This is a genomic window from Methanosarcina vacuolata Z-761 (assembly GCF_000969905.1).
GTDB lineage: Archaea > Halobacteriota > Methanosarcinia > Methanosarcinales > Methanosarcinaceae > Methanosarcina > Methanosarcina vacuolata.
On sequence record NZ_CP009520.1, the window covers coordinates 403,700 to 461,370 of the forward strand.

Sequence of the window (57,671 nt, forward strand, 5' to 3'; positions counted from 1 at the left end):
GCTGACGCCATGCTCGAAGGTATCGAATTCTGTAAGGAAAACTCCGAAACTGCTCCTGTAACCAAGGGAACCGTTGTCTGCCACGTCGCAGAAGGTGACGTTCACGACATCGGAAAGAATATCGTTACCGCTCTCCTCAGGGCAAACGGTTACAATGTAGTCGACCTTGGAAGGGACGTTCCTGTGGATGAAGTTCTCAAGGCAGTTGCTGAAAACAACCCAATCATGGTCACAGGTACTGCACTCATGACCACCACAATGTACGCATTCAAGGAAGTTAATGACAAACTCCTCGAGAAAGGATATAAGATTCCGTTCGCATGCGGTGGCGGCGCAGTTAACCAGGACTTCGTATCCCAGTTTGCACTTGGTGTATATGGAGAAGAAGCCGCTGATGCCCCCAAGATTGCTGATGCAATCATCGCAGGTACCACAGATGTCGCAACATTAAGAGATAAATTCCACAAGCACTGAGGTGAGTTAAATGGCAGCAAAAAGATACACTTCAATGGCATACGCAAGCGCAGATGAAATGACCTTCGGCGTATCCAAGTACCCTGTAAAGGCAGGTCTCGGCCTCGAAATCGGTGCAGGTTACACAATTCCTGAAATTAACTATGCTCCTAGACCTGAAGCCGGTTCATCCAAGGAAAAGCTCGTAAAGGAATACGAGAGGATCACAACCGACATTATGTCAAGAATGGTTCAGGTCGGTTTCCCGGCAGTTATCCTCGAAACCGAGCACGTTCAGCAGATGTCCAACAACCCATCCTGGGGAGCAGAAGTTGCACATGCCCAGAAGACCATCATGGAAGAATTCCACGATGAATATGGTATAAAGTGTGCACTCCGCCACACAATCGGTGACATCCGTGAGAACAGGGATTTCCTCCAGCTCAGAGGCGACAAGTACTCTGTCTTCCTCGAAGCCTTCGAAGAATGCGCAAAGGCCGGTGCTGACCTGCTTTCCGTTGAATCAATGGGTGGTAAGGAAGTATTCGACTACGCAGTTCTTAGGAACGACATCGCTGGTATGCTCTACGCAATTGGCTGTCTTGGTTCCATTGACATGGAACTCATCTGGTCCGACATCTCCGCAATTGCAAAGAAGACCGGAACTGTTTCTGCAGGTGACACTGACTGTGCCCAGGCAAACACTGCAATGTTCATCGGCGGTGGACTGCTCGACAAGAACCTCGCCCACACCCTTGCAATCCTTGCAAGAGCAATCTCTGCTCCAAGATCACTCGTCGCATACGAATGTGGTGCTGTTGGTCCAGGTAAGGACTGCGGATATGAAAACGTCGTTGTCAAAGCCATCACAGGTATGCCAATGACCCAGGAAGGTAAGACCTCAACCTGCGCTCACTCTGATGTAATGGGTAACCTCATTATGCAGTGCTGTGACTGCTGGTCCAACGAGTCTGTTGAGTACCACGGTGAATTCGGCGGTACAACTGTTCAGTGCTGGTCCGAGTCCCTTGCATACGACTGCGCCCTTATGAATACCGCTCTTGAAACCAAGAACGACAAAGTTCTCAGGGACCTCCTGATGCTCTCCGACAGGTACAGAGACCCACAGGCGTACGTACTTGCATACGACAACGCCTACAAGGTCGGTCAGGCAATTGTTAAGGACGGAGACAACATCTATCTCAGAGCAAAGAACGCTGCAGTCGAATGTTGCAACATTGTCGAAGAAGGTGCAGCTGGCAAGCTTGAGCTCTCCAGGTTCGAAGCCAAAGCCCTCGCAGACGCAAAGGCAGCTCTCGAAGCTCTTCCAGACGACATGGACAAGTTCATGGACGACTGCTTTACAAAATACAAGAATGAAATTAAAGTCTTCCTGCCGGAGAACTACGGCCTTTAAGCCGAACCCTCCGGTTCTCTTTTTTTTTAAATTTGTTTTGAATCTCCATAATTCTTAATATTTCTGGCTGTTTTGGTTTTGCATGTTTTTGTCGTTTTCTTCTGTTCTGAGTTCCTGTGTAATTCCATTTTGCATGTAAGCGCTTCACTTTTATTCATAGAATTTATAATCACAAGCTTCTCCCCACTTGACCACACTTCACAATGTTTTAGCTCAAGCTTTTTTTTAAAAGAGTTGCGGTCACGCCGACCATATTGTTGTTGAGGTTTTCGGTCAGGCCTTTTCAAAAAAAGCTTGCAGAACTCGGGCGAGATGTTACCCTAATTAATAGACCGATAAAAAAAGAAAGTAATATATAGAACAACATGATAAAAATAAAACAACCAATGTCGAAATATTGTGCAATTAAATTTGAGGAACAGAATATTTTTTCAGAGCATGAGAATATATCTTTTCAGAACATAAGAATATATCTTTTTAGAACATAAGAATATATTTAATTTAATAATTACATAGAAAAAAAGAAAAAACATATATACATTAGTGGAGTATCGATAATTAGTAGCGTGGGACAAAAAAATATACCATCAGAAAAAAATATACGAACAGACAAAAACCGTGCCATCAATAAGGAGTTAAAATAATTCTCCCATGTTACTTTTTCTTCCTTTAATTTTGAACTCTTAAAATGATCCCGTTTTAGGGTTAATATGTTTCATTTATATATGGAAGCTGTTACAGTAGTTCCTCAACAATTTCTAAAGCTGAATTTTTGATCTGTTTTTCCAGGAGAACTCTATCAGGTTGTGTATGAAATAAGCACTCGAAATGACCAGGTTTGTGAATGCTCAGTTTAAATACTGATTTTGAATACATTACTAATTTTCGATTATTTAGACGGATCAGGGCTTATCCGCAAATTCTTTGAAAAAAGCCCGGAATATAGAATTACAAATCGAGAATTAAGGAGAGAATAAAGAGAAAGAAATGTATTTTTAAGGGGGACGGATAAAATTGAAAATAATTATTCTGATATGTGGAGAAGGGCTTGGTCATACCAGCCGGTGCCTTGCGTTGGGGAAAGAACTCCTTTCTGGCGGACACGAAGTGCATTTCGGAGCATATGGATATTCAAAGGAGCTGGTCGAAAAAACAGGGTATTCGGCACATGAAATCCCTTCAGAAATAAAGCTGATCGGAAAAGCTGGAGCCCTAGATCTTACAAGTTCAATTGAGGCTACCCTTAAAAGTGCTGACATTTTTGGAGGACCAAAACTCCTTAAACTGATCAAAGAGATTGGTCCTGATGTCGTTATTTCGGACAGCTATTATCTGGGAACTCTCGCTGGCTTTACACTTAGAATTCCGGTATACCTCATCCTGAACCAATCAAATATGGAAGAGTTTTTCAAAAACCGTGGAGTATCCTTGAGGCTTCTTGGAGAAGTGACCAGAAAGTTCTATACCCAGATTTTTGAAAAAGTAGACAAAATAATTATTCCTGATTACCCGCTTCCTTATACCGTTTGCAAGAAAAACCTTAATTTTCGGGGTAGAGTTCAGGAAAAGCTATTCTTCAGCGGTCCCCTTATAAAAGAAAAATACGAAGATGTGGAGTCAATTCCCCTTAAGAAACCACATATTGTTTCACTTATAGGGGGCTTCGGATACAGAGAGCCTATTTTCAGAAAGGTGCTCGAAACAGCAAAACTTGATTCGTCCATTAATTACACCCTGATTTCAGGTCCTTCCCTCGATCCCTCAAACCTGGTTGACCTGCCAGAAAATGTACAGATTCTTAAGTTCATAAAAGATACATATCCATACCTGAAAAGTTCTGATGCAGTAATAGCTCCAGGAGGGCACAGTACTATGATGGAAGCCCTGAGCTTTGGGATTCCTATCCTTTCTTTTCCTGACAGGGGGCATAGTGAGCAGGAAAATAATGCTGAAGTAATCGAGGAAGAAGGCTACGGAAGGATGCTCAGCTATTCCACGCCTCCTGAAGTCGTACTCGAATGTATTCGGGAAGTCCTTGAGGAAAAAAGATACAGGAATAAAACCGAAAGGCTACGAAGACTTGCCAGAGAACTGGACGGGCCTCGTGCTGTAAGAGAAATGCTTGAAAAAGATTGTAGAGAGAAAATTTTGTGAAAAGTCTCTTCAGTTTCCGCAATACTTCTACAAATCCTGCATAATGAATAAAGTGATCCGGAAAAACCATGATCACTTTGTAATATCACTTTGGAATGAGATTCTTCAGATACTTGAAAAGAGCAGCATGGTTTTCGAGCACGAGATCCGCATGCTCAATCTTTTCAGGTTCAAGCATACCCGTAACTGCAACACAGTAAATCCCTGCCCTCTTGGCGGCGGTTATCCCCAGAGGTGCATTTTCAATTACCATGCACTCGTTTTTTGCCAGGTCAAGTTTCTCAAGGGCTTTAAGGTAAGGGTCCGGGTCCGGTTTTCCGCGCTCAAGGTCACTCCCGGTAATTATGACATCAAAACAGTTAGAGAAATACTTATTGACAACTTTATTTACGGTATCAGTATGTGACCCTGAAACCAGAGCGAGCTTGAAATGCCGTTTCAATGCCTTAAGGCAGTCCGGGATACCTTCATAAGGCTTTATCCGATCAAACTCGAGAACCTCACGTTTCTTTTCAGGCAATTGCTCTAAATGCCAGGGTTCAGGCTCCTTTCCGGCCTCTTCGAAAATTGATTTAATTAATCTTTTGTTGTTTGAGCCTTCGAGCTCATAAATGTCTTCTCTGGTAATGTTAATACCAATTTCCTTGAAGGTTTTAACCCAGGCATCGGCCTGGAAACGCATGGAATCTATAAGAACTCCGTCCACATCAAAAATTATTGCTTTTAACATCTATTTAATAGATTGCTATAATCTATAATAAATATTATGAAAAATAAAGTTCTATAAAATCTCTATATAGAGATCTATTAGGTTGTGATAACCTGATTATTTTTGAGCAGATTTTTCATTTGAAATACTTCTCGTACAGGATCCCTCCCAGCCAATATCCTAAGAGGGCAAAAAGGAGTGTGCCCGGAAAATAAATAGAGGGCCCTAATCCCTTAACAGAAAATAATATATTGAAAAATAAAATATAGGAAATTAAAAAGATAAAAAATCCAATTATCTCAAAGTATATTTTTGCTGGTTTCAAGTTTTATCTGAGCCCCCTCTCCCTAATCCATAAACTTATAAATCACAAGATCTGGCTTGTTGAACTTTACTTCCTACTTTCTTTCTACTTTTTTCCTTTCTTTCTACTTTTTTCCTTTCTTTCTACTTTTTTCCTTTCTTTCTACTTTTTTCCTTTCTTTCTACTTTTTTCCTTTCTTTCTACTTTTTTCCTTTCTTTCTCCGCCTTGCTTGTCTTCTTCTCCTTCTTTCTTGAAATTAAGAGAAATGGAGTTAATGCAGTAGCGTTTTCCGGTTGGTGCAGGTCCGTCTTCAAATACATGGCCCAGGTGGCTTCCGCAGCGAGAACAGACTACTTCTATCCTGTTCATGAAATAACTGGTGTCTTCTTTGAGCCTTACCCTGTCGCTGGAAATAACGTCAGAGAAACTTGGCCAGCCGGTTCCGGACTCGAATTTTGTGTCCGAGGAAAAGAGCTCCTGCCCGCAGGCAGCACAGGTGTAAACTCCTTTTTCCTTGTTATAGTACAGGTTGCCGGAAAAGGGACTTTCCGTACCTTTCTTTCGCAGGACGTGATATTGTTCAGGAGTAAGTACTTTTTTCCATTCTTCTTCAGATTTTTCGCCCACTTTCTGTTCCATTTGTGAACCCCCTTTGTATATGATTTAGTTGTTCCAGCGATATTACTATTTTTTGAGTCAGCAAAGAACAATTGTATTTGGCATGAAAATGCTGCCATCTGCAAGCATTTTCATTGATTGTGCATGTTATTCGAAGAATATCATGTGCGTTTGGAAGTAAAATCAATGGTAAATTTGCATTTGGAGTAAAAGGGGAAACTACATTTATATAAATCACATAATTAAATTACAACGTGAACTAAAATGGTAAAAGCTGCATATTAAAATCGAGAATCAAATGATAAGTATAATAATGAATTATATTATATGTAAATATAATGATTCTGAAATAAAACATGTTGGTTTGGGGCAACATGGGAGAGAATCTGACAGGAAGAAAAGACCATAGTATAATAGTCGCTGCACTTATCTTTGCATTTCTTGCAGCAGTCTTTATAGTTGTCGTTTTTAAACAAATTAACCCTGGAAAGTTTACTCTGCCTTTTTATTTTCTAGTAATGGGACTGTATTTCTTTGCTACAGCTATGGAATCCGAAAGTAAGCTAGGAGAAAGGCTTGCTTCTTTGAGCTGGACTCTTAACATGCTTGGCTTCGTTCTCTTTTATCAATACTTAACAGGAAACCTGCAAAGCTGGATCTATATGTGGCCGCTGATTTTTCCCTCCGGAATTGGATTGGGGCAGGTCTGCTATGGAACGGTTAAAGCCAAAAAAGAGCCCATTGAGCGTGGGAAAGTACTCATCCAGGTGGGTTTTGGGCTCTTTATCCTGATTTTTGTAATCTTCAAGCTCTTTTTCCAGTAAAATCCGATTTGAACGCTCAATTCTTTAATCTGGCCTATTTAAGGCTATATGCTCTTAAAAGCCTTTAAGAAATATAGTTTTTAGCTCTTTCTTGACTTATTCATTCAGAGAAGGCTTGTAATTCCTTTCTTTCTGTAATGCCGTAACTTACAGTTATCTCCAGTAAAAGTACAGCTAAAGAACAGTATTTTTGGACAGAGCTCCCTGTAAGTATTTGCCTGCAAGATCTCATCTCAAAAAGTTTTTAATATTTTGGATAACAATTTTCATTTGAAATTTTCGTTTAGTGGTATAAATGGAGCTTTCACAATACATAGCCAGGGGAGATTATACGTGCTCCTCACTAAAATTTGCGGTTTTTAGGAAGGTTAATTGGATTTTAACCTGAAAGAAATGGTAATTTTTTTGTAGAGACTCGTATCTTAGTTAATTGTCTGAAAAAAGGAGGAATAAATTCCAGTTTGGTAGTGAATTTAAGAGGACCCTATTACTCTTATTCAGTTAAAAACTCCGAGGTAAGGCATCAGTTCTTATGCTGCTCTTTAAAACCCTGATTCAAAATGAGCTAGAATAAAAAACTCGAAGCAGACATACTATGAGTATGTACTCCATGACTCCGCTCTTCGCTTCTATCAGGATATGAGGGTGCCTAAAAGGAACGATGTCAAAAGAAAAGGGACAAAGGTATGAAGGAGATAGAGATATGACCGGAAATGAGAAGGGAATGAAAAAACGGCTTGAAAGGGCAGGAAAAGTAAGATGGGAAAAAATATCGATTGGGAAAATGAAAGGAAAAGTGAGCGTAACCAAGCCTGCAGGGACTTCTGTTTTTCTCCTGGGAATCCTATTGCTGGCTGTGGTGATGGCTGAAAGCGGATGTACGGACTATGATTGCGAACGTGGCTCAGGAAATGTGGAAACTATAACCCGTAGCATTGAACCTTTTCACAGCTTGGATTCACGTATTTCAGGAAACGTATTTATTGAGCAAGGGAACAGCAGCCTTAGAATCGAAGCAGAAGATAACATCCTGCCCCTCCTGGAGACCAGCGTGGAAAACGGAGTTCTGGTAATCAATGCGAAAAAATGCATCCGCCCCCAGAAAACTATTAAGATCTATGCAGGGATGGAAGAAGTCCGGAGCCTTTCCCTCAGTGGTTCGGGGGATATTATAGGAACTACGCCGATTGATTCTAAAAACCTGGATCTCGCAATCACAGGTTCAGGTAATATCAAACTGGAGACAAATGCCAGCTCTCTGAAGAGCCTGATTTCCGGTTCTGGGGGTGTCCTCCTGAAAGGCAATGCCTCTTCACATGAAATAAATATAGAAGGTTCGGGAAGTGTTGATGCTCCTGAACTCAGGACCGAGATGACCAGAGTAAGTATCAGGGGTGCGGGAAATGCAAATGTCTACGCGGACCGGAAACTTGACACTAATATAAGCGGAAGTGGAAATGTATTCTATGGAGGGGACCCGGATGAGTGCAACACGCAGGTTTCAGGCAGCGGCAAAGTCACAAATAAAGGCAGATAAATTAAAAGCAGATAAATAATTGAGTAAAAAATTAAGTAAATCATTGGATAGAAATCCGTCAAGTATTCTTAAATTAAATCATTCATTTCAATTTTTGCTGAAGTTTACTCGTGCCTTAGTGAGTCCACAGGCTTCATTTTTGCGGCTTTTCTTGCAGGGTAGACTCCCGAGACAAAGCCCACGAAAACAGCTACGAAGAATCCGGCCGCAATTAGGCTGAAAGGAAAGACGACAGGCAGTTTGAGGAGGGTTTCAACACTGTATGCACCTGCGATTCCAACCGTACTCCCCAGGAGGCCCCCGAAAACTCCGAGCAGGATTGATTCTATCATGAAAAGAAAAAGAATGTCAAAGCCTGTAAATCCAAGAGATTTGAGCACTCCTATTTCCCTCGTCCTTTCAGTTACGCTTACGAGCATGATATTCATGATTCCTATCGAGCCAACCAGCAGCGAGATTAGCGCAACGGCCGTCAGGAAAGAACTTAAAGCTGCAGCCATCATATCCGTCTGTTCCAGTACCTCTGCCTGATTGACAATGATATAAGGGCGGGAATCTTTATCTTCAAGTTCCCTTTCAGAAATCCCAAAATTTCTGGCAAGACGCTCATCGACCTCATCCGAAGTCTCCTTAACTGTTGCGGGGTCATCAGCCATTGCAAAAACCCCGCCATAATCTTTTTCGCCAAGTATTTCGTTCATGACATCGATTGGGATAAGAACGGCTTCGTTATCATTGTACGCCTGGATAACAGTGTTCTCCGGGTTCTGGATTATTGCTTTAACTTTAAAGGTCTTTGTAACTTTTTCGTCTTCTCCTACCCTGAAGGTTATGTTTATGGAGTTTCGGGCCGAGATGTTCCGGTCGAATTTCTCGTTTGCAACCTTGTACCCGATAACTGCCACATACCCGTCGTTGTCAGTAATAAAATCTCCTTTCTGAAGCTTTGTGTTTGCCACCTCATCATAGGATTTCCCTACGCCGCTAACCATAATATTTTTGGTTTCGGACATGTACGTGACTTCTGCAGTTTGTGATTTCAAAGGAGAAACTCCCGAAATTCCGGGTGTGTTCTCAACGATCTTCAACTCATTGTCGTAAAAAAGTTTGGGCTGCATCCCCTGAATATAAATGAAATTAGATCCTATATTGGTTACTTCATTCGTAAAATGCTGGTTGAAACTTGCCCCAAGAGACACATTTGCAATTACAGCTGCAACTCCTATGACGATTCCAAGCACTGTAAGGGTCGAACGCAGCTTTGCACTTTTAATGCTTCCAAAAGCGAGTTTTCCTGCACTGAAAAGGTGGATCATAAATGGAGCTCCGTTTTACAGATTTTATAAGGACAGGCTGGAGGAGTGTAAAATTATGAACTCATATAAAACCATTTTTTTCTTAAACTTTCTTTAAATGAATCTCTCAAACATATAAATTCTACTAAAAAAGGTATCTCGATAATTAGCTCTATACTTTTTATAAAAATTATCTAATATTGGTTAGAACTTTTTCAAATTGAGAGGAGATTTTTACCGTCAAATCTGAAGTAATCAATCTTGCTTTCGGGCAGCCCAATGAAGGAAAGCTCGTTGAATACCTCTGTAAAAACCCGAAATTTGTTCCCGAACTATCACTTGTAGCTTAATTTGATGGAAAAATAGCCTGGCATATTCTCTTTTTCTCTGTAGTAATCAAACTCGGGTACGGGAAAGAAACGATTTCACTTGCCCCACTTGCAGTTTTACATGAATTTCAGAGGCAGAGAACAGGAGGCGGACTCCTATGAGAAGGGTGAAAGCGTGCAAGCGGCTTGGATACGATTTCATTATTGTGTTGGAGCTTTGATCTTTTCCATCCAAATCTGGAAGTTCAGACTTTGCTGAAACGAGATGAACAGAAAAAGATATGAAGTCTTAAAATTAAACTCCATATTGGTAATTAGATTGATATGCAGGTAATTAAATAATATTATATTAAACAGCTAGTTAATGCTAAAGTTGCCCGGCTACGAATTATTCACGTGCAAGTAAAATTTTTTGTTTTAAGAGGGAAGGCATTTATTTTCAGGAAGGAGTGCATTTTCTTGCTTAAAGACAGAGTATTCGACAGACTTTCAGATGCAGGTTTCAAGATCCGAAGTAAATCCAAATCCAGAAAGGCTTCATCACGTGAAGCTATCTTTGGGTCCAGTCCTATAATTGATGCTGATTTCGTTGAGATCGATGACGTTGAGGTAGATAACGTTGAAGTAGGTAACTTTGAAGTAGATGACGTTGAAGTAGATGACATTGAGGTAGATAAGGAATTTTTCAGCGATTCGAACTCATCTCATGAAGCGGATTCAGAACCAATCGACTCGGACCTTCTGGAAAAACTCAGAGAATACCTTAAAACGAGGTCTGAAGAGGAGATTTTGGAGATCTTTAGGGAAGTCCGTAAAATTCTGGAGAGCCGAGGCTCTGAAAATGATTTCCGAAAGGCATCTGGAGAGGAGATCCCTATTAATCAAAGAGCAAGACTAAAAAAGATCTCACAGAATGCTTTCAAAGTCTTTCTGGAAACGGCTTCCTATGGAAGAAAACAGATAATAAACGCCTCAAAAGTAGCTTCCTCAAAAGCCTCAACAATAGCATCCGAAGGAAAAGAATCAATAATTGATTCCTCGAAAAAGATAAACGAAAAATGGAATAACCTGAGTCCCAGAGATCAAAAAATCATTTCCGAATTAATTGTTGCAATGATCGAGATTGGGCTGCTTAAAGGAGCCAGCCGGAGTAAACAGGCTGCATTTTCCGTTCTTTCAAGCATATCCAGGCGCCAGACCCCCGCACGGAAAGACCTGGAAGATTTTGGAGAAGGCCTGCAGAAACTTTTCAAGCGCAGGCATTAAAGTACGAAGGACCAAAAATATCTACAGTGCGAAATACCAAAAACATCTTAATAAATGCTACGCAGTCCGGAATGCTAGAGAATCAAAAATATCCGGGAACTTATATCCGGAAACTTATATCCAGGAACTTTATCCGGGAACTTATATCCAGGAACTTAAAACCTGTAAGGTTTGCTTATAGCTTTCACAAAACTTGCAGGGCTTTCTGCAACATCCCAGTTTTCGGCATTCCCTATGAGATATGTGTGGTCAGAAATCTGTTGCAGTCCGCCGGCATCATAATTTCCGATAATCAGGGAAAAGATCCGGGCTCTTCTTTCGGCTTTTATCTCATTCCATTCCCTAATAAGGGGTTTTTCTGAGAGTTCGGAATAACCATCGGTAAGGAAAAGAAGATCAGCTCCCTCGAAGGCTTTTTCGTTTTTCATAGCCTTAAGACCTGCGCGAAGTGCAGTATTAAAATCGGTGCCGCCGCCAAAAGTAAACTTCAGGAACTCCAGAAACTCCTCACCCATGCGCTTTTTATTCGTAAGTTCAATTTCGACTGTCTGCCATTTAGAGGAGAAGAGGATCACTTTAACGTCCCTGCTTTCTGTTAACATTCTTCTCGTAACTGCCAGAACTACAGCTTTTGCAAGAAGCTCTGGGCTTCCCCGCATCGACGCCGAGGTATCTACAAGGGCGACGACAGGCCCTTTTCTCTTTTTTCCTGCATTATCCGAGTTCCAGTTTTCTCCTTTTAGCTGGTAGGTCAGGAGTTTTCCTTCAAGCATATCAGCATAGAATTTACGCTTCAATAGAGGATTTTTTAGCTTTACGGTTTCCGCTGGAAGTAATGTCTGGATATCTCCCGATAAAGTGACCGAATGGACTTCGCTTTTACTGTACGGAGATAAACTCAGCTTTTTTGAACCGTACTCAAGTTCGATTCTTCCGACCTGCTCAAGAATTTCGTGAATAGCCGAGCTCTTTCTAAGAAGTGCGGCGTATTTTTCAAGGTTTCCGAAGTATTCTCTGTGAAGAGCCCTCAAGGAGTAATCCCATGCTCTGCCCGGAAAGAGCATTGAGAGAATTTCCAGCATTTCAAGGTGGTCTTCAAGCACAGGGATAAGCTCTTCAATTTTTACAGCGATGCTTTCTTCGATAACAGAATCAAGGGCTTCTCCTGCCTTTTCTGAAGACATAAAGTTCAGAGTCATTGAAGCAAGTCTTTCGGACCCCACAGTATTTCCAGTCTGCATATCTGGATTTTCCCAGGTCTCATGCTCGAAGTCTTGCAGAGAACTTTCCTCTTTGAGAGAATTTTCCTGCTGGAAGGAACGCTCCTGTGGAAGAGAATTTTCCTGTGTAAGGGAGCTTTCTTCTTTGAGAAAATTTTCCTGTGTAAGGGAACTTTCTTGTTCGAGGGGACTTTCCGGTCTTCTTTCTGGAGTTGCCTGTTGATTGGATGTGTTAGGATTTTCCTGCAACCAGGAATTTTCTTCAAGATCTCTTATTCTGCTTCGTTCCCACGCCGATTGAGTTTCATCGATTAGCTTCCTCAGGGCTTTAAGGCTTTTTTCCAGGTTTCTTGCGAACTTTTTCGAAAATTCAGATTCCAACTTTCCATAGTCATCCAAAAGTGTAAAAATTTCTTCAAGCAGGGCCCTGAGTATAAAAACACCTGCCAGGTTGTTGGCTCCTGCAAGAGTTTTTATTTCAGCCCAGACCCCAAAATCCCTTAAACCTAAAAATATTGGATAAAAAGCTCCAAATTTACTCATAAACAGCTTTTCATCTTTTATTTCGTACCCATCTTCTGAAAAGAGCTCATAAACAAGAATTTCTGCAATTTCTTCCCTGACTTGCCTTGGTATTTTTCGTGGAGTTGCCAGGACACCCCTGAGCTCAATATTCAATATTGTGGAAGGATTGAAGGCGTGGCTAAACGATAAAGATGAGCCTGATCTGTGAATGCCCTCGAAATCTTCTTTCCGCTTTTTTAATTCCTGCATATTTTTCCTTTTCCGGAAATTCTCCAAAGTTTTAGGAGTTTTTGATACATTTTAAGAGTTTTATATTTAAGTTGTCTTCTTATCTATTATATTTCAGAGAAACTCTTCAGCCATATTTTAGAGTTTTTCATCTATATTTCAAGGTTTTTCAGTCATATTTTAGAGTTTTTCATCCATATTTTAAAGGTTTTTCAGCTATATTTTAAAGGTTTTTCAGCTATATTTTGGAGATATTCAGGTTTCAGCTATCTCTCCTGCTTTTTCAGTGGTTACGTCAAATACCCTGGGTTTTTCAAGCAGGATCCGCACCTCGTTTAGACTGCTTGCAATCTCGTAAACATCGGTATTTTTGGAGCGATATTTCATCAGGATTTCCTGGCTGTCCTGCCCTGAAACCCAGATATTTTCTCTCAGGGTGTTCTCAAGCGCTTTTTCTTCTTCCTGGATCTGCCTTCTGAAATAGTTCAGTCTTTCTTCCAGATTTTCGTACTCTTTTTCATAGAGCTTCTTATCTCCGTAATCAAGGCTGATCTTGAATTCAAACCCGTATTTTCTGCGGAATTGTTCTGCCAGGGACTCAAAGTTCAGGGAACTGTTGACATTGCTGTAATCGAGCCCGAAACTGTAAGTATGGGTTGGAAATTCGGTATGGTGTTTTAGCAGGTCAAGGGCATTGTCGAATGTGAGGTTCCTCTGCGCTTTGACCCCTGAAAACCTTGAGCTTTTCAGGCTGCCTGTTGTCCTTCTTTCTTCTTCGTAGCACTTATTACAGGCTACAAGATCCGGAAGTTCCTGCTGCAAACAACTGTAAATGGAATTTTTCAGATCAAGGACATCCAGTTTCAATTTGCCAGTATCCGTGCCACCTGAAACAACCCTGTCCAGAATAAGTTTCCTGATTGCTTCTTTCTGTTCCGGTACTTCCCAGAGTACGTGCTGCAGCAGGACAGCAGTCATCCGGTCTACACTGGTATGCCCGTTTACGAATGAAGCTACCCTGAGTACATTTACAATTTTCTTCCAGCGCCTGTCCGAGACAAAAATATTTGAGTTCCTGAGTTCTCTTCGGAGTGCCTTTATAATTGACCGAACCTCAGGATCAACAGGAAGGTCTCTTGCTCTCTTCTGAGTTTCCTTTATATCTTCTATGCTGAGTTTCGTTGAGGGTACGAAATCTTCGGTGTTTTTGAAGATCAGGTCTTCAAGGTTCTCTTCGTGCTGGATATAATCCACCCTATACCGGAACAAAAAACGGTCGTAGAGAGCTTCGAGGCTTTCATCTTCTTCCGGCAGCTCGTTGGAAGCCCCAAAAACCGTAAACAGAGGCACCTCAATAAGTTCCTTGCCGTTATGGTACTTTCTCTCATTCAGTACAGTCAACATGCTGTTTAAGATGGAACTGTTTGCCTTGAAAATCTCATCGAGCAGGGCTATATGGGCAGTTGGAAGGTAACCTTCTATCCGCCTGCTGAACTCGTCCCTTTCAAGCGCTTTAAGGGAAAGCGGCCCAAATACCTCTTCAGGCGTGGAAAAACGGGTAAGAAGATAATGGAAAAAATTTCCCCCCTCTATAGTTTCGCAGATTTTGCTTGCAAGCAGGGTTTTCGCAGTTCCGGGTGGGCCAAGTAAAAGGACATGCTCACCGGAGAGGAGTGCAAGAAGAGACCCGTTAATTTCAGCATCTCGTTCTTTAAAGTAGCCTGAAAACTCCTGTTTGATATTGATAACCGTATTCTTTAAATCCAGAATTCTCATAAATTCCAAGACCTATACAAATTTCTTTTTTTCAGCATCCCGCCTTTAGTATGTGAGAAAGATGCTACAATAGTGAATTGCAATAGCCGGTTAGAATAATATAAAAAAATGAATTTCCTATTTTTATGGGCCTTGCCTTAATTAATTTTTCTAAAAATTCTTATCCCTACCACCGATATGCCTGCGGATTATATTTCTTCCCCGAGATATACCTTTCTGCTTTGATACTGAAGCCCAGTTTTTATTAGGTCTCATACGCTGGGATCCATCTTGTAAAAGTTTTTCCCGACCCTATCGGCCCCACTGATCCTGTCTTTTACCATCCGAAGAGGTTATGCATAAGGAAGGTGATGATTAATGAGAATGATTTAAATTCACCTGAATGAGAATATTCCTGGTGACGAATAAATAAAAATCGCATCCTGAAATAAATCAAATTCCGGAAGTCACTGCATGAATGATTTCGAGCGTGAAAAATACAGCCGTCAGATTCTTCTTTTTGGGGAAGAGGGACAGGAAAAGTTGAAGAATGCAAAAGTGCTGGTTGCCGGGGCAGGCGGGTTGGGAAGTCCGGTTTCCACCTATCTAGCAATAGCAGGAATCGGAAAAATAATTCTTGCAGATTTCGATTCCGTGGACCCCAGTAATCTAAATAGACAGTTTCTTCACCATCAAAAGGACATCGGAAGGCTTAAGGTAGAGTCCGCAAAGGAAAAACTGCTCTCCATGAACCCGGATATTGAGGTTGAAACTATAGCAGAGATGCTTACCGAATCAAATCTCGAAGCCCTTGTTCCTGAATGTGATGTTATAGTTGATGCGCTTGATAATCTCGAAACCAGACATATGCTTAACAGGCTTGCCATTAAAAGAAGGATTCCTTTAATACATGGAGCAGTTACCGGTTATGACGGCCAGGTAACAACAATAGTTCCTGGAGAAACTCCCTGTTTTTACTGTATTTTCCCACGCATTTCCAAAAAGGAAGTTTTCCCGGTTTTAGGGACAACCCCAGGGATCATCGGTTCCATCCAGGCAAATGAAGTTATTAAATTCCTGACAGGACAGGGAAAGCTTCTGGAAGGTCGCCTCCTGTTCTGGAATGGGCTTTCTGGAAATTTCAGCGAAATATCACTCTCAAAGCTAAATAATTGTCCTGTTTGTGGAAATCTTAAGACAATGCGTGGAAACAAATGAGAGTTTTACTATTTTAAATCCAGATAAAATTTTATTTCGATTCCCTGCCGCCTATTAACCAATTTATATATATCTTCAGTAATAATATCTTATAGGGTATATCTCATAGGGTAATATCTCATAGGGTATAGGGTAATATCTTATATGGTATCTTATTAAAGGGGATTTTGTGCGAGGGAATTGGATGAAAAAGAAGACCATGCCAGTTGAGAAGGAAGTCAATGGTTTGAACGGAAACTCAAATTTATGGTCTTATGGGTTTCAGGATCTGAATTATGGGTTTCAGGATCTGAATTATGGGTTTCAGGATCTGAATTATGGATTTCAGGATTTGAATATTTCTTCACCGACTTCACTTCCTGCTTCACTTCCTGCTTCACTTCCTGCTTCACTTCCTGCTCTTATTCCGAATGCACCTTATTTTGACCTTCGGATCTATAGGGAGCCCATGATAAAGTCGTTGATCAAGGTACACAGTAAAGATATGTACCGGCTGCTTGAGAAAGTTCACTTTGATGGAAACTACTACAGGGTAAAGTGTGTAAGTTCAGGGGAGTGGGAGTACTGCTGGGATCTTGCCGTCAGAATTCAATTTTTTGGAAAAATGCTGGGAATGACTCTTTATCCCAAGCGCCTGGTTTCACAGAAAGAAAAAAGAATTGTCTACAGGTCTATGATCCTCGTTAACCCTTACCAGCTCTGGGACGAAGCTCTTGTAAACAAATTCTGGAATTTGCAGGAGAGGGTTGAGTTCCTGATAGCCAGAATTCTTTTTCACGAGTGTATTCACGTTATGATTTCGCTTGGAAACATCCTGCCTTCAGGTTTTGGAAACACAGGCATTTACCTTGAGTTTAAGAAGATGCTGGAAATCTCGGTTTCCGAGATGCTTTCTCATGAGCTTCATAATGTACAGTTCCGCCTCTGGAATCTTGTGCTGTTTGGATCGTCAGGTTCTGAAAGTGAAAAAAAACTGCTTGAAAGAGTTCAGGAAATATACGAGTTCCTGATCAACGAAAAATACGCTAACCAGAAAACTGGAAAAGCTTTCCGTTTCCCATCAAACAACAAAAAAATTGCCAGAAAATACTCCTGGATAGCAGCTGTTAAAGCCGGGGGAGACAAGCAGGTTAGCAAAAGAATCTGGCAGGTAGAGGTCCGCAGGCTCTGGATCGCACTGAGGGAACTCTTTGAGGGGATTGATACGGAATTAAGTAATATGGGATTTACAATGGATTAAATCATATAAATCCCAGGTTCCTCATTTTTAGGCACACAAATGTCTCCTGATATCGGAGTATGCGCTTAAGTTTAAACACATGATCTTTGTAGTAAAATTTTCAAAATCGGGATCTTATGACCTCACCGATTCTTCTTACTACCGATATGCGCTTAAGATTTGGGAACTAAGGATAAATGGATAATTATGGGTAAATTAAATGAAAAAAGTTGAATAATTATAGAACTGATGGATTTTCTGACCTTTTTCTTTTTCCCGCCTTCATTCTATGATTCGTAGTTTACTTTTCCCCTTCTTTCTTCCCGTAATTTTATTACTTACTTTATCTCTCTATTGCTTTGTTTTTTAGAGCTGAACCTTACTCCCTTGTTCCAGAACTTTTACAATCTTTTCCATATCGGGAAGTTCATGCACAGGATATTCTTCGAAGAATATAACCTTCTGTTCCTCGTCGATAATTATGTTCGCCCTCTGAGATACCCCTTCTTTTTCTCTGAATATTCCATATGCTCTGGCAACCTCCCCATGAGGCCAGAAGTCTGAAATAAGCTTGATGTGTGTAATTCCAAGTTCCTTAGCCCAGGCTCTTTTTGAAGGTATAGGGTCCACACTTATACCAAAAGCCACCGTGTTCAATCTGGAGAACATTTCGTGATTTTCCTCAAGTGATTTCATCTGTTCTGCACACACGCTTGTCCAGGCGAGTGGATGGAATGATAAAAGAACCTTCTTGCCAGCGAAATCATAGAGGTGCACCTCTTTTTGTTTCTGGTCTCTTAGCCTGAAATCCTGAATTTTGTCTCCGATTTTAATCTCGCTCATGATAATTTCCCCAATTTAATAAAATCCCCTATGTTTAATAAATTGTCTGTCTGCTGACCTGTTTAAACTGCTGGCAGTTTGACATTTTTGACAGCGAGAAGTAAAGATTGGAATGCAAAAAAGGTTCAAAGCGGGAGTAACATATAAAAATAACTTGAAGGGCAGTTCATATTAAAAAAATAATGGAAAACAAAAAAAGTAGTAAAAATAAAAATGACGACGGAATGATTCAATTATAATATCAAAGTATTTATTGCCAAGAATCATTATTGGGATACTGAAATTAAGGGTCAGTTCCTGAACTGCAAATTTGAGGTTATATTTTTATCATTCCTGAATAATCAACAGTCTTTAATTGATTATAAAAACTTTGTTTTTCTTCTCTATATAAAGCGTATCTATATAAAGCGTATAGTGAACTTGAAATCATGGTAAAAGTAATTTTCAATTTTATTTACTTAATTCTCCGAATTTTTTCTCTTGAGAAGGTTCTTGCATTTTTCAATTATACCTTCATTAACTGATTCTGATTTGTTATTATTTACTCTATTGCGTTTCATTTGATCGTGTTCTCTACGAGACATCGGTTTAGAAGTTTTTTTAGACATTGTTAAACACCGTTTAAAAGTAATAAAATCAATCTTTCTTAGGTTATGTCCGTGAATTGTCAATCAATTATAAAAAATGAGTGGATTTGTTGTTTTTGAGTAAACATATGCAAATTTATATACATGTTGTTTTTCGATAACTGACAGACACTGTTATTCTTATTTATACTCGAGTTGGTGCAATAACCCGGTATAATGTTAGTGACTCTAACCTTTTCTTAAGATTGAAATTATACACCCATATTTACTGTAAAACTTAAATATAAGAGTAACGAAAGTCCCTGAGAGAATTCTTATTCCTTCACTGGTATTGCAAACTTTATAGTAAATTCAGTTCCGGAGTCTCTTTTTAGTTCAAGTTTACCTTCTAGCTGATCTACAAGGATAGCAATTAATTGAAAGCCAAGGGTATCAGAACCTTCTATATTAATGTTTTCTGGGATACCCACTCCATTGTCCGAAACGGTTAAGATAAAGTTAGCAACCTTATTTTCGTAATCACCTTTTATGCTTCCTGATACATCATTTAAAATACCTGTGTCTTCTTCCTTACAAAGCTCCTTACAAAGCTCCTTACAAAGCTCCTTACAAAGCCTGATTTGAATTATTCCGTTAGTTCTGCCTGAGAATGCATACTTTAGAGAGTTTGAAATAATTTCGTTGACAATCAGCCCTAGAGGAACTGCAATATCGATATCGAAGAAAATGTTATCTTCAAGATCCATATCTAAGCCAATGTTCATATCTTTAAAACTGTAAGCCTGGAAAAGGTTCTTAACAAGCTTCTCAAGATATGGAGAAAAGTTCAATTCATTATTTCCATTGCCTTCATGCAGTTCTTCATGAATCAGGGCAATTGAGATTATTCTGTCCTGACTTTCCCTGAAGGCCTCAAGAACTTCCAAATACTCAACGCGCCCTCTACTTTTGAATTTTTCAACCTCAAGATCCAGCAGGGATGAGATCACTTGAAGGTTGTTTTTAATACGATGATGGATTTCCCTTTTACGGGCATTTTCGATATTCGCAAGGAAAATTTCTGTCTTTTTTCTTTCTGTGATGTTTTTAGATGCCCCAATAATCCTATATGCATTCCCGTTCTCGTCTCTCTGACAGATGAAGTTGTCCTCAATAAAAATATATTCTTCATTCTTATTTCTAAAACGGTACTCGATTCTGTAAGTATCTTCGGGCATCTGAAATTTTTCGTGATTTTCAAGGAATAGATTTCGGTCTTCCGGATGAATACGGGACAGACAGAAATCACGACTCTTATTTCTTAAACCGATATTTTTAAACTCATCAGGAGTAAATCCTGTTATCTTCTCGACATCGCCTGCCCAGGCAAAAGTATCTTCCTTAATATTATACTCGTATATGATCTGTCCTGTCTGTTCGGCCACTATACGGTATCTTTCCTCGCTTAACCTGAGCGCTTTTTCAGTTTTCTTACGCTCGGTAATGTCCTGAAGTATACCCCTAATTCTAACAGGATTATTTTCCTCGTTAAAAGTGATTTCTGGCTGTACATGAACTATTTTTTCTCCTCCGCCGGGTAAAATAATCCGATGGTCAATGCTGAAAAGTTTCCCATTTGAAGCTTCTTTAATTGCATTAATCACAACGTCTCGATCTTCAGGATGTATATAACTTAAAAACTCATTATAAGTTGGAGTTGATCCCTGGGGTTTAAGTCCAAAAATTCTGTAATATTCATCAGACCACCATATTTCATTAGTTATAAGATTCCAGTACCAACTTCCAAGGTGTGCTATTTTTTGAGCTTCTGCAAGGTTTTTTTCGCTTTCCTTCAATGAATTGTAAGATTTCTCAAGCTCTGACGTACGCTCTTCAACCAGTTTTTCTAAATTATCATGCGCTCGTTTTAGAGCTTCTTCTGCCTTTTTAAGCTCTGTAATATCACGTGCGGCAGCAAAAACCCCAATAACCTTACCATTCTCGTCTTTATAAAATGAAGCATTATACAAAACAGGAGTTATATGCCCGTCCCTATGATGAATTCCCAGAGAATAATCCCTAACTTCACCATCTAGAAACACCTGTTGGTATCCTGTAAGGGCTTTCTCAGGTTCAGTGAAATAATATGAAAAATCAGTTCCAATCAATTCGTTTCTGGAATATCCAGTAACCTGTTCTGTAGCGCCATTTACATCCGTAATTTTGCCGTCAGGCCCGATGGTTATTAATGGGTCTAGGCTAGCTTCAATCAGGCTACGATTATAAAGATTTGAGAATTTCAGAGCTTCTTCCGACTTTTTCCTTTGCAGAGCCTGCGTCACTGCCGGTGCTATAGCTTCAAGATCCTCCTGCTGCTCGTAACTATAGCCGTTTTTACGGTTTGCAACCGCAATCAAGCCTATTGTTTTCCCGTCCTGAACAAGGGGCACTCCAAGAAACGATCTGATTAGGGGATGCCCTTCCGGCAATCCTCTGCTGTCTGGGTGTGACTGCGGATCATTGGTAAAGAAAGCGTTCCCTTTGTTAATGACACTGCCGTAAAGACCATGAACAGCAAATGGACTACGATGCTCTGTCTTGTCGTACATAAGGCACTGTTCCCATGCAAGCTCGCTTTTTGCAACATCGTGCAGCAACCCGTCGGCATCCATTCCATTGATGAAACCAAACTGGCTGCCGGTCATTTTCAGGGCGACAGATAAACATGTATTTCCCAGTTCTTCTTCTGTTTTTGCCTGTACTACATTGCTGAAAATTTTATTTATTCCTTCAAGAATTCGGTTGTATCTGCAAATACGGTTCTCTTCTTGCTTGCGCCTGGTGATGTCAGTAAACATGCCTATAGAGCCTGCAAACTTGCCATCTTTGCCAAAGCAGGATCTAGTATTTACAAGAGTCCATAAGGGTGAGCCGTCTCTGCATATTAGTTTAAATTCATGGCTCTCACCAATATCTTGCTGTCTTTTTTCAATATTCAGTATGGAAACAACTTTATTTTCTTCATCTATGAAATTCCACCCAGATCTGCCAATCATTTCTTCCTGGCTAAATCCTAACATATCTGTCATTTTTTTATTTACATAGATAGTCTTGTTTTCAGCGTCAACTACCCATATACCCTCGTTTGCTGTCTCTACGATGTTGCGGTACTTATCCTCGCTCTCCCGCAGTGCATCAAGCAGAGTATCGCATTCGGCCAGCGATTGTGAAAGCTTGAAATTACTGTGGCTTAGTTGCGAGATCATGTTGGCAAGTTTCATGAAGAAAGACATGTTTTTGTTTACAGCCTGTCTGCTCAGCCGTGGAACTTTTTCAAGCGCTGCTATATACTCCTCTTCATTGAAGCCGTATTTTCTAGCCTGGGACCGGAAAAATTCATATTCAATAGGCTCATCCTCAAAAAAGAAGTGCCCTGAGAAGATATTGCCTATGTGCTGGCCACCCACAATAAGAGGGGTCGCGACATCCCACATGTTATTCTTGCACCTGTACAGCTTAAGTTCTCCAGGAGCAACACCCAGGGACAGTTTTGTATCACTTTCTACGCAGTATTTGCAGGTTTCGGGATGAAACCTGTGGAATTTTGAGCAAATCTCTTGCCGCCCAGCAATTGCAGGAACATTACCTTTGAGGTCGACCAGTGCTGTAGTAATGTGAGTAAGTTCATATAAGTCATCCATGAGAGACTGAATCGCTGGAATATCAAGAATATCAGCCAGCTCAAGGTTTTCTGCCATCCTGGAAGGTGAGAGGTTATTATCTAACTTCAGCCCAAAATATTGCTCATTCTGGCTCAGTGCTTCCTCTACTTGCTTCTTCTCAGTACAAGGTTTCCTCAATTTTTCTCCCATTCAGAACCTTCTCCGAAAATCAAGGGGTCACTTTGTTTGTTGCTTTAAGCAGACTAGATCAAAAATGTACTCACCATTGGGCCTAAGCGAATTCTATCTTGATAGCAATTAAATCATTTTAAAGTTATAAAAACAACTGCAAAATATCTTTATAATAATGATATTGCACAAATTATTTAAAGAAATTGTACTTTTTTTAAAAAAAGTTTGAATAGAAATAGCCTTTCAATATATAGAAAAGTGTTTTATCCCAAAATTATTTTATCCCAAAATTATTTCGCTTTTTTAATTTCTGTTATTACAGCCATATATCGTATACAAGTGATCCATGACTTTACTCCAACTTCGATAATGTGTATCAATCTGCAGATAAATACCACAACGGAAGAATCACAAAGAGGGGATCAAAGGGAGCAAGGTGGATTCTGACACAAATTGCTCAAGCAGCGGCAAAAAAGAATAACAGTAAGTTAAAAGAGTTTTTTAACAGGAAAAATTAGTTTTTAGTTAGACCTTTCCAGATAATTTTTCAAATCTCTGTTCTCATGATTTTGCTTTGCTCATTGTATCTTGTCCTTCGATTAAACCGTTTTTCCCATTTCATATGCCTGTTCCATTGCTTTTGTTTCTTTGATGTCTCCAATGTTCCAGGCACCAGTTCCATAGATAATACCCTTTTCCTTTGCTCCTTCAAGACAGGAAGTAAATCCCCGGAATCCTTCAAATGTTCTCTCCATAGCCTGCTTACTATCGTCGGCTGCCGTCGCAATAAAATAAAAATCCTTATCGCTGATTTCCATGTAACGGGAGCAAGTGCGGTCAATTAGAGTCTTCATTTGACCGTTCATTGTGTAGAAGTAAACCGGCGTTGCCATTACAATCGCATCTGCCGCAATCATTTTTTCCAGGATTTCTGCCATGTCGTCTTTTTGGGGGCAGCCCTCTCCCATGTTAAAACAGGTTCCACATCCTGTGCAGTAATTGATTGTTTTATCTCTCAAAAAGATCTTTTCTGTCTGATTATCTGCTTCTTTTGCTCCAAGCATAAACTGGTCGCACAACATGTCGGAGTTTCCGCCTTTCCTCGGGCTGGCGGATAGTATCAATACTTTTTTACTCATTGAAATTATCTCCATATCTTGAGTTATCCTGATTTCTCAAAAGATTGTATCCAGCATCCTGTTATGGATTACCACATGGATTTCTTTGTATCATTAGACCTACTCGGGTATTACTTCATTCAAACACGCAATCGCATTCAATGTCCTGGGATATCCGATATATGGCAATAGCTGCGTAACTGCGTTAAGCAATGTTTCTTTATCGTTTCCAACATTTAGATTGCCCTGTATATGCCCTTTTAACTGGGGCTCACATCCTCCCAGGGATAAAATCACAGAGAATGTCAAGAGTTCTCTTGTTTTTATATCCAGTCCTTTTCTGGTGTAGTAATCACCAAAACAGTTTGCAGATAAGTATTTTTGAATATGGATCTGGTTTGCTGGTGCTGCCTCGTACATTTTATCGATTATGTCACCAAATATTTCCTTCTGAACTTCCAGCCCGTTTTCAAATCGTGTTTCCGGTGAAGTCGTAGACTGGCCTTCTAAGGGTAGTTTTATTCCCCTGCTTTCCAGTATTTCATTTGTGGCATGGATAAAATCAAATGCTTTTGCCATCCCGACATATGGTACGGATTGATATACAATCTCTTTAACCTCGATTGGAGTCACATCGACATTGAGTGCAGCACCAAGCATTACTTTATATTCGCTTAAAGTCTGGCTTGCGATTAGAGATGCCAAGATGACCATCAATCTGGTTTTTGTATCTAAATTTCCATAACTGATCACTTCATCAAAAGCAAAATTATCGAAAACTTCTATGAGTTCCGGATCTGTTATTTTTAGTGTTGATTTATGATTGGGAAATAATTTTTCATGGTTCTTGTTTGCTGTTTCACTGATACTCATAATTTACCTCTCTTTTTGCCCAGGAGGATATTCGGAATCCTTTTCACCGTTTCACCGTTTCCTCCTGACAGCCAGTTTGTTCCGAAAATTGTTCGGTCAAATTCTCATTCATCTTTATTTTGTCGGCAATCCGGGTCCGGCCTCAAATTCCGCTGACACATCTTTTAAGTACTCTGTTATCTTCAGATGCTGAGGGCATGACTTTTCACACTGTTTACAGTCTATGCAATCGCTAGCCTTGCCATGATTTGAAGTAAGGTTCAGATAATAAACAAACTGGCTTGAGATATTATCAGTTACAGCACGCTTTGCACTATTATACAATGCAAAGTAATCAGGTATTGCAATATTCTCAGGACACCCTGCTTCACAATATCTACAGGTTGTGCAGGGAATCGCAGTATCTTTATTTATAATATCAATTACCTGGCTGATGGTCCTGTATTCTTCCTCATTCAGAGGCTCGAAGTCTGCCATATATGAGGTATTATCAAGGATCTGTTCCATGGTATTCATACCGCTAAGGACCATCATGACGCCTTCCTGACTGGCAGCAAATCTGATTGCCCAGGAGGCAATGGATAATTCAGGATTATATGCTTTCATCAATTCTTCTGCTTTTTCTGGAACTGATGCAAGATTTCCACCCTTGCAGGGTTCCATTACAACAATTGGCTTGTTATGTTTTCTTGCAACTTCATAGCATCTTTTTGACTGAATGCCTGGATTCTCCCAGTCAATGTAATTGATCTGTAACTGAACAAAATCCAGTTCAGGATGAGCAGTTAGAATTTCATCCAGTAATTCCGGCGTGTCATGAAAAGAGATGCCCAGATTCTTTATTTTGCCTTCTTCTTTTTTCTTCAAAGCAAAACCAAATGTATCAAATTTGCATGCCTGCTCATAAGCACTCACACCAATATTGTGAAGCAGGTAATAATCAAAAAATTCAACACCACAATTTTCCAGTTGCTCATTAAAAATTCTATCCTGATCTTCCACTGCTTTTAACATTCTGGGAGGAAGTTTCGTCGCAAGAGTAAATTCATCTCTGTCATGTCTTTTTACTAAAGCTTCTCTAACAGCTTCCTCGCTCTTGAATCCATGGTATGTATATGCTGTATCAAAGTAAGTAAATCCTCTTTCCAAAAATGTATCTACCAATTTGTTTAATGCTTCTGTGTCAAATGATGTCTGATCATCTTTGTCCAGAAGTGGTAATCTCATACAGCCAAAACCTAATCGTTTTGCCATTTTATCTCCCCTTGCTAAATGATCCACAAATGTCCTGTGGACTCGACCAGCTCACAAGGTCATACTGATTTTATTCAACCAATCTGCGACATCTTTTTTCGCTGCACTTACACGAGAGCCCTGGATCGCGAGCCCCTTCAAAAGTGTTGCTTTCGGACAAAGTTTTGCAATGTCTTTTTCACTGCGGCCTAATCCGCTTCCTTCATGTGTACAAAATGGAACAATGGTCTTTCCGGAAAAATCATATTCTTCCAGGAATGTAAACACCGGCATCGGCATCGTTCCCCACCAGTTGGGATAACCCAGGAATATCACATTATAAGGGTCCATATTTTCTACATGGCTGGAAAGCTCAGGCCTGGCATTGTCATTCAATTCTTTTTTTGCCACGTTGGTTGTTGCAGTATAATCCCTGGGATAAGACTTTACTGTATCAATACTGAAAACATCGCCTCCTGTTATTTCCCGGATCATGTCGGCTACTACTTTTGTGTTACCGACAGGCAGATTCACGATCTTTCCACTGACATAGTTATTCCCCTCACGTGAAAAACAGGCTATCAGGCATTTCTCTTCTTTTAAAGTCGCCATTCCTTGTCCCTCGCCTTCTTTTTGTTTATTCATATCCAAAATTAACTACTGATTATTCCCGGATGAAATTTGTATAGATGCTTTTTTCTTTCATCGGCAACTGTACGCCAGCCTTCATGCCAGCCTCCTTGCATTTCAGGAACCATGCCATATTCCTTGCAAGCACACGCATGATCTGCAATCCTTCCAGGTCTTTTTTCACATTTTCGGGTTTTGCTCCATGAACCATATTCCAATAGCGGGAAGAAACAATAGGCATCTCCGAAATGGTGAAATACTTATTAAGCTGGTCAAGTGTGGCTGTCGTCCCTGCTCTCCTTGCGGAAACAACTGCTGCCGCTGGTTTCAGATAAAAAGACTGTCTTCCTCCCTGCAGGTCAGCATAGAAAACGCAATCCATAAAAGACGTAATCGCACCACCCGCAGCTGCATAATGCACCGGAGAACCGAAAATAAATCCATCTGCATCTTTGGCAATGTTAAGAAAATCGTTGACGCGGTCATTAAATGCACAGAGCCCTGTTTTGGCACAGCTCTTGCAGGCAGTGCACCCGGTAAGAGGCTTTTTTCCGATCCAAAAAATTTCTGTGTCAATCTCTTCTTCATTCAAGGTCTTTGCTACTTCTGAAAGAGCCGTATAGGTACAGCCTTTCTCATGCGGACTTCCGTTTACTAATAATACTTTCACTCTTATGCCACCAATTGCATTTTTTATCTTTTTTAACTCTCTATTCTGTTTCCAGTGATTTTTATTTTTGATAGTGATGCTATCATAAATTGTTATATTCTTCATCTGTTACGGGTTCTAGCCATTCAGCAGGACCCGCATTGACATTTGTCTCTACAGAAAGGTGTATGAACCAACTGTCTGGAGCCGCTCCATGCCAGTGCTTTACATTTGGATGAATTTTTACTACATCACCAGGATTAAGTTCCTGTGCAGGCTTTCCTTCCTCCTGATAGTAACCACGTCCGCCTGTTACTAACAGGATCTGTCCGCCCGGATGCTTATGCCAGTTATTCCGACAGCCGGGTTCAAATGTCACATTGCCTATGGGACAATTAAATTCATTATCCCTGTCTACCAGCATGCTAAGCCATGCTTTACCTGAAAAATACTTGCTGAACTGTTCCGGAAGTTTTTCACCTTTCGGGAAAATTACACTTTCACTTAAGTTTGATTTGTCCATATTTTGGTCCCCCTTTTCATTTTTCATGATGCTTAATTTCTTGAATGTCAAATATTCTTACTGAAAAGTCTACTAGCCGTGGCCTACCGTTAATACCGACAACTTTCATAATGTTCTCTCTTATTTTACTTTCATTATGATTGTCACAATTTTCTTTCTTAATCGTTTACTCGATCAACTACATGAGTGACTGATCAGTCATCGTATAAGATTTAATGGTATATAAAAGTAAGCCATACAGAGAAAGGTAAAATGTAAAAAATTGAAAAATAATTTTTCAACATGCCTAGATTCTTCTCCTTCGCTCAAACCGCTTTTCTCATTCATATCCCAACTCTATGACTTTGTTTCCTCTGATATCCCCCCATTCCAGGCATCATCTCCTTAGATAATGTTCTTTCAAAAATCCCACCAGGGAGTCGAAGGCATGTGTAGGTCTGAATCTAATAGAACGGTTTCACCAATTTCCGGGGCAATTATGTTTACTTCTCTTTTTTTTGCCTCCTTTTGTGCTCTTTCTATTGGTTCATTCCAACCATGATTAGCTAATGTAAATGCTCCCCAATGCATCAACATCATGGTCTCACCATTCGCATCCAGATTAGCCTGAACAGATTGTTCCGGTACCATATGAATATCCGACCAGCTCGGATCATATTGGGCACCTTCGATCAAGGTTATATCAAAAGGTCCGTATTTATTTCCGATCTCCTTAAAATGTGGACCGTATCCACCGTCTCCACTGGTATATATTCGAGTTTTATTTCCCAGGATGACCCATCCACCCCATAGAGTAGTATCGATATTAAACGGATCTCTTCCGGAGAAATGTCTGGCTGGTGTCAAAACAACGGTTAAGCCCTGATATTCCGTTTCTTCCCACCAATTGAGTTCCGTAATTTTTTCTTTTGGAATACCCCATCGAAACAGATGAGCACTAACTCCAAGAGGAACAAAGAAATGTGATACTTTGCTGTTTAGTTTAACAATAGATTGATAATCTAAGTGGTCATAATGGTCATGTGTGATAAAAACTGCATCAATAGGCGGCATTTCATCAATAAGATGCAGCATAATATCTTCACTGTATTCATATCTTTTAATTCCCACAAATGAAACCGGCGAGGCAATAGGACTCAGCATAGGATCTATCAATAACTTTTTATTATCAATACTAAGCAGAAAAGCAGAGTGTCCAAACCAGGTCAGACTATCATTTTCACTTTTAATTTTGTTCCAGTCAATGGCAGAAACAGGAATTGGACCACTCGGGTTGCGGTCTTTAGCCTCTGAAGCAGAATCCTCATTCATTAATGAAGCGTCTGAGGAATTTATAACAAACTCTGTAGGATCCTCATTAATAAATTTCCCATCAACATAATTATTTAAATGTTGATACATTTCTGTTTGTTCTTTTGTTGGATTCCCACCGAAAGCCGGGTCTATGTTTATAAACAAGATAATAAAGACACCCAATAGAAGCAAAAAACTGAGTAAATATAACCCCATTTTTTTAATCCTTTTCATATTTTCACTTCTGTAATTCCAATTTTACGCAGCCAATTGGAGATCCCATTCTGCGCTTTTTTACGTTTCTACTCAGGACTGCAAAACCATCCAGAATAGGGCAGGACGACTCTTACTGTATACACTGAGGAGTTATTATGGTACGATGGAAAGGAGATGCCTTTGATTTCCTGTTTATTTTATAGATAGTGAATATCTTAATCGAGCATATGACTGACTAATCACTTTAATATTGAGTGAAAAAAAATTAGTTATTAGCCAGACCTTTCCAAATAATCTGGAATCCATCTTCTATAACCTTATTTTCATCCAGTGATAAATCTGAATCAATGATAAGGTTCACTACCGCCCTGCTACCCTGATAAAACATTGCAATGGTAAGCTCCGCAGAAAAATCTCTGATTTCTCCCGCTTTTATTCCTTCATCCACAAGCTTATGGAGGAATACATACTCTTTCATCACTTCATCACGTGTAAACTTTGTGATGTAAGGAGATGAACAGAACTGCCCGACAAAAAGGAATTCTTCCTGATTTGCTACTCCCCATTTGATTAGATTTGACCATATTTTTTTTAATTTATCCTTGAAGGTATTCTGTGCCTCAATTTCTTTTCCCATACTGCGGCTTAAATCTCCTTTTACCTCAAAATACAGACTATTGATAAGGTCTTCCTTTGTAGGAAAATAGTTGAAAAGCGTGCCTGTGGCTACACCTGCTTCTTTTGAAATCTGAGCAGTGGATGTACCGTGGAAGCCTCTTTCTGTGAAGAGCTTTAAGGCTGCTTCCAGAATGGCTGTTTTTTTGTCTTTGACCTGTTCTTTCATGTATTATCTCTATAATTGACTGATTAGTCATTTATGTTTTAATATTAAGTTATTATAAATACTTTATGGCATTTTATTCTTGGCTTTTAGCAGGTATTGCAGTACATAAGGGATTTTTGGCAACTTAAGTAAAAAATATCCAGCGATACATTTAAAAATCCGAATTGTTAATGTGTAGAGATCATCATGCTCATAGTACTCTCATTAGGCGGTTCAATTCTCGCAAAAAATCTAGATCCCGATCGTTTTTTAAAATATGCGGATGTTCTCCGTAAGCTCTCGAAAAAGCATACCCTGCTTGTAGTAGCCGGAGGAGGAGAAGCGGCAAGGAATTACATCGAAACTGCAAGGGCAGTTGGTGCCGATGAAGTTACATGCGACTACATAGGTATCGAAATTACTCGCCTGAATGCACACTTGCTTGCTGCAGCTCTTGGGCCCGATGCCTCTCCGGAAATTCCTACAAATTATCTGGAAGCTGCAAAGGCTATACGTCCCGGAAAGGTAGTCGTCATGGGAGGAATTACCCCTGGCCAGACAACGGATGCCGTTGCTGCAATTCTTGCAGAGTTCCTGCGGGCAGACCTGCTGGCAATTGCAACCTCGATTGACGGAGTTTATTCCGCAGACCCTAACTGTGACCCTTCGGCCGTAAAGTACGATAAAATCTCTCCTGAGAAGCTCATAAACATAGTCATGGCAATCGAGATGAAAGCAGGTTCCAAGTCCCCTGTTGACCCTGTAGCCGCAAAAATTATAGAACGCTGCAAGCTCGATGCACTTGTCATGGATGCCCGGAATCCTGCCATGCTCGGAGAAGTTCTCGATGGGGAAGCCGTCAAAAAATCTCCAATATCCTGCGGGACCTGGATTACGACAAAGATGTGAGGCTCAAAACTCAAACCAATCAAGACTTAAAGTTCAAACCAATTAAGACTTAAAGTTCAAACCAATTAAGGCTCAGACCAGTATTAACAGCCAGACAAGATAGAGTTCGAAAAATAAAAGCTGGCTTCAAAATCTTTATTTTTACAGAAAATGAAAACTTAAACATAGAGGTTCCGACATATATCCCAATAACAGAAAACAGACGGAAGTGTCGGTTTAGAGTTTAGAACTCCTACAAAGCCAGTTTCCTGAAGTTTCTGTCCTGATATTTCTTAAAGGGAGGAGGAGTCGGGTTTGAGCTTGCCTGAAAGAAAGAGTTCTTTTAGACAGAGAGGGTTTATTTTCCACTTTTTTTTCATTCTTCTATTCCTGATAATCTTCTGCGCTGATCTCATTCCTGCTTTCGCTGCAGTAGATGGGACAGCCTTTGAAAAGGAAAGGCAGAGAGATGCCGTTATCATGGATTTTTTCTCGGACAATGTGCTCGCGGATACTACAGTACGGTTTGAGCAGCCTCTTGAAAATGTTTCTCTTGTTTTTACTTTGAATTCGGAGACGAAACTGCTGAAATCGGAAACTTTTCTTCTAGGGCCTGTTAAGAAAGGGCAGGAAGTTACAAAAGTACTTTTCTGGGGAATTGAGAATGATTTTGGAAAAGATACGGACTCTTATACAGCGCAGGTTTATGTTAAAAACGGGAATGAAAGCCTTGCTTTCAGAAAACTTTCATTTTCCGACCGCAATCCCATCCTTTCAAAACTTAAACTTGTTGACTTCTCCGCAGATTCCGAGAAAGCTTCAGTTTTAATGAGTCTTACAAGCCCTGCTAACCTCAGGAGTATACAGGCGCCTGAACCCGGCGTGATCGACCTTGACCTTAAACTTCTCTCAGGAACGGAAATCGTGTATTCTGAAAAGCATAAGAATATCCCTGTTACCAGCACTTATTACAATGTAAGCTACTGGCCTTTCCTGCTTGAGAAAAATAAAAACTACACTGCCCTTTTGAAGGTCCATTCCCACTCTCCTGATGTCACTGCAGCCTACATATCGAACTTCAAGTCCGAAGAAAAAGTGGAAATTGTTGACCGGGATATTGATGTGGATGAATACGGAGCAAGTGTTACTGTCATCGGAAGATCCCAGGTGCCCTTTGACGGATTTGTAAGGGTTGTGCTGACTCCTAAAGATGGGAAGGTACAGGTTTTTGAGGAAACCGCAGATATCCTGACCTCGAGAAAAGAAGATACGGTAGGAATAATTTGGCAGGGAGTCCCGAAGGGAGATTATAATGTAAAGATCTATGTGCTTAATTCCGAAGGAGAAATTCTGGACAGCCATGAAACGGTTTTGAGGGTTTTTGAGCCGGTTGCTGAAGCAACCCCCGTCGAAGAATCTCCGTCTATTTGCTTCTTCACAGTTCTGGGGATTTTTCTCTGCGCTGGAATCTTGTCTGGAAGGAAAAGGAAATAAAGAGTTCTGAAAAAGGAAAATAAAAAGTCCTGAAAGCTTTGAAAATCTTGAAAGCTTTGGAAACTTTGAAAATCTTGAAAGCTTTGAAAGCCTTGAAAGCCCAAAATAGTATAAAACTCGAACGCAGGATCATTATGTTTGACCTCATCATCCGAAATATAATGAACAGGAAGGTCAGGAGTGCACTAACAATCTGCGGGATTGCCCTCGGGATCTTTGCAGTTATAGTTATGGGTGCGATGTCCGAAAATTTCCACCAGACCTTTGAGCGTTCCATGAGTGTGACCAGCGACAAAATTCGGGTTTTTGCCGAAAGTGGAGTCTTTGGAGGGGGGCTTACGGACGATAAGGTGAGTGACGTACTCCGGGTGGCAGGGGTGAAAGATGCATATGGGCTTTTAATGACTACTTTTGATGAGGACAAAATGGGAATGACCGGGAAGCAAATTCTGGGAGTCCCACCGGAGAAATCCAGCGTTGCCCTTTATCCCGTAGAGCTGAAAGCAGGCCGTTTCCTCAATCCAGGGGATTCATATAATGTTGTTGTCGGAAGCAACATACAGAGGGAATATAAACTCCAGATCGGGAGTAAGTTTGAGATCCATGACAAGTATTTTACAGTTGTAGGAATTCTGGATTATACCGGCTCGATTTTCGATAACGCGGTAATCATACCTCTTGAAACTGCTCAGGACCTCTACGACGTTGGTAATTCGATTTCCTATATCTTTGCGGTGCCTGACGAGCGAGTGGATGCCGAAATACTCTCCAAACGCATAGAATTGAGCGTTAAAGGCACAAGCACACTTTCTCCTGGAGAGCTTGAGGTGCAGGCAAGGCAGTCCTTTATGATTTTTAGCGTAATCACTATCAGCTCAGGGCTTCTTGCAGCAATCATAGGCGGCCTGTGCGTGATGAATACCATGCTCATGTCCGTTGCCGAGAGAACAAGGGAATTTGGAATTTTAAAAGCCATTGGGGCCGAAACAAAGGATATTTTGCTCCTGACACTCGGAGAAGCTTCATTTATGGGCCTTTTCGGCGGAATCCTCGGAATTCTGGTAGGTTCCGTGGCTGTCTATATTATGAATGCATGGCTCGCAAACACAAGGATAGTGCTTTTCCTGATAACGACCAGGCTACTTGTAATTGCCATGCTTTTTGCCTTGCTGATAGGTGCTCTTTCAGGGCTTTATCCTGCGTACAGGGCCTCGAAAATGAGCCCTATGGAGGCTTTGAAGCATGCATGAGATCGAGATTGTGGGGGAAGGGCTTGAGGTCTCGAATAAGCCGGAAAAAGAAGATAATAAGCTTAATTGGGGTAACGAAGACCAGAAAATCATACTTCAGGTTGAAAACCTTTCCAAAACCTATTTCCAGGGCAAAATCCCTGTCCATGCCCTCCGCTGCGCCTGCATAACTGTAAGAAAAGGGGAACTTCTTGCGATAATGGGGCCCTCAGGTTCCGGAAAATCTACTCTCCTCGCTCTTATAGGCACACTTGAAAAAGCAACTGACGGTAAAATAATTCTTGATGGGACAGACCTTACATCTGTGCCTGAAAAACTGCTTCCCCGCGTGAGAAGAGAAAAAATAGGCTTTATTTTCCAGCACTATAACCTTATCCCTACACTTTCTGCACTTGAAAACGTTGAGCTTTCCATGCGCTTTTCCAGAGTGCCCAAAAAAGAAAGAGGAGGCAGGGCCAGAAAGCTGCTCGAAGAACTTGGCCTTGGAGACCGACTTTCCCATAAGCCTTCGGAATTATCAGGAGGAGAACAACAGAGAGTTTCTATTGCCAGGGCACTTGCGAATAAGCCGGCGGTTATTCTGGCTGATGAACCTACAGGTGAGGTGGATAGCAAGACAAGGGATTCAATTGTGCGGGTCTTCAAAGAATTGAGCGAAAAAGGGCAGACGATTCTTGTTGTAACGCACGACCCTGAGGTTGCAAAGGAGTGCTCGAGGGTGCTCAGGATTACGGACGGGGTCATTAAAGATTAACCATCATACAAATCAGGCTTTAAAATACGGTTTTTTCTTCAGAATTATAACCTTAACTCTGCCACAAATAGGGAATAACTTTTTCAATAACAGTGCTCTTGAGCATGTTCCACTCTGAATCATTAAAACACAGTCTAGGATTTTTCAGTTATTCCTTGCGGAGAGAAAGATAACAAATTGATGTTTAAGCCTATAGATCTCGAATTTAAAAATAAGCAAAAATGCAAAAATTACTCATACTTATATCCTATAGGGAATAAATTTTCTCCATATTTTTCAGTTTATTTCAGACAAAATTTTCGATATCTAAAGAATTAATAGACATTAAATACCTAACAAATTTCTGGTAAAATTAAAAGCAATAGAGAAAGGAAAAGTGTAAAAACCCTTTAAAAAACAACATCAAAAGACACAATACTTGAATAGGTTTATTCCCTACGCGATGCAGAGTTAAGGTTATAAATCTGTGTAGTGTGATGTTACACTTACTTTTATCACTATATTTTGGAACTGAATCCCCGTAGAGAACAGTCTATAGAGAGTCTGGTTTCCTATTTTGGTCAATGAGAAATTCCAAATTTGGCTGTTTTATTGTTATGATTTCTATCTTTTTGAGCGCACTCTTTAACTCTTGGGTTAATTTTTTATAACAGTATAAATTTTTTATATATGCTATTAGTTTCAAAATTTATACAGTTTCCTGCTGAAAAACGCTGTTCTTCTACGTTATAATTACAGCTAGCCTGTCAGGACAATAAACCGGATAAGAGTCAGAATAAAAAAGATTGTTTTGAGTGTTTGGTTTCTTTCGTCTTTTTTATGTGACCTCAAAGTCTGGAGTTATGGGGACTATGAGCGATTCCATACTATTCAGTCAAATTACCTGGCCGATAAACCAGTCAAAGCGGTTTAACCGATAAACCAGTCAAAACGGTTCAACCGATCTTACCGATCTAATTGATTTAATCTCAATTTCCTCGGTTATGAAACATCCTGTAATACCTCACATAAATTTTCCGTATCTAGCTATTAACTGCAATAGTTGCTGTAAAAGAGGAATCTCACAACTTATGAAATTTTAATATGGGGCGTATTATGATGTATGTAAAAGGAATCTTGAAAATTATTTGTTTAATAATTCTCGCACTTCACCTGATGACTGCAGGAAGTGCAGCAGCTAATGTGATTTCTGTAAGTAACAACACTGGTCAGCCTGCAGATTTTACTACCATCCAGGCGGCTGTAGCTGCTGCAAATCCAGGAGATGAAATAGTTGTCAAACCCGGTATTTATGAGGAGAATATTGTAATTAATAAGAACATATCTATTGTTTCCGAGTCTGGAAATTTCTCCGATACTGTAGTCCGGGCAGCCGACGTTTCTCAAGATGTCTTCAGTATCTGGGCAAACGACGTAAGCATTAAAGGTTTTGGCATAAGTGGGTCCAATTCCGCAGGTATTCATGTTTTTGAATTTATTGAATGTCACATTGAAAACAATGAATTGTTCAATAACAGCTGCGGTATCGATCTATATATACTGAGCTCAAGCAATACGCTTGAGAATAATGAAATTTCAAACTGTCTGACCGGGATTAGTATTGGCGGCGGCATGTACAATAATTTGAGCAATAATTCAATCTCAAATTGCAGTAATGGAATTTCACTTTTTGACTCCTCTATCAATGTCCTGGAGAATAATACAATTTCTAAAAACATAGAAGGTATTTATCTTACAGGCGAATCAAACGGCAACACTCTGGCAGGTAATACTGTAACCCTCAATACGAAATCAGGACTGAATATTTACGGAACTTCAAACAATCTGATTTATAATAACTGTTTCAATAATACGGTAAACGTAGAGTTTGAAGAAGTTTCGGGAACAAATACCTGGAACACAACTAAAACCGAGGGTACCAACATAGCTGGCGGCCCTTACCTGGGAGGCAATTTCTGGGCAAAACCTGATGGGACTACATATCCTGAAAAAGCCAGGGACATTGACCTTGACGGAATATTTGATTCCCAGTATAATATCGAAGGCACCCAGTTCATAGATTATCTTCCCCTTAAAGGATTAGAGCCGGTAGTGATTACTGTAAATAATAGTACAGGACCGGTTGCGGATTTTACGTCTATCCAGGCGGCAATAGACAACGCACTCCCTGGTGACACAATCCTTATTTTCCCGGGAGTCTATGAAGAAAATGTCGACGTCTACGTAACGAATTTGACTCTGACCTCCCAATCTTCCAGTTATGGGGACACCAGTGGGGACACTATTGTCAAGGCAGCCAGCAGTCTGGATGATGTTTTCTATATTATTGCGGATGGAGTGACAATTCGCGGGTTGAATATAATCGGGCCTGTAGACTACCCCAGTTCAGGCATCCATCTTAATGGAGTTAAGTACTGTAATATCGAAAGCAACCAGCTCTCTAACAATTACATAGATCCTACTTCAAACCTTTTCAGTGGGAACAATTCCTCTATTAGCAATAACTCAGGGTCGGATACAGGGTCCGGGATCCGTCTTGATTCTGCCAGCAACAATCTCCTGAACAATAATACAGTCTCAGGGAGCGGAATTTCGGTTCTCCTGCGTGATTCCGCGGAAAATACGCTTCTCAATAATTCGGTATCCGGTAGTAACTACGGTATCTGGGTGGATTCTTCTAACAATAATACACTGGAAGGAAATATTCTGTCAAACAATAAAATCGGGGCCTATCTGAAAGTTTCCAGCGGAAACGTACTTAACAACAGTAAGGTATCAGGCAGCATAAACTCTGGTATCAATCTGTGGGATTCTGTGGAAAATACATTAAGCAATTCCACAGCCTCGAATAACAGTGTTTCTATCGTTCTGAGAAATTCCAGCGCAAACCTGCTCAGTAATAACACGGTGTCGGATAGCAATTATGGTTTATGGCTGTACTCTTCGAGTAATGATAATAAGCTGAACGACAACAGGGCATTAAATAACCAGATCGGTATCTATGTAAAGACATCAAGTGGAAATGTTCTTACAGGCAATACTGCGTTAGACAGCACCGTGTCCGGAATCAGTGTCTGGGAAGCGACCAAAAACGCGTTAATTAATAATGAAGCCTCGAACAATTATGTCTCCATTTATCTGCAGAATTCCAGCGAAAATGCGTTTTCCAACAACTCGGCCTCAGACAGCAATTACGGGATGTGGATTGCCTATTCCAGTAACAACAACCTGAGTGAGAATGACGTATCGAATAACAAATTCGGTTTCTATTTGAAAAATTCCAGCGATAACAGGTTGTCAGGTAACCAGGCAAATTCAAACTCCAGGCATGGGATCTATCTGGGTTCTTCCAGGAGTAATATCCTGGACAGTAACAGGGTTACTTCAAACTCGGAGTATGGGCTTTTCCTTCTTGATTCGGGAAGCAACTCGATTTATAATAACTATTTCAGCAACGTAAACAATATTTATCTGCAAGGTTCTAACGCAGGTACGAGATTGAATACAACCCTGACACCGGCAAAGAATATTGTTGGTGGAACTTACCTTGGTGGGAATTTCTGGGGTACTCCAAAAGGAGACGGCTTCAGCCAGACCCATGCAGATAAGAACGGAGATGGTATCTGTGATGCAGCTTATACCGTGAATACAGAGGGTATTGATTATCTGCCTCTTGCAGATTCTCGTGTCACAATCTAATCTGGAGTGCTGAAAAAGAAAATCTCCTGAAAAAATGTCCTGACTGTCAGGTATATGGGCAGCAGGAAATTAGTGGCACACTGAAAACAAGGCTGTACAGTTTCTCAGGAAATAGGAGGCTGTACAGCTTCTCAGAAGGGTTAAAGCGGCTCTTAATCATTCCCTCTGGATAAGATGGTTTTCAATTAAGACCGCATTGGTTTTTATGAGAATATTATGAGGATATCCACACAAAACAAGAAGAGCCATATTATGAGGATATCCACACAAAACAACGAAAAGCCATAAAAATAAACCATATATTATATTGGATGGAACCTTTGTGACTCTGATGCTTCTCCAACTTTGTATTATTCAATAACATTTATATATTTTTAATAATAAAAAAAGATCTGAACTTCAATCAGTCTTCTTCCAGGAACTTCTGAAACCACACAATATCAAAATACTTTCCGAACTTTGTTCCTGCATCTTTAAACCTGCCGCATTCTGCAAACCCATGTTTAAGGTGGAAGTTCAGGCTGGCCTGGTTTTTCGAGGAGACGTTTGCAAGGAGGCTTTTCATATTCTTCTTTTTAGCTTCCTGACACAGGAAATCCAGCAGCTTTGTTCCCTGGCCCTTTCTTGTGTATTCTGGCAGGATAAAATATGAGAGTACTCCGGTGTGCTGGAAGTTTGGGAAGGGGAGATAAGGCCTCAGGGCTCCGAGACCGATCACTCTGTTGTCTTCTTCCGTTACATAAAAGGGGTAAGGTTCACTTTTATTCGGTTCTCCCTCATCGTGTGAAGTCTTGAAAAATTCCGGCCCAACAGGGGTTTCGAGGTAGGCTGCAAAACTATTATCTATATAGTAATTAAAGATTTCAAGCATTTCCTGAGTATCTTGCGGCGTAGTCTCTCTTATTACAAGGGATTTGAGCTGATCTCTTTCCTGCATATGCTATAATCGGAATGTAAATATTTAAGCTCTTTTAGTCAGTTGCAGTACGAATCCTGTTAAATCCTCTTTTATCTGGACTCCTTATTTGTCATGATTTATATTTATAATTTATTATCAGTACGATTATATTTATATACTTATGCTATTGTAGTATTCCATGCATTAGTACCCAAATCTACCCTATATTTCAGGTGGACTTTGATGTTAAAATAGGGGTCTAGAAGTCCAAAATTCTTGAGTCGTCATACAATTTGTATGATTCCTTCAGGAATTTCTTCCTGAAAATAAAAAGCACAAGAGAACACATTTCTCAATGTACTTTTACAGAAGTGAAAAATAGATGTTTGTTAAACAAAACAAAATTGTAGAACAGATATGTGAAATCCCGGTAACACTTGGAGATATCTCCGAGAGCATCTTTGGGGGTATTAACACACAAAACGGTCTACTTCACAGGCTTGCCCTTCCTGAGGAAGGCGGTTCCGACTCATATTATCTTTGCGAAGGCCTCTGCAGTCCGGTATTCATAGAACCCGAAATTATTTACCCGTATGTATCAGGAGCCTTTTCCGAAAAATTTGCATTTCGCCCTTCACCTTATCGTTTCATGCTGCCTTATGAATTGTCCACAGCGGGAAAAAAGAAAGAATACAATGTAATTCCTCCCGAAGAACTCAAGACAAAATTCCCTATGGCTTACGGGAGAATTCTGGAATTCAAAAGAAAGTTCCTCCACGATACCACTCCCCTTGTATCTGCAGACTATAGCATAAAAGGCAGAAAATTTCTGGAATACTTTAATACTCCTAAGATTATTGCTACTGAAGGCTATCATCTGCAGGCTGCATATGATGCTGAAGGAAACCATGTATTTGAGAACGGATGCGGCATTGTCCTCAAAGATCCAGGCAGGTATGCCTATATTACTGCAGTGCTTAACAGTCCGATTGCCAGACTCTTTCCTTCAATCTGTAAGTCTAAAATGGCATATTCGAGCTACACAGCTCCTGCAATGATAAAACGTTTTCCAATCGTGTTTCCTGATAACAGGCTAACCGAAGATCTCATAGATACTATATCCAGTTACCTTGCGTTCCTGAACAGGGAAAAGTATGCGAGAGATTACGGAGTTCCAGACTGGCTTCGGGAACTTACATCATTCTACGAGCAGATCTCGAGTCTTCTGGTTCTGGATACTTACTTCGTAAACGACCTTGATCCAGGGCTTCTGAATGCCCTTGAAGAAAATATCCATCCCTATGCCGGAGACATGAATTCTGAAGACAGCGATAGTATTCTGAATGCACTGTACTATATAAAGCAGCAGATTCTTGAGGCTTCAAGTTCTGAAAAATGTAAATTTAATCTGGGACTTCCTGAAATTCTCAATTTACCTTCGAGCAGTGAAGAATTCTAAGAATCCCTTTTTAAATTTTTTATCTTAGAAAATGACAAATTTACTTTTACTAAAATTCTGAAACTTTTTTATTTTTCATCATTTACATTTAATTTTTTTATCAATAAGTTTGTGCACTTTAACTCCCCCTGAACCATAGAGTAAAAGTGCTCCCAGAGCAAAAAGTTAGTTTTCCAGCAGAAGGTTGAGACAGTGAAAGACACCTTTGCTGCTTCAATGAGTGAATTCTAGCTCCATGCTACGGAGTCCTGTAAGCTAACCAAGCAGGTTATTCCCTCATTAATGCTCGAAAATTTTGAAATGATTTCCCCTGAGAGAATTTTAACCTTGATTGAGCGGAAATTAAGATGCTCTGAATTTATAACTGCATTTCGAATTTTCAGGATTTCTCTGTTTCAGGCAACGTTTATCGTTCTAATTTTTATTATTCTTTCTCGTCGTTCTGACTCGTTGTCTTTCATTTCCTTTAAAACGTAATGTTTTAGTAATATCAGTTTGTGGACTTTCTCACTTAATACATAAATTTATATATTTGGGCTTTGTGTAATTATTAGAACATTTAATTTTTTTTTAACTTCGTTCTCCCAATTCTCCGCCTGATATTGATTAATAAAGGAAGGTATTCTTATCAGTCTGCTAATCCCTGCCGCTGCGTTTCCCTATATGGGAGCATTAATTTTTTCAGGAGTTATGTCGACTTTGCTTGCAATCAAAGCCTACAACGCATTCAAGTACCGCAGGATGTATTTCTCAAAATATTTCATACTTATTATGCTAAGCATGTCTCTCTGGTCCATTAATTATGCCTTTGAGGTTGGATTCATGGACATTGAGCTAAAGTATCTCTTTGCTCGCCTCGAATATATTGGGATGGCCTTTGCTCCGGTAGCGTGGTTTTTATTTGCATCGGAATACTCAGGGGTATGTAAAGAATTCGTAAGGGAACATCAAAAAGCATTTTTCATAATGCCTTTGCTCATAATCCTTCTGATGCTTACAAATAGCTTTCATGGGATGTATTTTTTAGGTTATTACCTGGACGGCTCAAGGGGTTTTCCTCTTCTTGTGCTTATACACGGGCCTTTTTTCTGGGTGTTTTATATATATTCTTTTACTCTAATTTTTCTTGGAGTTTTCTTCTTCTTCAATCAGTTTGTCCATCTAACTGTACCCTACAGGGCTCAGGCAGCAATTGCTCTAACTGCAGCATGTATTCCAGTCCTGGGGAATATTCTCCATATCGCAGATGTAGGTCCTTTTGCATTCCTCGACCCGACTCCTTTTGCATTTACAATTACAGGTTTGATTCTCTTCTGGGGTATCATGCAGCATGAATTTCTTAACATTATTCCGATTGCAAGAGAAAATGTAATCGAATCCATGAATGACGGATATATCGTAATAAACCTTGCAGATTCCATAGTAGATATCAATAAGGCTGCTCTTGAACTGGCAGGGAAAACAAAAAAGGAGGTTCTCGGGAAAAACTTAAATGAGCTTTTTGGGAATGAAGTACAAATGCCTCAGAGTGAAGCTCATGAGGGCAATTTCAACAAAGAAATTTTCTTGAAGAGCGGACTTGAAACAAAACTTTTTACTCTTAGTGTCAGCTCCCTCCTAACAAAAGATAATGAAGAAGGCAGGCTACTGATGATGCATGACACTACTGAAACTTATAGGTATCAAGAGGCTCTAAAACAGGCTAACAAGAAGATAAACCTCATGAGCAACATTACCAGACATGATATTCTTAACCAGGTGAATGTACTTTCCGGGTACACCGAACTAATTTCTGAAACTCTTCCTGAAAATGTCAAGAATGATCCCCGAATAGTGAAGTATCTGAAAAATCTCAATAAAGGTATCGAAACAATCCACAGCCAGATTGTTTTCACCAAAGACTACCAGGAACTCGGAGTAGTTTCTCCGATCTGGCAATCCGTAAGTAATACAGCAAAAGAAGCAGCCTTTCCCTTCTCCGGTCAGAACTTGAAGTTTTCTATCGAGGAAAGTCGAGCTGAGATCTACGCTGATCCACTGCTGAAAAAAGCCTTTTACAATCTGTTTGACAATGCAAGGTCACATGGAGAACATGTAACTGAAATCAGTGTTAGTTCATGCAGGGTTGATGACAATCTTGTAATTGAAGTAAAAGATGATGGTATCGGAGTTTCTTCTGAAATGAAAGAGCTGATTTTTCAAAAATCCATCGGGAAAAATACAGGGCTTGGGCTTTTCCTTGTAAAAGGCATTCTTTCCATTACAGGCCTGGAGATTAAAGAAACCGGAAATGAAGGGACAGGTGCGAGATTTGAAATTATAGTACCACCCGGGAACTGGCGAGAAAAAGCTTCTCAATAAGCGTATCAATAAGCTTCTCAATAAGACTCTCAATAAACTAATTTTAAGTGTTTATATTAAGTCGAAACTCAATTTTTCGCATCATGTCAACATCAATCCAATTTTTTACATCATATTCGGCATCATTCAAACTTTTTGCATTATATCTAACATTACTCATATTTTCAGATTATATTCACATTATTACAATTTCCAGATCGCACCAACATTATTTAAATTCCAATACTGTTTTTCACTGGAACCGATCTTTACTTCCTACCATTTTTGACTCAATACATTATTTTTATTGTCTCGGTGAGTTCTTTTCATTCATATATTTTTATATCTTTGTTTCAATACATTGTTTCTCTGAATAGATTCTCTCAAAAGCATATTCTTTAGCCGATAATTACATTCTGGTGATAAAAATGAGCAAATTTACCCTGAGAGAGAGGTTTGAAAAGGCACTCAAAGGAGAAGCTGTAGACATTATCCCTGTCTGTTCCGTAACTCAGACAGGCACTGTAGAACTAATGGAAATGACTGGAGCATACTGGCCCCAGGCAAATTTCAATGCCGATAAGATGGCTGCGCTTGCACTTGCAGGGTATGAGATTGCAGGATTTGAGAATGTGCGCTGCCCTTTCGACATTACCGTACTTGCAGAGACCCTTGGCTGCACAGTAGACGAAGGAAGTATAGATATGCAGCCTTACATCACGGATTTCCCCTGCAAAAACAAGAAAGATGTGAAGGATATAACGGTTCCTGATTTGCTTCTTGAGAGCAAGAGGACCTCGGTAGTCCTGGAAGCAGTTGAAATTCTGAATGAAAAAGTAGGAGAGACGGTGCCTGTTGTTGCAGGGGTTGTGGGTCCTGCTGGACTTGCCTTCATGCTTGCCGGAATACAAAATTATATTACATGGTTTGTGAAGGATACTGAAGTTGTTGAGGAATTAATGGGAGTTCTTAACGATGCCTGCATAGAATATGCCAATGGCCTGCTTGAAAGAGGCGCACATGCCATAACCCTTATAGATTCCGAAGCCGGACCTGATATTATTTCCCCCAACATGTTCGAAGAATCGGTCTTTCCCCTTTACAAAAAATTTTGCAGGAAAGTAAAAGGCTTGAAAGTCCTTCACATGTGTGGCGATGCCACAGCCGTTCTCAATTCTCTCGGAGATGCAGGTTTTGATGGAATAAGTATTGAAGAAAAAGTAAGTGTAAGTTGCGCAAAAGCGACTATAGGCGGTCGGACAAGGCTTATAGGAAATGTTTCTCCTTCTGATACCCTGCTCGCAAAAGGGCCTGAAGCAGTTCTCATTGAAGCTACTGCCTGCCTTGAAGATGGAATTGATATCCTTGCACCAGGCTGCGGGCTTGCCCCATATACCCCACTTGAAAATATAAAGGCACTTGTCAGGGCAAGAGATGATTACTTTTCACAGTAAATCTTCTTCTTACACTAAACTTCCGTTGTTTTCATTTGAATTTCAATCGCTAATCGGCTAATCTTAAACAAAAGTTCCTGTAACCGGGCAAAATTATGACCGAAAATAATTCAAAAGCAGTTCGGGATCTTATGCCTGAAATTCTCAGACTTTCAGGCAGGGAATGCATAATCCGTGAGCTTTCAGACTCCAGTTTTCTTCCTGAGCTTGAAAATAAGCTTGAGGAAGAACTGAAGGAGTACCTCGAAAGCAAAGAGCTTGAAGAGCTTGCAGACCTGCTTGAGGTAATTTATAGAATAGCAGAACTGAGAGGCTCTTCAAAAGCGGAACTTGAGACAATAAGGCAGCGAAAAAAACACGAAAAAGGTGGATTTGAGAAAAATCTTCTCCTTGTTAGTCCTCTCGAAGAAAGCTCTCATCCGGAGTTATGCTCTGCTGGCCCTACCGAGTCCAGACGTGTGGTTTTCAAGCCTGAGGATGCGGCAGTAATTGAGAAAAAAGGAGTGAATATGAGAATCTACATCACTAAAGCCGAATCCGAAAATGCCGGTGTACTCTATCAGGAAACGCAGAAAGGGCACACAGAGGAGTTCCTGCATGAAAAAAGCGATTTTATATATTATATCCTTGAAGGCAGTGGGGTCTGGATAGTTGAGGACAGAGAATTTGAGGCCCAAGCTGGAGATGTAGTTGTCGTGCCTGCAGGAAAAAGGTTCTGGTTCCGTGGAAATCTCAAGCAGGTCTGCATAACTGCTCCGGCCTGGGAAGAACAATACGAGCGCCACATAAGAGATCTTGAATTGTAAGGGTGTAAATTCTCAGCGTTACAGTTACATCAAGATAATGCCGCAAGAAGGGGGGTCGATGCTGCAGAAAAATATTAAGAGCTGACTTCTCTACGGTTTTGACTTTTTTTCTCTTCGGCCTCAGTTTTTTTATTTTCGGGGCGTCCGGCAAGAGTGCAAAATTGATTGATGAAGTTAAAACCTTTCAAGTGCTAACTTATTTTTTGTCTGATCTATTATTTTTTTAATGAATTCATCTTCAAGATCCCCTCTTACAAGGAGGATGAGTTCCACGGCATCCGAGTACTTTTCTTCCTGGATTACTGAGTATTTCTCTATCAGGTTTCTTACTTTCTGACTTTCTGCATACCCCAGGCGTATTCTTAATCTGACCTGCTCGAAAACTTCAATAACTTCTGCTTCTTCAATAGCAGAGAGTGCCGTATCTCGGTATGCTCTTGAAAGTCCTCCAAAACCCAGTTTTATTCCCCCAAAGTACCGGGTCACGACTACAGCCGCGTTCTGGATTTCTTTTGATTCGAGTATTTTAAAAACAGGTTTTCCTGAGCTGCCCGCAGGCTCCCCGTTGTCATCGTATTTGAGGGCAAAAGAGCTTTTTTCTTTTATAAAATAAGCCGAAACATTATGGTTTGCATCGCGGTGCAATTCCTTTATACCTTTTATGAAAGCTTTTGCCTCAGCTTCACTTTCCACAGGTCTGGCATAACCTATGAACAGGGAATTTTTGAATTCCTTCTGAGCCTTACCACAGCGTTTAAGAGTTTTGTAATTTTTCAGATTTTATCCTCAGAATGCTTTCAGATCTTGTCCAAACCGGGTGTTAACGGGTTTGAGTTTTCTCAACTGAGGAATATTACATCAAATTAAAATACTTTTCTCCCACCAGGCGGTTCTTTTATAATAACGTTCTATCGATTTATTCTCTTTCTAGGGTTTATTTCAAAAAAAATTAATATCAATTATCTAAATAGTTTATACTAACTTAAAAAATTCTGAATTTGCTCATTTTGGTGTATATATCTTAACTAAAGAGCCCATTTTGCAGTATTATTCTTTTATCAAATCGAAAAGTTTTAATGTTATTGACTGGTCATGCATAAATATCTCATATGAAAAATCCCATAATTTTATATGAGCTGGGTGTAAAAAGGAAGAGAACTTTAGAGGTATTATTAATGAAAAAAATGTTAAAGATTATGGCAATGCTCCTTGTTATTAGTGCTGTTGTCTTTGCAGCTGGCTGCTCTGATAAGACGGCTGACACAACAGCAGAAAATGGATCTCAAGAAGAAGTGACTGACCAGACTCCAGTAGCAGACAATGGAACTCCATCCGACAATGTAGCTGCAGAAGTTCCACCAGCCGAGAACGGTACATTTGGAAACGACTCTGACAACATGTCTGTCGACAACATGTCTGTCGACAACATGTCTGATGACAACATGTCTGATGACAACATGTCTGATGACAACATGTCTGATGACAACATGTCTGATGACAATGACTCTATAATTGGCAATAATTCTAGTCTTTAATTTGACAGAATAAAAAAGGAATTATCCAAGTAGCCTTTCTAATAGGCTACAATTTTAGTTTTTTTAAAACGACTTGATATAAATTGACTCTGATTTTATATCTCTTCACATCGAAAATTTCCTAGAAAATTTTCTCAATACAGTAATCTGCAATTTTTTTACTGCTGCTATCAGAGACTACGTTAACATATATTTAACAATCTTATCTTATAACAATAGCTTCGAGCTCAATGAAGTTAATCTGAAGATCCTTTCGTTTCTTGTTTTATCCTGATTTGTTTTATCCTGATTTGTTTTATCCTGATTTGTTTTATCCTGATTTGTTTTATCCTGATTTGTTTTATCCTGATTTGTTTTATCCTGATTTGTTTTATCCTGATTTGTTTTATCCTGATTTGGTGTCCTCTTCAAATTGTATGGGTAAAAGTAAATTTCATGTATTTTCTGAAAATTTATGAATTCTATCAAGTATGATAAACAACATCAAGCGATGCATCCAACTTTCTAACTAGATGATAAAATTGTGGCATATTTATTGAGTTGGAAAATTCTCCATTGAATTAGAAGAGGACACATTAATTCTTAATTTTCCTTCTGCAAAGCCTCAGAGTATGGCAGCGCAGGCTCCCTCCTCCTGCAAGCAAGGCATCCGGGTGAAAAGAAATAATCTCAATACCTTCATTTTCAAGGTCTTTCCTGGTTTTCTGATCAAGTGCGGTATCGTAGTGAAAAATAGTTCCGCTCTCTAGAGGAACAAAAGAACAGGCCAGGCGGCTTTGCTCGGAATCCGAAACAGAAATGATTTCCATCCCCTTCTCACGCATGAAAGCTTTAAAATCGATTTTTTCTCCTGAATCTTCCGTAAACAGACAGCTTTCTTCAAATGCAGGTAGATAAGCAAGAGCAAGATCTTCCCTTATCCTGTTGAAGACAGTATCAGGGTGCATGTACCTCCTGGCTTTCGGAACCCGGACGTAAATAACTTCACTGAACTCTTTGAGAATGTTTGAAACAAATTCTCTTATAAATGGGTAAGTGTGCCTTTCCGTATCAGCTACAAAGACTGTTTCTTTTGAGAGCAGGAGACAGCCTTCGAAAAACCCTTCATCTCCATTGAATTCGCTGAGAATGGGAATTCCCAGATTATTCAGGGCTTCCTTTACAACAACTTCTTCCTTCTCTCTTGCAGGTGGACGCATTCTTGAGAGAATAGCCCCTTTTCCGGAGATAACTGCGGTATCATGCAAGAAAGTTAAATTTGGCATCTTCTTAATTAGGCCAGTGTTTTCGTCCACATAATCTTCAAGTTCATAGACCCTGACCCCGTTTGATTCAAGTAGCTCCTGATAATTTCTATGCTCTTTAATATACCCGGAAATCTCAGGAACCTTATCGTATAGCCAGTGTTTATAGTTCAATTCGTTGAGTAGAGAAAGTTCTTCCCCAGGCGTATGCATCAATACGCTTTTCAGCCTCCCAAGTTCCTCGCACCCATAATCGATACCTGATCTCGTTTTCCTGGCTCTACCCAGTCCATTTATCTCGCAACCCATACCCTGAACCTACCTTTTGATCCGTTTCATCCTCATATACATTTTTTTGCAAGGATTATGGCATTTGCCTGGTCTTCACTCCGGAAAGCCTTGAGGATTTCAAACCCGCAAATTTCCAGGAAAGCTGTAATCTGGTCATATGTATATTTATAAGTAAAACCCATACGGATGATGTCTCCTTCCCTTAAGCCTATGGTTTCTGTCCCGATTTTGAGTTCGGTATCCTTCAGGATATACAAACTCTTCCTTGTCCTGTATACTCCCCCTATCTTTGAGTTTACATGCGCAAGCAAGAGTTCAAAATCAAAATCCTCAGGAGCCATTCCGTACTCAAGCAGGGGATACATATTGAAGAGGGCATTCTCTCTTGAGGCATATGTGCCCAGTACGGACCTCCTTACCGATTGTCCCTCTGTGCCTTCAGTAGGTAGCAGGTTGGCATCAAAGAAAAAAAGGTCTCCCTGCTCAAGGTTTTCATGGACAAGCTGAAGAATAAACTCTGGCTCGTAATTGCAAAAGGTATTTCCTAAAACGCAGAACAGAATCGGAAGGCGCCAATTTTCTTTAAGAATGGCTATGTCCTCTATGAAACCAACTATTCCCTTCTTTTCAACAGGCAGGTTATCTACCTTTTCAAGAGCGATGTCTACAAATTCACTGTTTATATCGATGGGGTAATAGCGCATCGACACTTTTCCTGAGGAAGGGTTTTCAGCCAGATTCTTTCTCACTAGCGCCTCGAGAAAAATTCTTTCCTTCTCCCCGTTTCCCACTCCCACACTTACGAGACTCATACCTGTCGGAATAAATCTTACGATTGAGTCCAGATTTTTTTCCAGAAGGACTTTGAGTTGCCTGGCTACAGGAAATGTCTTTGCCTCATCAAGTTTCAGCCAGTTTTTTGTTCCTCCAGTGCCCATATATAGAAGGTAATCAGGCAGTTCATGGTTTTTCAGGCATTGACAGAGTCTTTTTTCGATGTCCTCCTTACTGGTCATTACTATCTTTTCATTATTTTCCGAAACCTGTCCAAACTCCACTCTTCCTGTACTGTTCAATTTCTCACCATCTCCTCAAATTATTCAACAGTACATTTCTTTATTTATTTCTTTTAACTTATTTATTGCCTGAGGTTTGTTTTTACCGTTCTTCTACCGTTTTTCTACCGTTCTTCTACCGTTCTTCTACCGTTCTTCTACCGTTCTTCTACCGTTCTTCTACCGTTCTTCTACCGTTCTTCTACCGTTCTTCTACCGTTCTTTTATCATTCTTTTACCATTCAATTACCAATCTGTCATTTATTTGAAACACTGCTGGCACTCCATCCTGAGGGCTTTAAGAGGGTCGATGCCATGTTTGATTCCTACGCTGTAAGCATATCCCCTGCAGCCTATGCACTCTTCATTATGTTCACAGTTCCTGCACCTTCCCTCGAGCATTTTATCGATGTTTCGGACGTATGTGAAAAGATCGGAATTATATATCTCCCGAAGGCTCATTTTATTTACATTATAGGGATATTCCCCACCAACTCTGAGCGCAGGATGTTCGTCCAGTTTTGTAGGTGCACAGGGCCGGACATTTCCTTCGATATTGATATACAGGCTGTATAAGTGTTGAAGGCAGCCGCTTGCGGTAATTGGTGTGTAGGGCAGCCAGTCATACCCGTAATATTTCTGGTCAATTTCCAGCAGTTTTAATTTATATTCCTTAATCTCGTCAGCCGTGAGTAGCTTATCCTCAAGTTCGTCATTTGCCCTGCCCGTAGGCGTTAGAATTTCCATATTGGGAAAAATATTGTTTTGCCTGCAGAAATGCCAGATCTCCTCAATTTCTTCCAGATTCATTTTGTTACTGACGAAAGAAACTCCCAGACGGAGTTTTCCAGGCCCTGCCGGTTTTGAAAATCCTGCTTTGAGAAGACTTCGAAGCCCCTTTCTGATATCTTCGGAGGCTCCTGCTCTTCCTGCGAGGTAGTCCTGAACCTCAGGCTTAAGGGAATCTAACTTTCCCATTACTGAGGCATTGTGTTTGTACAGGAACCCTGCGAGTTCTTCTGTCATCAAAACCGTATTCGAAAAAATCACCGGGATTATTTCCAGGGAATCAATATAGGCTATTAAATCCCTGAAACTCGGGTACAGGGTCGGTTCTCCTCCCCCAATTACGACCACAGACCTGATCCCGAGTTCTTTTGCCTCCTGAATAATACGCTTGAGATTATTAAAATCGGCTATTTTTGCCGAGTCCTCACCACTCTGTGCATAGCAGTAGCGGCAGCGGAGATTGCAGGATTTGTTCGTTTCAAGACGTATGGCTAAAAGCTTGTTTGAGTTCCGTGCCTGATGGGCTTCCTGTGCTCCGTACATGTACCCTTTCAACATCGGAGGAGGTGAAAACAAGCTTAACGTATCCAGGTTCTTCGGTTTTTCCTCCCACATGTTAAAATATATATTTAACGTTCCTTATCAAATTACAAGAAACTAAGTGTTTTTTTGAGTCCAATCTTCTAATTTATAAAAAGTAATTTGTTGCCAGTAAATAGTGTATTCCGGTTACTTCGGTTCTTTTTGTAGTTAATTCATACAGTGCGACAAATGCGTAACAAATCCAGGATTATTCTTCTTGTTAAATTTAGCAAGGTTTAACTATCTCTCTCACATATTTGTTTTCAATCTTTAGGGGAGAATGACTGACAATGAACAGAAAGGTAACAATTTTTGGAGGGATTGTATTATTTATTCTTCTTTTGCTTGTGCTGGGTTCAATCTATCTGGAGAATCAAAACGAGGAAATGTATAATGATAGTCTTATGAGTAATTATGAATACAATATAATTATAGAAAGCAACAGCACGCTGCAAAATGTAACTTTATATTTGCCGGTTCCTGTTTTTGAGAATGAATCCGAGGTAGGACTGGAAATGGTGAATGGTGATTATTACAATAAGCCTTCAAATTGGAATCTTAGCCTTACAGATACTGAGCATGGACCAATGTTCAAAATAGAAGCTGCCGAGATTAAACCGGTTTATCATTCCCTTCCTGTAGCCGTACCCGAGCCTGAACCTGGGTCCGAGAATATTGAAGATGAAGTTCAGGAAGAAGAACAGATAGTTGAGTCCAATGAATATTCAGAAGAAACCCCAGTTTTGACATCTTTTGATTTCGGGACTAACGTAAGGGCTGACCATATGATTAATACCAGATTCCCTGTTGGTAATGAGTCCGTGCTCCTGCCCAAAAATAATCTCCGAGAATCCGAAGAAGGTTCGGAAATTCCTCTACCTGAGCATATCAACCCCGAATATTTTGATTATGAGAGCCTGGTATATGCACACTATGATGCGTCTCCTGATACCGAGGTTCAGATTTTTGTTCAGATGGATGGCCGAAACGAATGGTGGATTTACGGCTGGCAATCTAATGGTTACAGTGATAGGATTTCTATCCGACTTTCAGGCCCTCAGGAAGGATGGGTAAAGGCTGAAGGAAAACTTATTACAGGAGATGGAGTTTACAAAGAATAATCCAGAGACTAATTCCAGAGACTAATTCTAGGGAATAATTCCAGAGACTAATTCCAGAGAATAACTCTAGAGACTAATTCCAAAGAATAACTCTAGAGAATAACTACTGAGAGTAATATTCTCTTTTTCTACTTTTTGGAAATTTCTTTCCTGCTACAAAGTTCTTTTAGGTTTTCTGTTCTTAAGTTTATTATAGTTCTCAACCCTATCTTATTTTGGGATGTTCGAAGAAATCAAGGTTAAAAAAGCTCTGAATCGGATAAATAAATCCAGCAGGATTAATCTACCATTTCATTGGGATTTGAATATTTACAGGGGCTGTGAACACGGTTGTAATTACTGTTATGCAATGTATTCTCATAGCTATCTGGAAGAAAAGAAGAAGTCTGCTTGTGCAGAGCCAGGATTCGGGAGAGAAAGCTGTTCTTCCGCAGTGGATAAAAAATGTGCTTTTTTTCAAAAAATTTACGTAAAAACGAATGTTGCAGAAGCTCTTGAAAAGCAGCTTGCAGCACGAAGCTGGAAAAAGGAAGTAATTAATATAGGCGGAGTCTGCGATAGTTATCAGCCTGTAGAAGCAAAGTACGGATTGATGCGCGAGGTTCTGGCGCTGATGATTAAATACCGAAATCCTGTCACTATATCTACAAAATCGGATCTTATCCTCAGGGACTATGACCTTCTTTCAGAACTTGCTGAACTAACATCTGTAAATATTGCAGTTACGGTTACAACGGTGGATAAAAAATTAAGTGCTCTACTGGAACCCTTGGCTTCGTCACCTGATAAACGGTTTTCAGTCCTGCGGGCTTTTAAAAACACATCTGCTGTTACTGGAATCCATATGATGCCAATTCTTCCTTTTCTTACTGACAACCCTCAGAATCTCGAACAAATTATGTCTCTTGCAACCGAATGTGGTGTGGATTACGCTCTGCCTGGAGTTCTGAACCTCAGGGGCGAAACCAGAAAGCATTTCTTCGGTTTTCTTGAACTTAACTTTCCCGAACTTGTGGATCCTTACCGCAAATTGTATGCAAAAGGAGGAGCTGATATGGCCTATAAGGCCAAACTTTATGAAATGTTCAGCTCTCTTATGGAAAGATATCATTTGTCTGGAGACTACATGAAACCCATGCAGGCAAAACTTTCCCGTTCGAAGCAGCTCACGTTAACGGATTTCTCAGAAAATGATTCTTGATTTTAGTAAGTACTACAAGTGCAGGTACTACATTTCTGATTTTTTAGTAAGCACTACAAGTGCAGGTACTACATTTCTGATTTTATTAAGTACTACAAGCGCAAGTACCACAAGTATCAGTCATACCTTCCTATGTTTATCTTGTTTTCATTCTCATCTAGCTCTTTTGATGAATTTGATGGCACGTATCCCGCACCAATACAAGGGGAGTTTGATTTCAGATGATAATCATGCTTATTATGGTTTACAAAGAGAGGATTTACATATATGTCAGTGGTTGAACTTGCATTTTTATAATTTCCACCTGTATTATTGTACAGACAGTTGTTTTCCAGCACAAAGGAATGCGTTTCAGGCAGATAATTAATCACTGCATATCCTGTCCCATCAGGGTCTTTTTTACGCTTCTGGGTATCAATGATTATGTTATTACGGACAATCGTTTTGTACCCTGTACCCTGAGGTGAAAGATCAACTGAATTGTCTGTGTCTTCGGAAGAAGGAGGATACATCTGGACAATGGCTGCATGATATACTCCGTCAAACACATTCCTCTCAATCAGGGTGTCATAAAACCCGCTGGTTACAACCCCTCCTACCCAGTCAATACTTGGATTAGTACCTGTGTTATAGAGGGTATTCTTATAAATGTGGACATTCTGCGCCTCTTCCTCGGGATAAGTTTCTCCATAACCTATCAGCCAGATTCCGGGACCATAGGTATTATTGATAGTATTATTATATACCTCAACATCGTTGACGATACCTGTTGTTTTCTCAATCTGAATTCCAGAGCCACCTGCACTCCAGTGGTAAAAGGAATCTATTACGTTATCATGGAATTTTACATGGTTTGAGTTCCAGACTCTAAGGCCGCTGTTGGTCCTGCAAGTGATTCTATTGTTCCAGGCTTCTACATTCAGGCAATCGATGGCAAAAAGACCATCATGTCCCAATTTATACACTCTATTATTATAATACGTGATATTAGCGCCTCTCTCTACTCTTAACCCGTCTCCATGCCCGTCGTGCATATACATATCATTAACGTCTACGTTTTTAGCGTCAAGGAACTTGATCATGTTGTAATATCCTTGTCCTCTTTGCCTATCTTCATTCTTGTCATGATTTCCATCTATTTCAAATCCTTTTATAGTGACTCCATAGACTCCATGGCTGCCCATCTGTGTTATCATGGGATTACCCACTGGCCAGTTTGCGTTATCTTGGAGTTTTACTACAGCCGTGTCGTCTCCTTCTAAGATTGTATTATTTCCAATTAGAATACTGTCAGAGATGACGTATGTATTTGGGCCTTTCAAATGAACGGTTGAGAACTGTGAATTTTTTGCAACATATTCAAGAGCTTGATTTATCTCTACCTGATCGTCAATTCCATCGCAGGTAAAGTTTCCACTTCCGTCGCCAGCTACGTACACAGTATTGTTTGACGACTTAGGAGGAATGTTGGACTCCATAGTAGAGAAAATGAATATTCCCAATGCGACCAGGAATATAAAAATTACAATGGAGAGTCCTATTTTTTTCCGGTTTTGCTTTAAGTACGTCAGATATTTTTCGTCCATTTTATTCCTTACTCTTAATTATAAACCTCAGTCTTGAAAAATTCTTAAAAGCGAATTCTTGGACCGGGTTTGAAAAATAAACTTGAAAAAGTTGTTATTGCAATCTTACTTCTCATCTCCTGCGCAACTGCAGGAAATATTACCTTTCAGGATTTCTTTCCAGTCCCCAAGTACATCATGGGTCCAGCAGTCATCGGCACCTGCGGCTTCTCGCATGACCAGGGCAAAGATATATGAAAGTTCCTTGACTGTAGCTCCTGCTTCGAGGGCGCCTTTAAAATGCTTCAGAACGCAGGGTTTTGACCTGGCTTTGATGGAGAGAGCAAAGCAAATGAACTGATAGGTCTTTTCGTCAATCATCCTTTTTTCGGCGTAAAGCTGATCAATTTCGTCCAGTTTCTGGGTAAACTCCGGGAAAAATTCTTCAAGCATTCTCATTTCTATGTCTCCTTTTTATCAATGTGGCTTTGATTTCAAGCTGCTAAGGTAATTTGTAATATGATAATTTTATATTTATGGATTGGTTCAAATCATTTTGAACTAATCGGCAAGGTGCCAATTATTCTGTAAAACCACAAATCTCCAAAAGTTACAAAGTAAAAAATTCCATAGCGGAAGATCAATTTTCTCCATCGTACGCAAAAACTTGACTTCAAATTTACAGCAAATTTGAGACACTGCATATGTCAGATACAAGTACATTGACAAAAACAAATTCTATGTAAACATGAGACAGTTAATCCCTGAAAGTAGTCAAAAAGGAATAGATAAACCAAATAACCATTAAACCAAGTAACTATTAAACAAAATAGCCATTAAACAAAATAGCCATTAAACAAAATAGCCATTAAACAAAATAGCCATTAAACAAAATAGCCATTAAACAAAATAGCCATTAAACAAAATAGCCATTAAACAAAATAGCCATTAAACAAAATAGCCATTAAACAAAATAGCCATTAAACAAAATGACCATTTAACCAAATAACCATTAAACAAGACTCAATTCCATTTCATAACATCTTTCGTTCTCACCACAAATATTTGTTGTTTCCCTTATTATTCGAAAGCCCACTTTTTCATATAATTTTATAGCAGAAGCATTATTTACACTTACATACAATAATACCGAAGCTATTTTGTTTAACCTCATTTCCTGGATACTCTCTTCTAATAATTTCTCGCCAAACCCCTGTTTTCTGAAGTTTCTGTCAATTGAAATCGAACAAACTACTGATTTTTTCTTGAAGCCTTTAAAGGTAGGTATTAGTATTATGTAGTATACTGAGTATCCTACTACTTGGTTCTGACTCTTTATTACATAAAATATTTTCTTGAGTTTTGTTGAATATCTTATAAGCATATCCTGTCTTTGATTTTCAAACCCTTCTCCTTGAATTCTAAGGACTTCAGGAAGCATAACGCCCTCTATAGGCATAATGTTTTCCTTTTCCATCTGTTTCCAGTCCCTTATAAGAAGAGCTCCGATAGTATCACGTATGAGTCTCTTAAAACTCGTTAAATATGCAATGGGTTTAGTGTAGATTTTAGAGAGGCTCATGAAATCACTTATATTGTGAATAATGCTGTTGGTGAAATTCTCAAAGATAATTATAATTGTTTCTGAATTGTGATAAATCTATCTTAAATTATACTTCAATTTTTATCTAAATTTAGTTGAATTTCAATTTTTATCTAAATTTAGTTGAATTAGTCATAATAAGAAATAATAAAAATATAACTTCAAATTTGCAGTTCAGGAATTGATCCTAATTTCATTATCACGATAATGATTCTTGGCAATAAATATCTTGATATCCTTGATATTATACTTGAATCATTTCTAAGCATTACAGAGAAATAAAGTTTAGATCACAAAAATATCTATGTAGAACACCATTCAATCACTGTTCATCGCTGTTCAAGTATACAATATAGTTATGGTTGTTTTCAACCCAGAAAGTAATTGAATTATCCTGTTTTATGTCATAATCAAGAAATTCTCCGGATGTGTTGTCGTAAACCTGAGAATCTCTTCCAGCGTTTATGTTTACATTTATAAGGGCAATGCCGCCATTTGTGTGTACATTAAACACGACAGAGTTTTCAGTATATTGCAGATTATCAAATGTGGCATCATATGTATTTCGACTTATTTGGCTGTACTCGTGAAAAGACACTATAGACATATTGTTTGACTCATAATTCTCTACCCAGTTATGAAATTTTGAGCGGCTAATTGAGTATTTTATGGCTGGGTCCTTATCAAGTTCATGGGTAAAAACCGGGTGTACCATACCTGCTTTAGATGCTGTTTCCCACCATTCCCAGGTATCATCTTCCAGACTTCCAATATATTTCTCCGTATGGATCCCCGAGTCTCCATTTCTCCAGATCATCCCTAAGGTTTCGTATGCATAAAGAGCGTGCATAATATTATCTCTGTTTCTCATGGAGCACCAGCTTGTCGGTTTTCGCCCTATTTTTTCATACACATACAGATGTCCTTCATCCATTATCCTATACGCCTGTTCCAGTGGGAAGCTGTTTAATTCTTTTGAGTAATGTACACCTACGTCCCATGAGTTATTGATGACCAGCCCACGCAAGTATTCAATATCCTCTTCATTGTACTGCTCAAGGAGCTCTATATCAAACCATATTGTTCCTCTATTTTTTTTGCTGTTAAGGTAGCGTATTCCCTGCTCTGTTGTGTTTCTGACATGCGGGCCATCAATTCCGAAAGCCAGCATTCTGTTACTTCCAATCGCAGTTATGAGTTTTCTTTCTGAGGTCTGGCTTATACTGTATATATCTAAATCAAGGTGCGTTCCTTTTCCAAGTACAAAAGAAGTGAACTTAATGTACCCATTTGAAACATCCACATAAGGTAATCTCTGCCTATCGGTGTTATAAAATGGAGTCACGATACAGTTGCCATCTTTTACAAGAATAGTGTTTGTTTTGTTATATCCATCAAAAATAATCTCAAAATCAGATTTTTCTGCCGCATTCCCGATAGATATGGATTCACATCTGATATTCTCTGAAGAATCTTTAAAATAGCTTTCTAATATAATATTATTATTATTTACTTTTTGGAGAATCAACTTTGAACCCGGGGTATTAAGCTCAACAAAGCTTTGAGGGCCATCCATCTCTAAATCTATTGAGATCTGGTAAGTGCATTTAACCATCGGTATAAGCCTGCAGATGTAAAGTGATCCAATCTGCCTTGGCTGCTCCATATAGTGAATTAGTGGGATGGAAGCGACTTCACAGAACCGATAAGTTTCTGAAGATTTAACTAAATCTGCCGTATATCCATTTATTCCGGATTCTAAAACAGTGTCTGCAACTGGAAACAAACTGTACGGACATGAACAGGAGCCTCTTCTTACTTTATACTGCAATACTTTTGAGGTCTTGAAAGAAATCTCTGACTTAAGCATCCCGTAAATTGCAGAATATAATTTATCATAGATCTTATTACCCTGAAGTTTTGCAATAAAAACATTTTTCGGAACGCTGT

45 protein-coding genes and 1 pseudogene (2 of these 46 running past the window's edge) are annotated in these 57,671 nt (G+C 39.8%); 21 read left to right on the forward strand and 25 right to left on the reverse strand.

Features of this window, described 5'->3' with window-relative positions; genetic code table 11:
- The 3 genes from mtaC to MSVAZ_RS01830 form a co-directional block, all read left to right on the forward strand.
- Positions 1-474: the 3' portion of a methanol--corrinoid protein MtaC gene (gene mtaC / locus MSVAZ_RS01815; protein ID WP_048117314.1), read on the forward strand. The gene continues 303 nt to the left of window position 1, outside the view; 474 of the gene's 777 nt are visible here — the last part of the coding sequence; its start codon lies beyond the left edge, outside the window; it ends in the stop codon at positions 472-474.
- 10 nt (positions 475-484) lie between these two features.
- Complete coding sequence (gene mtaB, locus MSVAZ_RS01820; RefSeq protein ID WP_048117317.1) at positions 485-1,870, forward strand: methanol--corrinoid protein co-methyltransferase MtaB; 1,386 nt, start codon at positions 485-487, stop codon at positions 1,868-1,870.
- Positions 1,871-2,884: 1,014 nt separating this feature from the next.
- A complete protein-coding gene (locus MSVAZ_RS01830; RefSeq protein ID WP_048117324.1) occupies positions 2,885-4,024 on the forward strand; it encodes a UDP-N-acetylglucosamine--N-acetylmuramyl-(pentapeptide) pyrophosphoryl-undecaprenol N-acetylglucosamine transferase in 1,140 nt (379 codons plus the stop codon).
- A gap of 85 nt (positions 4,025-4,109) precedes the next feature.
- Here MSVAZ_RS01830 and MSVAZ_RS01835 read toward each other — a convergent pair whose 3' ends face one another.
- Both MSVAZ_RS01835 and msrB read right to left on the reverse strand, forming a co-directional pair.
- Positions 4,110-4,754: an HAD family hydrolase gene (locus MSVAZ_RS01835; RefSeq protein ID WP_048117327.1), complete on the reverse strand. Its 645-nt coding sequence runs from the start codon at positions 4,752-4,754 to the stop codon at positions 4,110-4,112.
- Between the two features lie 464 nt (positions 4,755-5,218).
- Positions 5,219-5,677, reverse strand: coding sequence for a peptide-methionine (R)-S-oxide reductase MsrB (msrB, locus tag MSVAZ_RS01845; protein ID WP_048117334.1), 459 nt, complete (start codon positions 5,675-5,677; stop codon positions 5,219-5,221).
- Positions 5,678-6,030: 353 nt separating this feature from the next.
- Here msrB and MSVAZ_RS21920 point away from each other — a divergent pair, with 353 nt between their 5' ends.
- Together MSVAZ_RS21920 and MSVAZ_RS01855 are read left to right on the forward strand one after the other, a co-directional pair.
- Positions 6,031-6,480, forward strand: coding sequence for a hypothetical protein (locus MSVAZ_RS21920; protein WP_048117337.1), 450 nt, complete (start codon positions 6,031-6,033; stop codon positions 6,478-6,480).
- A gap of 661 nt (positions 6,481-7,141) precedes the next feature.
- A complete protein-coding gene (locus MSVAZ_RS01855; RefSeq protein ID WP_048117340.1) occupies positions 7,142-8,017 on the forward strand; it encodes a head GIN domain-containing protein in 876 nt (291 codons plus the stop codon).
- 104 nt (positions 8,018-8,121) lie between these two features.
- On the opposite strand, the gene MSVAZ_RS01860 is transcribed toward MSVAZ_RS01855, so the two are convergent.
- Positions 8,122-9,333 carry an ABC transporter permease gene (locus tag MSVAZ_RS01860; RefSeq protein WP_048117343.1) on the reverse strand — a complete coding sequence of 404 codons (1,212 nt, stop codon included), beginning with the start codon at positions 9,331-9,333 and terminating at the stop codon, positions 8,122-8,124.
- 767 nt (positions 9,334-10,100) lie between these two features.
- On the opposite strand from MSVAZ_RS01860, the gene MSVAZ_RS01865 reads away from it, so the two are divergent.
- Positions 10,101-10,907: a hypothetical protein gene (locus MSVAZ_RS01865; RefSeq protein WP_048117346.1), complete on the forward strand. Its 807-nt coding sequence runs from the start codon at positions 10,101-10,103 to the stop codon at positions 10,905-10,907.
- A 155-nt stretch (positions 10,908-11,062) separates the two neighbouring features.
- On the opposite strand, the gene MSVAZ_RS01870 is transcribed toward MSVAZ_RS01865, so the two are convergent.
- Together MSVAZ_RS01870 and MSVAZ_RS01875 are read right to left on the reverse strand one after the other, a co-directional pair.
- Positions 11,063-12,901: a vWA domain-containing protein gene (locus MSVAZ_RS01870; RefSeq protein WP_048117349.1), complete on the reverse strand. Its 1,839-nt coding sequence runs from the start codon at positions 12,899-12,901 to the stop codon at positions 11,063-11,065.
- Between the two features lie 234 nt (positions 12,902-13,135).
- Positions 13,136-14,656 (reverse strand): AAA family ATPase, encoded by a 1,521-nt coding sequence (locus tag MSVAZ_RS01875; RefSeq protein ID WP_048117354.1) that lies wholly within the window; start codon positions 14,654-14,656, stop codon positions 13,136-13,138.
- 453 nt (positions 14,657-15,109) lie between these two features.
- On the opposite strand from MSVAZ_RS01875, the gene MSVAZ_RS01880 reads away from it, so the two are divergent.
- Positions 15,110-15,853, forward strand: a complete 744-nt coding sequence (locus MSVAZ_RS01880) for a HesA/MoeB/ThiF family protein (protein ID WP_048117357.1) — start codon at positions 15,110-15,112, stop codon at positions 15,851-15,853.
- Positions 15,854-16,037: 184 nt separating this feature from the next.
- A complete protein-coding gene (locus tag MSVAZ_RS01885) occupies positions 16,038-17,093 on the forward strand; it encodes a hypothetical protein (RefSeq protein WP_048117360.1) in 1,056 nt (351 codons plus the stop codon).
- Positions 17,094-17,438: 345 nt separating this feature from the next.
- On the opposite strand, the gene MSVAZ_RS01890 is transcribed toward MSVAZ_RS01885, so the two are convergent.
- Both MSVAZ_RS01890 and MSVAZ_RS01895 read right to left on the reverse strand, forming a co-directional pair.
- Positions 17,439-17,915: a peroxiredoxin gene (locus tag MSVAZ_RS01890; protein WP_048117363.1), complete on the reverse strand. Its 477-nt coding sequence runs from the start codon at positions 17,913-17,915 to the stop codon at positions 17,439-17,441.
- A 901-nt stretch (positions 17,916-18,816) separates the two neighbouring features.
- On the reverse strand, positions 18,817-22,353 hold the full coding sequence (locus tag MSVAZ_RS01895) for a PAS domain S-box protein (RefSeq protein ID WP_052727846.1): 3,537 nt from the start codon (positions 22,351-22,353) through the stop codon (positions 18,817-18,819).
- Between the two features lie 350 nt (positions 22,354-22,703).
- Here MSVAZ_RS01895 and MSVAZ_RS19095 point away from each other — a divergent pair.
- Positions 22,704-22,847, forward strand: a pseudogene (locus tag MSVAZ_RS19095) (transposase); the annotation flags it as partial.
- Positions 22,848-22,934: 87 nt separating this feature from the next.
- Here the strand turns inward: MSVAZ_RS19095 and MSVAZ_RS01900 are convergent.
- The 8 genes from MSVAZ_RS01900 to MSVAZ_RS01935 all read right to left on the reverse strand — a co-directional run bounded on the left by MSVAZ_RS01900 (position 22,935) and on the right by MSVAZ_RS01935 (position 29,714).
- On the reverse strand, positions 22,935-23,474 hold the full coding sequence (locus MSVAZ_RS01900; RefSeq protein WP_048123547.1) for a flavodoxin family protein: 540 nt from the start codon (positions 23,472-23,474) through the stop codon (positions 22,935-22,937).
- Positions 23,475-23,573: 99 nt separating this feature from the next.
- Positions 23,574-24,326: a carboxymuconolactone decarboxylase family protein gene (locus MSVAZ_RS01905; RefSeq protein ID WP_048117366.1), complete on the reverse strand. Its 753-nt coding sequence runs from the start codon at positions 24,324-24,326 to the stop codon at positions 23,574-23,576.
- Positions 24,327-24,440: 114 nt separating this feature from the next.
- Positions 24,441-25,580 carry an aldo/keto reductase gene (locus MSVAZ_RS01910; protein WP_048117369.1) on the reverse strand — a complete coding sequence of 380 codons (1,140 nt, stop codon included), beginning with the start codon at positions 25,578-25,580 and terminating at the stop codon, positions 24,441-24,443.
- 51 nt (positions 25,581-25,631) lie between these two features.
- Positions 25,632-26,171 carry a flavodoxin gene (locus tag MSVAZ_RS01915; protein WP_048123549.1) on the reverse strand — a complete coding sequence of 180 codons (540 nt, stop codon included), beginning with the start codon at positions 26,169-26,171 and terminating at the stop codon, positions 25,632-25,634.
- A gap of 52 nt (positions 26,172-26,223) precedes the next feature.
- Positions 26,224-26,859: a flavodoxin family protein gene (locus MSVAZ_RS01920; protein ID WP_048123551.1), complete on the reverse strand. Its 636-nt coding sequence runs from the start codon at positions 26,857-26,859 to the stop codon at positions 26,224-26,226.
- 82 nt (positions 26,860-26,941) lie between these two features.
- Positions 26,942-27,361: a cupin domain-containing protein gene (locus MSVAZ_RS01925; RefSeq protein WP_048123553.1), complete on the reverse strand. Its 420-nt coding sequence runs from the start codon at positions 27,359-27,361 to the stop codon at positions 26,942-26,944.
- 399 nt (positions 27,362-27,760) lie between these two features.
- A complete protein-coding gene (locus tag MSVAZ_RS01930) occupies positions 27,761-28,888 on the reverse strand; it encodes an MBL fold metallo-hydrolase (protein WP_197078808.1) in 1,128 nt (375 codons plus the stop codon).
- Positions 28,889-29,135: 247 nt separating this feature from the next.
- Positions 29,136-29,714: a TetR/AcrR family transcriptional regulator gene (locus tag MSVAZ_RS01935; protein WP_048117371.1), complete on the reverse strand. Its 579-nt coding sequence runs from the start codon at positions 29,712-29,714 to the stop codon at positions 29,136-29,138.
- A 186-nt stretch (positions 29,715-29,900) separates the two neighbouring features.
- On the opposite strand from MSVAZ_RS01935, the gene pyrH reads away from it, so the two are divergent.
- The 5 genes from pyrH (at position 29,901) to MSVAZ_RS01960 (ending at position 37,778) form a co-directional block, all read left to right on the forward strand.
- The gene (pyrH, locus tag MSVAZ_RS01940) at positions 29,901-30,602 is read left to right on the forward strand and encodes a UMP kinase (RefSeq protein WP_048117373.1); all 702 of its coding nucleotides are present in this window, start codon (positions 29,901-29,903) and stop codon (positions 30,600-30,602) included.
- 294 nt (positions 30,603-30,896) lie between these two features.
- Complete coding sequence (locus tag MSVAZ_RS01945) at positions 30,897-32,075, forward strand: hypothetical protein (RefSeq protein ID WP_048117377.1); 1,179 nt, start codon at positions 30,897-30,899, stop codon at positions 32,073-32,075.
- Positions 32,076-32,122: 47 nt separating this feature from the next.
- Complete coding sequence (locus MSVAZ_RS01950; protein WP_232316184.1) at positions 32,123-33,325, forward strand: ABC transporter permease; 1,203 nt, start codon at positions 32,123-32,125, stop codon at positions 33,323-33,325.
- Positions 33,318-34,079 (forward strand): ABC transporter ATP-binding protein, encoded by a 762-nt coding sequence (locus MSVAZ_RS01955; RefSeq protein WP_232316185.1) that lies wholly within the window; start codon positions 33,318-33,320, stop codon positions 34,077-34,079. The genes MSVAZ_RS01950 and MSVAZ_RS01955 overlap by 8 nt, the downstream gene beginning before the upstream one ends.
- Positions 34,080-35,162: 1,083 nt before the next feature.
- The gene (locus MSVAZ_RS01960) at positions 35,163-37,778 is read left to right on the forward strand and encodes a right-handed parallel beta-helix repeat-containing protein (protein WP_232316186.1); all 2,616 of its coding nucleotides are present in this window, start codon (positions 35,163-35,165) and stop codon (positions 37,776-37,778) included.
- 403 nt (positions 37,779-38,181) lie between these two features.
- On the opposite strand, the gene MSVAZ_RS01965 is transcribed toward MSVAZ_RS01960, so the two are convergent.
- On the reverse strand, positions 38,182-38,715 hold the full coding sequence (locus tag MSVAZ_RS01965; RefSeq protein ID WP_048117382.1) for a GNAT family N-acetyltransferase: 534 nt from the start codon (positions 38,713-38,715) through the stop codon (positions 38,182-38,184).
- 343 nt (positions 38,716-39,058) lie between these two features.
- Here MSVAZ_RS01965 and MSVAZ_RS01970 point away from each other — a divergent pair, with 343 nt between their 5' ends.
- The 4 genes from MSVAZ_RS01970 to MSVAZ_RS01985 all read left to right on the forward strand — a co-directional run bounded on the left by MSVAZ_RS01970 (position 39,059) and on the right by MSVAZ_RS01985 (position 44,735).
- On the forward strand, positions 39,059-40,135 hold the full coding sequence (locus tag MSVAZ_RS01970; protein WP_048117385.1) for a hypothetical protein: 1,077 nt from the start codon (positions 39,059-39,061) through the stop codon (positions 40,133-40,135).
- 663 nt (positions 40,136-40,798) lie between these two features.
- On the forward strand, positions 40,799-42,496 hold the full coding sequence (locus tag MSVAZ_RS01975) for a histidine kinase N-terminal 7TM domain-containing protein (RefSeq protein ID WP_048117388.1): 1,698 nt from the start codon (positions 40,799-40,801) through the stop codon (positions 42,494-42,496).
- A gap of 407 nt (positions 42,497-42,903) precedes the next feature.
- Positions 42,904-43,929 (forward strand): methylcobamide:CoM methyltransferase MtaA, encoded by a 1,026-nt coding sequence (gene mtaA / locus MSVAZ_RS01980; RefSeq protein ID WP_048117389.1) that lies wholly within the window; start codon positions 42,904-42,906, stop codon positions 43,927-43,929.
- Positions 43,930-44,024: 95 nt separating this feature from the next.
- A complete protein-coding gene (locus tag MSVAZ_RS01985) occupies positions 44,025-44,735 on the forward strand; it encodes a cupin domain-containing protein (RefSeq protein WP_048117392.1) in 711 nt (236 codons plus the stop codon).
- Between the two features lie 174 nt (positions 44,736-44,909).
- Here the strand turns inward: MSVAZ_RS01985 and MSVAZ_RS01990 are convergent, their stop codons facing one another.
- Positions 44,910-45,512: an IMPACT family protein gene (locus MSVAZ_RS01990; protein WP_048117394.1), complete on the reverse strand. Its 603-nt coding sequence runs from the start codon at positions 45,510-45,512 to the stop codon at positions 44,910-44,912.
- A gap of 425 nt (positions 45,513-45,937) precedes the next feature.
- On the opposite strand from MSVAZ_RS01990, the gene MSVAZ_RS18625 reads away from it, so the two are divergent.
- Complete coding sequence (locus tag MSVAZ_RS18625; protein ID WP_156150932.1) at positions 45,938-46,270, forward strand: hypothetical protein; 333 nt, start codon at positions 45,938-45,940, stop codon at positions 46,268-46,270.
- Positions 46,271-46,477: 207 nt separating this feature from the next.
- Here MSVAZ_RS18625 and MSVAZ_RS02000 read toward each other — a convergent pair whose 3' ends face one another.
- The 4 genes from MSVAZ_RS02000 to MSVAZ_RS02015 all read right to left on the reverse strand — a co-directional run bounded on the left by MSVAZ_RS02000 (position 46,478) and on the right by MSVAZ_RS02015 (position 50,264).
- Positions 46,478-46,738, reverse strand: a complete 261-nt coding sequence (locus MSVAZ_RS02000; RefSeq protein WP_048117397.1) for a hypothetical protein — start codon at positions 46,736-46,738, stop codon at positions 46,478-46,480.
- Between the two features lie 107 nt (positions 46,739-46,845).
- Positions 46,846-47,823, reverse strand: coding sequence for a dimethylarginine dimethylaminohydrolase family protein (locus tag MSVAZ_RS02005; protein ID WP_048117399.1), 978 nt, complete (start codon positions 47,821-47,823; stop codon positions 46,846-46,848).
- Positions 47,824-47,855: 32 nt separating this feature from the next.
- On the reverse strand, positions 47,856-48,881 hold the full coding sequence (locus MSVAZ_RS02010; protein ID WP_048117400.1) for an L-histidine N(alpha)-methyltransferase: 1,026 nt from the start codon (positions 48,879-48,881) through the stop codon (positions 47,856-47,858).
- Positions 48,882-49,121: 240 nt separating this feature from the next.
- A complete protein-coding gene (locus MSVAZ_RS02015) occupies positions 49,122-50,264 on the reverse strand; it encodes a radical SAM protein (RefSeq protein WP_084626046.1) in 1,143 nt (380 codons plus the stop codon).
- A gap of 257 nt (positions 50,265-50,521) precedes the next feature.
- Between MSVAZ_RS02015 and MSVAZ_RS02020 the strand changes: the two genes are divergently transcribed.
- A complete protein-coding gene (locus MSVAZ_RS02020; RefSeq protein WP_048117403.1) occupies positions 50,522-51,352 on the forward strand; it encodes a hypothetical protein in 831 nt (276 codons plus the stop codon).
- A gap of 220 nt (positions 51,353-51,572) precedes the next feature.
- Positions 51,573-52,553 carry an SPL family radical SAM protein gene (locus MSVAZ_RS02025; protein ID WP_048117406.1) on the forward strand — a complete coding sequence of 327 codons (981 nt, stop codon included), beginning with the start codon at positions 51,573-51,575 and terminating at the stop codon, positions 52,551-52,553.
- Between the two features lie 116 nt (positions 52,554-52,669).
- Here MSVAZ_RS02025 and MSVAZ_RS02030 read toward each other — a convergent pair whose 3' ends face one another.
- The 4 genes from MSVAZ_RS02030 to MSVAZ_RS02045 all read right to left on the reverse strand — a co-directional run.
- Positions 52,670-54,139, reverse strand: a complete 1,470-nt coding sequence (locus tag MSVAZ_RS02030) for a right-handed parallel beta-helix repeat-containing protein (protein WP_048117409.1) — start codon at positions 54,137-54,139, stop codon at positions 52,670-52,672.
- Between the two features lie 105 nt (positions 54,140-54,244).
- Entirely contained in the window at positions 54,245-54,577 is a 333-nt protein-coding gene (locus MSVAZ_RS02035) for a carboxymuconolactone decarboxylase family protein (protein ID WP_048117413.1), read from the reverse strand.
- 553 nt (positions 54,578-55,130) lie between these two features.
- Positions 55,131-55,700, reverse strand: a complete 570-nt coding sequence (locus MSVAZ_RS02040; protein WP_048117416.1) for a GNAT family N-acetyltransferase — start codon at positions 55,698-55,700, stop codon at positions 55,131-55,133.
- A 343-nt stretch (positions 55,701-56,043) separates the two neighbouring features.
- A protein-coding gene (locus MSVAZ_RS02045; protein ID WP_232316188.1) for a hypothetical protein crosses the window boundary here: on the reverse strand, positions 56,044-57,671 show its 3' portion. Its footprint extends 118 nt past the window's final position; 1,628 of the gene's 1,746 nt are visible here — the last part of the coding sequence; its start codon lies off the right edge, out of view — the gene reads right to left on this strand; its stop codon occupies positions 56,044-56,046.

Bases quoted from the DNA above. Each gene is read 5' to 3' on its own strand.
- mtaB (WP_048117317.1), top strand. From the start codon at position 485: ATGGCAGCAAAAAGATACACTTCAATGGCATACGCAAGCGCAGATGAA.
- MSVAZ_RS01835 (WP_048117327.1), bottom strand. From the start codon at position 4,754: ATGTTAAAAGCAATAATTTTTGATGTGGACGGAGTTCTTATAGATTCC.
- msrB (WP_048117334.1), bottom strand. From the start codon at position 5,677: ATGGAACAGAAAGTGGGCGAAAAATCTGAAGAAGAATGGAAAAAAGTA.
- MSVAZ_RS21920 (WP_048117337.1), top strand. From the start codon at position 6,031: ATGGGAGAGAATCTGACAGGAAGAAAAGACCATAGTATAATAGTCGCT.
- MSVAZ_RS01855 (WP_048117340.1), top strand. From the start codon at position 7,142: ATGTCAAAAGAAAAGGGACAAAGGTATGAAGGAGATAGAGATATGACC.
- MSVAZ_RS01860 (WP_048117343.1), bottom strand. From the start codon at position 9,333: ATGATCCACCTTTTCAGTGCAGGAAAACTCGCTTTTGGAAGCATTAAA.
- MSVAZ_RS01870 (WP_048117349.1), bottom strand. From the start codon at position 12,901: ATGCAGGAATTAAAAAAGCGGAAAGAAGATTTCGAGGGCATTCACAGA.
- MSVAZ_RS01875 (WP_048117354.1), bottom strand. From the start codon at position 14,656: ATGAGAATTCTGGATTTAAAGAATACGGTTATCAATATCAAACAGGAG.
- MSVAZ_RS01880 (WP_048117357.1), top strand. From the start codon at position 15,110: ATGAATGATTTCGAGCGTGAAAAATACAGCCGTCAGATTCTTCTTTTT.
- MSVAZ_RS01885 (WP_048117360.1), top strand. From the start codon at position 16,038: ATGAAAAAGAAGACCATGCCAGTTGAGAAGGAAGTCAATGGTTTGAAC.
- MSVAZ_RS01890 (WP_048117363.1), bottom strand. From the start codon at position 17,915: ATGAGCGAGATTAAAATCGGAGACAAAATTCAGGATTTCAGGCTAAGA.
- MSVAZ_RS01895 (WP_052727846.1), bottom strand. From the start codon at position 22,353: ATGGGAGAAAAATTGAGGAAACCTTGTACTGAGAAGAAGCAAGTAGAG.
- MSVAZ_RS01900 (WP_048123547.1), bottom strand. From the start codon at position 23,474: ATGAGTAAAAAAGTATTGATACTATCCGCCAGCCCGAGGAAAGGCGGA.
- MSVAZ_RS01905 (WP_048117366.1), bottom strand. From the start codon at position 24,326: ATGAGTATCAGTGAAACAGCAAACAAGAACCATGAAAAATTATTTCCC.
- MSVAZ_RS01910 (WP_048117369.1), bottom strand. From the start codon at position 25,580: ATGGCAAAACGATTAGGTTTTGGCTGTATGAGATTACCACTTCTGGAC.
- MSVAZ_RS01915 (WP_048123549.1), bottom strand. From the start codon at position 26,171: ATGGCGACTTTAAAAGAAGAGAAATGCCTGATAGCCTGTTTTTCACGT.
- MSVAZ_RS01925 (WP_048123553.1), bottom strand. From the start codon at position 27,361: ATGGACAAATCAAACTTAAGTGAAAGTGTAATTTTCCCGAAAGGTGAA.
- MSVAZ_RS01930 (WP_197078808.1), bottom strand. From the start codon at position 28,888: ATGAAAAGGATTAAAAAAATGGGGTTATATTTACTCAGTTTTTTGCTT.
- MSVAZ_RS01935 (WP_048117371.1), bottom strand. From the start codon at position 29,714: ATGAAAGAACAGGTCAAAGACAAAAAAACAGCCATTCTGGAAGCAGCC.
- pyrH (WP_048117373.1), top strand. From the start codon at position 29,901: ATGCTCATAGTACTCTCATTAGGCGGTTCAATTCTCGCAAAAAATCTA.
- MSVAZ_RS01955 (WP_232316185.1), top strand. From the start codon at position 33,318: ATGCATGAGATCGAGATTGTGGGGGAAGGGCTTGAGGTCTCGAATAAG.
- MSVAZ_RS01960 (WP_232316186.1), top strand. From the start codon at position 35,163: ATGGGGCGTATTATGATGTATGTAAAAGGAATCTTGAAAATTATTTGT.
- MSVAZ_RS01965 (WP_048117382.1), bottom strand. From the start codon at position 38,715: ATGCAGGAAAGAGATCAGCTCAAATCCCTTGTAATAAGAGAGACTACG.
- MSVAZ_RS01970 (WP_048117385.1), top strand. From the start codon at position 39,059: ATGTTTGTTAAACAAAACAAAATTGTAGAACAGATATGTGAAATCCCG.
- MSVAZ_RS01975 (WP_048117388.1), top strand. From the start codon at position 40,799: ATGGGAGCATTAATTTTTTCAGGAGTTATGTCGACTTTGCTTGCAATC.
- mtaA (WP_048117389.1), top strand. From the start codon at position 42,904: ATGAGCAAATTTACCCTGAGAGAGAGGTTTGAAAAGGCACTCAAAGGA.
- MSVAZ_RS01985 (WP_048117392.1), top strand. From the start codon at position 44,025: ATGACCGAAAATAATTCAAAAGCAGTTCGGGATCTTATGCCTGAAATT.
- MSVAZ_RS18625 (WP_156150932.1), top strand. From the start codon at position 45,938: ATGCTCCTTGTTATTAGTGCTGTTGTCTTTGCAGCTGGCTGCTCTGAT.
- MSVAZ_RS02005 (WP_048117399.1), bottom strand. From the start codon at position 47,823: ATGGGTTGCGAGATAAATGGACTGGGTAGAGCCAGGAAAACGAGATCA.
- MSVAZ_RS02015 (WP_084626046.1), bottom strand. From the start codon at position 50,264: ATGTGGGAGGAAAAACCGAAGAACCTGGATACGTTAAGCTTGTTTTCA.
- MSVAZ_RS02020 (WP_048117403.1), top strand. From the start codon at position 50,522: ATGAACAGAAAGGTAACAATTTTTGGAGGGATTGTATTATTTATTCTT.
- MSVAZ_RS02025 (WP_048117406.1), top strand. From the start codon at position 51,573: ATGTTCGAAGAAATCAAGGTTAAAAAAGCTCTGAATCGGATAAATAAA.
- MSVAZ_RS02030 (WP_048117409.1), bottom strand. From the start codon at position 54,139: ATGGACGAAAAATATCTGACGTACTTAAAGCAAAACCGGAAAAAAATA.
- MSVAZ_RS02035 (WP_048117413.1), bottom strand. From the start codon at position 54,577: ATGAGAATGCTTGAAGAATTTTTCCCGGAGTTTACCCAGAAACTGGAC.
- MSVAZ_RS02040 (WP_048117416.1), bottom strand. From the start codon at position 55,700: ATGAGCCTCTCTAAAATCTACACTAAACCCATTGCATATTTAACGAGT.